The following is a 56,489-nucleotide window of genomic DNA, read 5'->3' on the forward strand; positions in this document are numbered from 1 at the left end:
CTGAGATCCTGCCCGCGACGATCGAAGGACCCCCATGGACATCACCGCCACCAACATCACGCTCCGTCGAGGCGGAAAGATCCTGTGTGAGGGACTGGACCTGCACGCGTCGGCCGGTGAACTCACCGCCGTGATCGGGGCGAGCGGGTCGGGAAAGACGACACTGCTCAACTGCCTTGCGCTCCTCGAGCGCGTCAACGAAGGTCAGCTTCGAATCGGAGGCCGGGACATGACCACCGTGCCCGAGAGCGCACGTCGCCGATTCTGGCGCGACAGCGCAGCCTTCATCTTCCAGGACTACGGCCTGATCGATGCCGAAACCGTCGCCTACAACGTGATGATGTCGACACCACCCCTATTCCGTCGACGTGCTCTGACCAACCCTGCTGTGAACGAGGCCCTCTCCTCGGTCCGGCTCGAGGGGCGCGGAGGAGAGAAGGTCGCCACCCTCAGCGGCGGCGAGAAGCAGCGCGTCGGCCTCGCCCGTGCGATGTACAAGAACGCCGCCATCATCTTCGCCGACGAACCGACCGCCTCCCTCGACCACGAGAACCGGGACCTAGTCATCGAGCTTCTACGCCAAGCCGCCGCCCGCGGTGCCACCATCGTCCTCGCCACCCACGACGACGCCGCTATAACCGCTGCCGACCACCGACTTCATCTCGGAACCCACCCAGCCACCGTCTAAGTCGCTTAGAGCACCGCGGCGCCCGATAGATGAACGTCTAACGCACACTCCCCCACTCCCTGGCTTCGCCGTGTGGCTGCTGGGTTCCGAGGTGCACGATAGACCCGCCCGGTGAAATGCCCGATGAGGGGGCCCTTTCTGCAACACTGGCCCCGCGAAGATCGGATACGCCCGCGTCTCGACCGCCGGTCAGGACCTCACCGCCCAACGCGAGCAGCTCGTCGCCCTCGGCGTGGACGAGGATCGCATCCACGTCGACCACGGGCTCACCGGCACCAACCGGGCGTGGCCTGGCCTGGAGACTGCTCTCGCCGCCGTCCGCTCGGGTGACGTCCTGGTCGTGACCAAGCTCGACCGTCTCGCCCGCTCCGTGCCCGACGCCCGCGCGATCGCCGACCAGCTCGTCGAGCGCGGCGCGGCCCTCAGCCTCGGTGGCAGCGTCTACGACCCGCACGACCCCGTCGGCCGGCTGCTGTTCAACGTGCTCGGCATGGTCGCCGAGTTCGAGGCCGACCTCATCCGGATGCGCACCCGCGAAGGCATGGCGGTCGCCAAAACCCGCGGCCGGCTCAAGGGGCGAGCCCCCAGCCTCTCCCCCAGCCGCCGGCGGCACCTGCTCACCCTCGTCGACGCCGGCGAGCACACCCACACCGAGCTCGCCGAACTCTTCCAGGTCTCCCGGGCCACGGTGTACCGGGAGATCCAACGGCGAAAGGGGAACATCGCCACCACCCGGTGATCGGTCGACCCGCCCGGACCCTCAGTGCCGGGAGCCGCAAGCCACTACCGCGATCTTGTTCCGATGTATATAGTTACAGGCGTGGGTACCTATATGCGTCTGACACCGGCGCTGCGGTCTGTGCTGGGCAGCCTGCTGGAAACCGAGGGTGAAACCTGGGGTCTGCTGCTGGCATCACAAACAGGACGCCCCACCGGCACGATCTATCCCCTACTCGAGCGTCTCGAGCGAGCCGGTTTCGTCTGCTCGCGGTGGGACGACGACCAGACTCGTCCCGGCCCGAGGCGACGGCTCTACAGCCTTTTGCCCGCAGGCAGACAGTGGGCTGTCGCCAAGCTCGGCGATCATTCCTCCACCTACCAACAGGAGCCCCGATGACTAATGCCGACCGTCGCCTTGATCGTGCCGTGCGGATGCTGCCTCCTGCGGACCGGGAGCGGTATGTCGAGGAGTGGCGCGCCGACCTTGGCGCGGCCGCTGAGGGTGATCGGGCATTGACCAGCCGTGGGGCTCTGCGCATGGCCACGCACCTGCGGCTTCGGCAAGGTGGCCGCGCTCTTCTCGGACAGCTCGGCGTTCCGGCTGCGGTCTTCGCGTGGGCTGTCGCCACCGCGATCGGCGTCGCGGCGTTCATTTTCGGCGGTGTCGTTCTGGTGCTCGGTTTGATCGTCTTCGGCGCCGTCATCGTCCTTCTATCGACGGCCGGTGTCCGCACCCATTGGAGTCATTACCTCCTCCTTGCGTCCCTGGTCATTGGCACCGCAGCTGCCACCTTCGCCTGGTGGACGGTAGGACTGGCCATCGACGCTGACGACGCCTTTACCGACCCTCCCGCGGTCACAGACTGGACCGGGACCGCCATTGTCGTATTCCTTGCCGCCGGTCTCGGCGTACTGATCTCAGCGGTGATCGCCGTCGTGGCCGAGAACCGCCGCCGCTCAACCAGCAACTGACCCTGAAAGCCATGAGAGACCCCGGGCCTCGCCTGGGGTCTCTCATGTAGCGGCCTATCCGGTTCAATCAGTCGAAGAACCGTTTGCCCCCGGGGTTGCACTGAGCATTGACGGTCTGCAGATACCCCACACTGGGGCGCCATTCGTCCAGGTTCCAGGTCGGCTTGTTGGGAGCGCGCAGAGCGACGATCTGCTGGTGGCAGATGTACTGGTCACGCATGCCCGCAAGGTTCCGGTTCAGCCCACGGTTCCGGTACTTGCTGTAGAGCTCGTCCCACCCGTAGACACCCGGGAGGTAACCTCCCGCGTTCCACCGCGCCCAGGACGTGGGAGTCACCTCCAGGGTCCATCCGTCGCCCGAGTGCCACCGCCAGGTGGCGCTCTTGATCAGATCGAACCCGAAATACGGGTCGGCCACCACCGGGTAAGCCACCCCGCTCGCACGGTGATCGACCTCCTGGACGATCGCACCCGAGCGGATCGAGAAGCGTGTCGGAACGTCGTTGCCGTTGGCGTCCTTGGCCCACGGCGCGCTGAATCCACCAAGCACAGCCCCGCCGGCATCGACCACGAACACCGCACCACCGGTAGAGCCGGCCTCGGCCGGGATGTCAGCAGCCTGGGGCATGTCCTTCTCGGCCATCAGACGAGCCCCGACCGGCAGGCTCACGGGATGAACGAACTCGGTGTCGCCCGCCGCGTCATTGATGACGGTGTGGATGCGGAAGCCATCCTCGGTCGGCTGCACCGTCTGACTCGTGGTCGATGCACCGTCGTAAACCACGCTGCCGTCAGGCGCAAGGATTCCTGCACTGCTGGAATCCGCCCCGGTACCGACGGTGACTGTCACCGACCCGTCACTGGTCTGCTTTGTGGCGAGCACCCCATCGTCGTTCGACTTGGGGATCTCAACGGAGATGTCGCCGGTGGAACTGGCGAACGAGCCGTCCGACGACGGCACTGCCGATACGTCGCTGGTAGTCGCAGCGTCCGGTGTCGCTCTGTCGACGACGGCCGCGACGTCGTCCACGGACTGCGCCGCGTCGACCCCTCCCCCAGAAGCACCGGCGTCGTCAGCGAACGCCGGTGTGCATGGCAGGATGAGCGCTCCCGCCAGCACGATGACCGCGGATGCCCTTTTCAATCTCATGTTTCCACCGATGTGAGTGTGATGGCGGTACGTCGCCGGGAGAAGCATCACAGCACGTCAGGCCGTTGTAAAGAACCGGCCACGATTAAATGCCCATGTCACGCCGTCGACACTGCCGCATCTGGCTACCCTTTGACTGGATCGAGCCGCCTCCGCAGCCTCCACCGTTGGCCATCACCCTCCGGCATCTCCCCCTCGGACGCCTCATCCGGCGCCGAGGCGACGAGTACGCCGACCACATCAGGTCATGGGCGGACCGACCGCACGTCATGGTGGTCGACAACTGGAGCGACCACGCCTTCCACGACAGCTCGCTGTGGGCACCGGACCGGCTCCACCTGAACACGGCCGGACACCGCCGGGTTGCCGCCAACGTCCTCACCGCCCTCGACGTGACCGTGCCGGAGTGGGGGGAGGCAACGAAGCTCGAGCACCGCCCCTCAACACTCGAACACCTTCGCGTTCACGTGCTCCCGTGGGTGGGCCGCCTCACCGGCCGCTCGTCCGGGGACGGACGCGCACCGAAGAGCCCGACGCTCCGACCGGTACGACGATAGGACCAGCCGCACGGTGCAGGTCCGCCGAGTGACCGTCCCGGCGTGGTTCGACTGCGGAACGGGACACTGACCCCAGGCCCGCCGCCTGGACCCGGTCACAGCCACGCGATGGCCGCTCGCGGACGCCGCGCAGGCCGTCCATCAACTCGCCGTAGGCGGAACCCACGGGAAGATCCTGCTCACGAACACCCATTCATGAGACGGCGACCAGGGGGACGTCAGACTGTGCCAGGGCCGGGGGTCGAGCGGGCCGCACACAGCCTGTGGTGAATGTCTGGTGCCCTCCTTCCGAACGAGGTCGCTCGGTGCTGAGCGCATCGCGCGGATCGCCCGCACGCCATCCACTCCGGAGATCGCGCCGATCCGTACGTCAGGACGGCGCTACGGTACGGAGAGTCGCTTCCGTCGACGCGCGTGCGGTCCGCCGGGCCTGAATGGCGATCCGCTGCAGAGCGTCGAGATGGGAGGCCAGCGCTTCACGACCAGCCTCGGTGAGGGCAAGGACCGTCTTGGAGTAACGACCGACGCTGGCCTTCGTGACCTCGACGTAGCCGGCTGCGGTGAGCTGGGTGAGTGCTTTCGAGAGGGTGGACTGGCTGAGCCCGCAGTACTCCTGGACGGCGGAGAAATCGCCTTGCTGACATCCCGACAAGTAGGCGCATATCGCCAACCGGGTTGGGTTGAAGACCGGGTCGAAGCCGCTCATGCCACGCGCCTCGTACGGCCCGCGCGCAGGACGAAGAAGTAGGCCACTGCGGCCGCGAGTCCCAGGATCGGGTACACCACCTGGTTCGCCGGCGTTGCCGCGACGGCTCCCAACATCAGCACCACCACCATCACGAGGAAGGTCGTGAGCTGGGTCCGGCCCGCACCGTCAAGTCCCCGAAGGCCGCGCCGCACTCGAAACCTCCTCCAGAGCACCGCGGCTGCGGCGCACAGGGCGACCCCGACGACGAGGGCAAGAAGGTGTCCGAGCGCCGAACCCGGGGCTTGCCCCATCGCCGCTATTCCGAGACCGACAGTGACGGCGCAGGCCGCGCTCTCTCCGGCGGTCAGTCGTGGCCACACCGCGTGCTGGTGAGCACGGCGAGCGGCGGCGAGTTGTGCCTGCGCCTCGACGGCATCCGGACGGCGATCAGATTGATTCTGTGACATGCTTCAACCGTAGATGCCACATGAAAAGCGTGCAAGTAGATGCACAAGGTGATGCCGACGGTCGGCGACCACATGACGCCGCCCGGCGGCAGGTGCAGTGGCGGAATGCATGGTCTCGCCCCTCCATCAGGGGTTCGACGTGCCCAGACGTCGACGCATGCGCCTCAGCCGGCGATACGCACGGACGCGGCGCCACGCTCGACGCAGGCGACCTCGGAAGAACCACGCGAGGGCGAGACCGAGCACGGCCACCGGAAGGAGTTCAGGCGCCAGAGCGAACGAGCCGAAGAGGATCTCGAATGCTTCGAACCCGATCAGAGACCCGGCGGCGAACCATACCCAGCCTCCGAACATCAGGACGCGCACTGCGACGCGTCGCGAGATGCGGCCGATTCGTCGCCCCTGCAGCGCAATCAGGCGGAAGGCGCGTGGCCGAGATCGCGGTGGTGCGTTGAAGGACAGGAAAGCCCGGGAACCAGATGCCATAGCAGTCGCCTCCTTCTGACGGCCGGTAGGAATGGTCCTGTCATCACCGAGAGGGCCCGGTGCGAGCCGCGGTCGGTCAGTCCGGCGAGCTGCCGGCCGCGAGCAAGATCACCAGCAACGGCACCACCCGGGAAGCCGGCACCTCGAACACACCCCTCCTTGGCGTCGACAACCATCCGGTCATCGTGAGCTCCTTCAGATGGTGATAGACCTGACCACTCGTGCCGGCGTCGAGTTCATCGATCAGTCCGGCTGCGGTGTTCACGCCGTGCAGGACGGCGTGCATGATCCGCAGCCGCATGGAATGCGCGAGGGCAGCCATCACGCGCGCGCGATCACCCCAGTCCTCCCCGAACATCTCGGCCGCGGGCCTTCCGTATTGCCAGCGCACCACGTCGCCGGTCGGCGTCTGCACGCTACCCAGGTAGAGGATCGCGCCATCCGGGGCGCGCGACTCCAGGCCGTTCAGAGCCCACAGCGGATCGTCCTCACTGCCGATACGCTCCGATGTCGCTCGGCCACTCGCAGGAGCGACGCTCAACCGCGACACGGCTTCCTCCAGGGCTGAAAGCCGGCTGTTCACGTCATCGCTGCTCATCCTCAAACACTACGTTAAAACGTAATAATCTAGCAAATCGGGACACCGTGGGCCGCCACGGGGAGGCGACGGTGTTCAGATCCGCACTCGAGAAAGTCGGCCAGCCTGCCGCCATGCCTGGACCCTACCGTTTCGAGTACCTGCTGCGCGGTTCGGATGTGCTCATCACCCACCAGCCGTCACTCTCCGAAAGGGCAAGGCCGCCGACTTCCTCGAGGAGGTGGAGCGCGCTGATCCTCAAGAGCTGATGGCCCGCTTGACAGGCAACGACAAGCGCGACAACGAACGCCAAGCGCGTCACCACCCACGCAACCAAGCGCGTTGACCCAGCGCCAGCGTCCGAAAACCAGCCCGTTGCTCCTTGGACCGAACTCATCGCTGGCAACATCTCCCACAGGAGTTTCGCGTCGACGTGGTTCGTGTCGCCAGGAATCGTGAATGCAGCATTCGGGCTGCTCATCATCGAGTTCGTTCGCGCCGTCACGGCATCGAACACGCCCCCTTCACCCGTCCGATGGACGAACGTCTTGAGGACACTCGACCGTTCCCCGACCTCACCACGCGGCCGCCGAGATCCGAGGTGCACGATAGACGTATCGGATGAGGGGGTCTTTTCTGCAACGCGGAGCGGTGAACATCGGATACGCCCGCGTCTCGACAGCCGACCGAGACCTCCGCCGGCCGGCTCGGCCGCCGCCACCCCTACCGCGTGACGAAGCCTTCCTTCACCATCCAGTCCGCGGCGACGTCGGCCGGCTCCCGGCCCTGCACGTCGACCTGCAGGTTCAGCTCCTGCAGCTCGGAGTCGGTCAACTTCGGGGAGATCTTGTCGAAGACCTGCGCCAGTTGCGGATACTTCGCCAGGGTCTTCGTGTTGTAGACCGGGGAGACGTTGTAGGCGGGGAAGTACCGCTTGTCGTCCTTGAGCACCGTCAGGTTCAGCGCCTTGATCCGCCCGTCGGTGGTGAACACCTCGCCGAAGTTGCAGTCGCCGTTGGCCGTCGCCGTGTACACCGCGCCCGTGTCGTAGATGCCGATCTGCCCGTTCGGGACGGCCGAGCCGCGGGGCAGCCCGTACGTCTTGAGCATGGGGTTCATGCCGTCGGGCCGGGAGTTGAACTCCGCCTCGATGCAGAAGGTGCGCTCGGACTTCGGGATCTTCGCGAGGTCCGACAGCTTCGTCACGCCCAGTTCCTTCGCCTTCGCACTGCGGATCGCGAAGGCGTACGTGTTGTTCATCGGCGCCGGCGGGCCCCACGTGAGCCCGTTGGCGGCGTCGGCGTCCTTGACGGCCTGCCACTGCTTCCGCTGGTCCGGGATCGGCTTGTCCTTACCGAGGTAGGTCAGCCACGCAGTGCCGGTGTACTCGTACGTGAAGTCGGCCTCGCCCTTGAGCATGAGCTGCCGCACCGGCTGGCTCCCGGGGACGTTGGTGAGGTCGACGACGTCGAACCCGGCGGCGCGGCCGGCGATCGCGGCGATCTTGCCGAGGATGAGCTGTTCGGTGAAGTTCTTGCTCGTCACGGTCAGCTTCGCGTCCTGCGGCAGGCCCGCGATCGGGGCGATCGAGCCGGGCTTGACGTCCGGCACGAAGGCGGTGGCCGGGGCCAGTCCGCAGCCGGCGAGGGCGAGGACGAGGGTGGCGGCGGTCGCGGCGACGGCCGCGCGGATCGGTCGGATGCGCATCGTCACAGTCCCTTCGGGGTGGCCACGAACTCGACGAGGCGGCCGAGCCAGTCGATGAACAGGGCGAGCAGGGCGACCAGGAGGGACCCGGCCACGAGCACGGTGGTCAGGCTCAGGTTGACGCCGGTGGTGATGAGGATGCCCAGGCCCCCGCCGTTGATGAAGGTGGCCAGGGTCGCGGTGCCGACGAGCAGCACGAGGGCCGTCCGGATGCCGCTGAGCATGATGGGCACCGCGAGCGGCAGCTCGACGCGGAACAGCACCGCGGCGGCGCTCATGCCCATGCCGCGGCCGGCCTCGATGACGCGCTGGTCCACCTGCTGCAGCCCCACCACCGTGTTGCGCAGCACGGGCAGCACGGCGTAGACGACCAGGGCGACGATCGCGGCCCCGAACCCGAAGCCGAACCAGAACGCCAGCAGCACGATCAGCCCGATGGCCGGGGCGGCCTGCCCGACGTTGGCGACGGCCGCGACCGGCCCCGCGAGGAACCGGGTGCGACGCCGGGTGAGCAGCACGCCGAGCGGCAGGGCGATGACGAGCACGATGACGGCGGCCGTGAAGGTCAGGCGCAGGTGCGCAAGGGTGTAGCCCCACAGAGCCGACGGCGCCAGCGTCGTCGCCTCGACCGGGGTCAGCGGCGCGTTGGCCAGCCAGATCGCGACCGCCGCGAAGGCGACCACGATGACGCCGAGCTGCACGGCCAGGGCCACGGGGAAGCCGCGGCGCAGCCGGCTCCGGCCGGCGGTGCCTCCCGGACCGGCCTGCGTCGTCCCGGGGTCCGTCACCGGTCCGTCGGTGTCGGCAAGGGCGTCGGCGCTCACGACGGATCCCCGGCGGTGACGGCGTGGGCGCCGCCATGCCCGTCAGCGGCCGGCAGCACCCCGGTGTTGGTGCCGACGGGAGCCGTGTAGTCGCCGGAGCGGGTGGACGCCCGAGCCGCCGCGATGGCCTCCATGACGGAATCGACGTCGATGACGCCGACGAAGGCGTCGCGCCGCCCCGTGACCAGCGCCGCCCCGGCACTGGAGACCAGCATCGTGTCGAGGGCGTCGTTGAGGGTGGACCGGCTGCTGACCACGGGCAGCTGCGGGTCCAGCTCGCCGGTCAGCGTGCCGGCACGCCGCACCTGCTTGCGGGAGAGCCACTGACGCGGCCGGCCCCGGTCGTCGAGGACCACCACGTGGTGCCGGCCGGACGCCTCCATCCGCTCCAGCACCGCGTCGGCGTGCTCGCCCGGCCGCGCCTGTTCGGCCTCGGCGAGCGGCACGTCGGCCACCCGGGTCAGGGTCAGCTGCTTGAGCCCGGCACCGGAGCCGATGAAGTTCTCGACGAACGCGTTGGCGGGCTCGGCGAGGATCCGCTCGGGAGTGTCGTACTGCACGAGGTGCGCGCCCTCGGTGAAGATCGCGATCCAGTCGCCGAGCTTGACCGCCTCGTCGAAGTCGTGGGTCACGCAGACGATGGTCTTCTGCACCTCGGCCTGGATATTGATCAGCTCGTCCTGGAGCCGCTGCCGGGTGATGGGGTCGACCGCGCCGAACGGCTCGTCCATCAGCAGGACGGGCGGGTCCGCGGCGAGCGCGCGGGCGACGCCGACGCGCTGCTGCTGGCCGCCGGAGAGCTCCTTCGGGTACCGGTCCCGGTAGACCTCCGGGTCGAGGGAGACGAGTTCGAGCAGCTCGTCCACGCGCGCGGCGATACGGGCCTTGTCCCAGCCGAGCATCTTCGGCACGACGGCGATGTTCGCCGCGACCGTCTGGTGCGGGAAGAGGCCGCCGGCCTGGATCACGTAGCCCATGCGACGGCGCAGCTTGTCACCGTTCATGCGGGTGACGTCGTCGCCGCCGAGCACGATCGACCCCTCGGTGGGCTCGATCAGCCGGTTGATCATCTTCAGCGTGGTCGTCTTGCCGCACCCGGACGGGCCGACCAGCATGACGACCTGGCCGGCCGGGATCTGCATCGTGAGGCCGTCGACGGCGGGCTTGTCCTGCCCGGGGTAGCGCTTGGTGACGTTCTGCAGCAGGATCTCGGCGCCGGAGACGGTGCGAGCGGGCTCACCGGTGGCGGTGGTGGATTCAGACACGGAGACCCCTTGAGGTGGTGAGGCGGCCGAGGCCGGCGAGGAGCAGGTCGAGGATCAGGGCGAGGACGATGACGCCGACGACGCCGACGACCACGGAGTTCAGGGAGTTCGCCCCGCCGAGGCGGGAGAGCCCGGAGAAGATGAAGCCGCCGAGGCCCGGCCCCAGCGAGTACGCGGCGACGGCGGCGATGCCCATCACCATCTGCGCCGAGACGCGGATGCCGGCGAGGATCACGGGCCACGCCATCGGTAGTTCGACGCGCAGGAGGGTGCGCACCCGGCTCATGCCGATGCCGCGGGCGGACTCGACGAGGCTGCCGTCGATGCCGGCGAGGCCGACGACGGCGTTGCGCAGGATCGGCAGGGCGGCGAAGAAGCTGACGACCACGACGGCCGGGGCGACGCCGAACCCGAGCGGCGCGATGAGCAGGCCGATGAGGGCGAAGGACGGGATCGTCAGGCCGACGGCGGAGACCGCGTTCGCGGCGGCCGTCAGGGCCCGGCTGCGGTAGCACAGCGCCGCGAGGACGACCGCGATCAGGGTGGCCAGGACGAGGCACTGGACGACCAGGGAGAAGTGCTGCCAGGCGGCGAAGAGGATCTGGGGCAGCCGCTCGTTCACGTACGCGATCACATCGACGACCTGCCTCGTTCTCGGTCCGACCGGCCGGGCGCGGACGGGGAGACGTGACCGGCATCCGCGCACGATCGGCGACCCACGAGTGCAGGCCGTCCTTCACGCTAACAACACCCACCGGGGTCATTTCCAGCTGAGAGGGCGTTGAGGACGAGACCGAGACCGACTTGTTACCGTCAGGTAGTCGTCGTCGGAGGCCCGATCGGCCGCTGTCCGAGCGCCGCAAGCGCCTCGGTCACGGCGTCCTCCGGGGCCATGCGCCGGCCGTGCGCGCGGGCGATCTCGAAAGCGGCGCCCTGCTCGCCGGCCGCCAGCGGGGCGGTGAAGGAGAGGTGCGGCATGACGGTGGAGGTGCCGGACAAGCCGGTGCGGTCCCGCAGCTGTTCCGCGGCGCCCTGCAGCCGGCCCGCGGTCTCCACGTCGCCGCGGGCGGCGGCGACGCCGACGGCCCCCTCGAGGCCGTAGGCGATGCCCTGCTGGTGGTTGAGGCGCACCGAGAGGCCGAGCGCCTCGCCGAACGCGGCCTGCCCGGCAGCGGCGTCGCCTCGGACGAGGTCCGTCCAGCCGCGGTGGTGCAGCGCGATGGCGGTGCCCAGGGAGTCGCCGACGGCGCGGGCGAGCCGCACGCTCGCGTCGAAGCGGGCGGCGGCCTCCTCGATCTGCCCGGTCGCGAAGTGGACCCGGCCGAGCACGACGAGCGCCATCGCCTCGCCCCACCGGTCCCCGGCCTGCCGGAAGAGGCCGAGGCTGGTCTCGAGGGTCTCCGTGAGCAGGGCGGCGGGCGCCGTCGGCGCGTCGGTGCCGAGAACAGCACCGCCGGGAACAGCGGCGCCGGGAGCAGCAGGCGCCACTCCGGACGACGAAGCGGACGAGGGCGCCGTGGGCACCGTCGCGAAGACCGAGCCCGCAGGGGCTCCCCGCGCGGAATCGCCGGGCGTGACGGGTCCGGCGTCGTCGGGCCCGGTCATCCGCGCCATCGCGAGGGAGACCATCGCCATCGCCGTGCCGGTACGGTCCCCCGTGGTGCGGAACAGGGCGACGCACTCCTCGAGGCCCGGCACCAGGGCGGGCAGCCGGTCCTCCCAGAACGAGATGGCCCACGCGAAGTACAGGGCGACCGCGCGCGCGTGGTCGGAGAACGGGCCCGGCTGGACGAGCAGGGAGGCCATCCAGTCCCGCACCTGGCCGAGGTTGCCGACGATCCACCAGTAGACGTAGAGGTCCCACGCGTACTCGGCGGCCGCGTCGGCGTCGGTGCCGTGCAGGAAGCGCATGGCCTGCCGCAGTTCGGTGCGCTCCTGCAGCAGCCGCGAGAGCCAGGCCGGCTGGTTCGGCCCCTGCAGCTGGTGGCCGGCCGCGGCCGCGACGGCGCGGTAGTGCGCGGCGTGCGCCTCGCGGGCCCGCCGCTGAGCGTCGCGAGCGCCGAGCTGCTCCCACGCGTGCTCCCGGACGGTGGCGAGCAGGGAGAAGTAGGGCCGGCCCTCGTGGTCGTGCTCCCGCACCAGGCTGCTGTCGACGAGCACGTCGAGCAGGCCGAGGACGTCCTCGGTGCCGTCCACGGCCTCGGCGACCGCCTCGGCGGCCTCGAAGGAGAACCGGCCCGCGAAGACGCCGAGCACCTCGAGCAGCCGCCGCTCGGAGGGGGCGAGCAGGTCGGTGCTCCACTCGATCGTCGACCGCAGGGTGCGCTGCCGCTCCGGCAGGTCCCGGCCTCCGCCGCTGAGGAGGGACAGCTGACGGTCCAGGCGGTCCAGCAGCGCCTCGGGCGGCAGGACGCGGACGCGGGCCGCGGCCAGCTCGATGGCCAGCGGCACGCCGTCGAGCACGGTGCAGATCCGGCCGACCGCCTTCCGGTTCTCCTCGGTCAGCTCGAAGTCCGGCTGCACGGCCCGGCACCGCTCGACGAACAGGGCGACGGCGGGCGAGGCCGCCACCGCGTCGAGCGACGCGTCCGCCGCCGGTACGGGGAGCGGACCGATCGGCACGACCTGTTCGCCGGTGACGCGCAGCCGGGCCCGGCTGGTGACGATGACGTGCACGTCCGGGGCGTTGGAGAGCAGCCGGCCGAGCTCGCCGGCGTTGTCGGCCAGCTGCTCGGCGTTGTCCAGGAGCAGCAGGGGCGGGGCGGTGCGCAGCGCGGTGACGAGCTTGTCCCCCAGGGGCACGTCGCCCGTGTTGCGGATGCCGATGGCCAGAGCGATGACGGCGATCGCCGCGTCGATGGTGCGGACCGGTGCGAGGTCGACGAAGGCGATGCCACCGGGCTGATGGCCGGCGGCGCGCCTGGCGGCCTCGACGGCCAGGCGGGACTTGCCGATCCCGCCGGGCCCGAGCACCGTGATGAGCCGCGCGCCGTCGGCCATCATGCCCGCGATCCGGGCGAGCTCGTCCGTCCGGTCGATGAACCGGGTGAGCGAGACCGGCAGCGGCTGCAGCGGCGTGACGGCCTCCGCCGGTACGGGCGGCGCCACCACGGCCTCCGGAGTGGCCCGGCTGAGGTCGAACCGCTCCGCCAGCAGGGTGGCCAGGTCCCCGGTGACCGCCTCGGCCAGCTGCTCGGGCGTGGAGAACGTGGAGTAGGAGGCGGTGTCGTCCTGGCGGATCCGGCCGATCAGCTCGGTCAGCCGGGGCTCACGCGCGCCGCCGCTCTCCTTGAGGTAGATGAGTTTGGGCATGGCCGCGGGCGCGAGCTGGTACTCGTCCTCGAGGCCCGAGACGGTCTCGCCGGGAGCCACCCAGCCGTACCGGTCCCAGTACAGGCCCACGAAGACGTCGCTCTGCGCGAGGTAGGCCCGGTACAGCTCGCGGGGCGGGTGGGGACGGGACCCGAGTTCGAACATGACGGGGGCGAGGTGGAGGCGCTCGATGGCGGCCCGGGCAGCCTTCCGCTCGGGTGCGAGCTCCTGCAGGGTCGAGCTGACGAAGATGCGCAGGCGTTGATCGGGGGTACGGATGCGGTCCGCACGATCGGTCATGCCGACAGTGTGATGTCGGTCACGGGTCCATGTCCACCGTGAGGGACCGCACACTCTCACTTCATTGCACTCTCTGTAAAAGAGTGCAACTATCGATTCTCGTGACCAGCCGTGACGATCGCATGCGCCAGACTCGGACGGACCTCATCGTCCGGGCCCGCGATCTCGCTCTCGACCGCGGGTTGCACGGATTCACCATCGAGGCGCTGTGCGAGGACGTCGGCATCTCGCGCCGCACGTTCTTCAACTACTTCGCCTCCAAGGACGACGCCGTCATCGGCACGTCCGCGAAGGACCCACTCGAGGCGCTCGGCGAGCAGTTCGTCGCCCGCGGTCGTGCCGGCGGAGACCTGCTCGACGACCTGCGGGAGCTGGTCCTGCGCACCTTCGACGACGCCGACACCGCCCACCCGGCCCAGCTGATGGAGCTGCTGCGGCGAGAGCCGGAGCTGGCCGAACGCGCGTTCAGCACCATGGAACGACGGCGGAACGAGTTGACGGAGCTGATCCGGCGACACACCGGCAGCGGGCCGGACGACGCGTTCCCGGCCCTGGCGGCCTCCGTCGTCGGGCACCTCGCCGCCCACACCATGCACCGCTTCCTCGAACTCCACCCCCCGGGCGCACCGCGGGACCAGTCCGTGGCCGCCGCATTCGCCCGCCTGCTCGACGAGCACCTCGAGCAGGCCTCCCGGCTCTTCACCCGCGCTCGCCCCGCGGACCCGTCCACTCCTCGCCCCGCCGAGACCTCCACGAAGGACCCCTCATGACCCTCACCACGGATCGACCCCGCGCCGGCCGGCCCGGCCGCGACGGCGCACCACTCGTCCTCACCCACCGGCGGATCTGGATCATCTTCGGCGCCCTGATCGCCGGCATGCTGCTGTCCAGCCTCGACCAGACCATCGTCTCGACGGCGATGCCGACCATCGTCGGCCAGCTCGGCGGCGTGGAGCACCAGGCGTGGATCACCACCGCGTACCTGTTGGCCACCACGATCGTGATGCCGGTCTACGGCAAGTTCGGCGACGTGCTGGGTCGTCGCAACCTGTTCCTCGTGGCGATCGGCCTGTTCACCCTGGCGTCCGTCGGCGCCGCGTTCGCCGACGGCTTCTGGGTCTTCGTCGTCTTCCGGGCTGTCCAGGGCCTCGGCGGCGGCGGCCTGATGATCCTCTCGCAGGCGATCATCGCCGACATCGTGCCCGCCTCCGAGCGCGGCAAGTACATGGGACCGCTCGGCGCCATCTTCGGTCTCTCGGCCGTCGCCGGGCCGCTCCTGGGCGGCTTCTTCGTCGACCACCTGACCTGGCAGTGGGCGTTCTACATCAACATCCCGGTGGGCGTCATCGCGTTCGCCATCGCCTGGTTCGCCCTGACGCTGCCGAGCAAGAAGGCGACGAAGCGCATCGACTGGCTCGGCGTCGTCCTGCTCTCGGCCGCCACGACCTGCCTGATCTTCTTCACCGAGTTCGGCGGCAACAAGGACCACGGCTGGGACGCCCTCGAGACGTGGGCATGGTTCGCCGGGCTGGCCGTCGCCGTGGTCGGCTTCATCGCCGTCGAACGACGCGCGGAGGACCCGATCATCCCGCTCTCCCTGTTCCGCAACCGCGTGTTCGTCAACGCGACCGCCATCGGTCTCACCCTGGGCCTGGGCATGTTCGCGGCCATCGCCTTCGTGCCGACGTTCCTGCAGATGTCCTCGGGCACCTCGGCCGCGCAGTCGGGTCTGCTGATGCTGCCCATGATGGCCGGGCTGATGATCACCGCGATCGGCTCCGGCGTCCTGATCAGCCGCACCGGTCACTACAAGAGCTACCCGATCGCCGGGACGCTGATCACCGCCGCGGCGATGCTGGCGATGACGACGCTCGCCGCCGACACCCCGATCTGGCTGATCTGCGTCTACCTGTTCGTCTTCGGCGTCGGGCTCGGCTGCATCATGCAGGTGATCGTCCTGGTCGTGCAGAATGCCGTGGATCCTGCGGACATCGGGACCGCCACGAGCACGAACAACTACTTCCGTGAGGTCGGCGCGTCCCTGGGCGTGGCCGTGTTCGGGGCGATCTTCACCAACAACCTGACGAGCAACCTCACCCACGTGTTCGCCGCGTCCGGCGCGACCACCGCCCAGGCCGGGCAGGCCACCTCCTCGCTCGACCCGCAGACGCTGAACGCCCTGCCGGAGGCCGTGCGGGACGGCATCGTCGGGGCGTACGCGGGCTCGCTCGCGCCCGTGTTCTGGTACCTCATCCCGTTCCTGCTGATCGCATTCGTCCTGGCGCTGCTCCTCAAGCAGATCCCGCTCTCGGATGTCGCCGGCATGGTGGCGCGCGGCGAGGCCATCGACGGGATCAACGCGCACACCGGCCCGATCGACGTGGTCGCCGGCCTGCCGCTGGTCGACGGCGCCGCCGACGTGGACGCCGCACCGAACGCCGAGGAGCCGGTCGCCTCCACCGGGCCGCGGCACCGGGGCGACACGACGGACTGATCCGGGCGCCGTCCCGTACAGCCGGCGTCGGCCGGTCCCCCGCGCCCCACGGCGATCTCGTGGCCGTCCCGACCGCCCACGGGCGGGCATGGGAGAATCGGGAGGGTGTCGTCCCAGGATTCCTCCCGCCATCACCGCACGGGTACCTCGCGCGCCCACGCGCAGCGCCCGGCATCGCCCTCGGCCGGCCCACTGCGCGGCGTCGCCGGCGCCGAGGGGACCCGCCCCGCCGCCGATGCACCGCCCGCCGGTCCTGCGGGCGTCGACCGCGGCATCCCCCTGACCGCCACCACCCCGGCCGAGCGAGCCCGCACCGTGCGCGAGGACCGGGAGGAGGCCGACCGGCGGCAGGTGCGACCCGCCGCCGAGGGCTGGGAGCAGCAGACGACGGCGGAGGGCCGGCCGCTCCTGCAGTTCCGTTCCCCGCGGGTCTCGCAGCCGCCGATGCATCTGGCGGACCTCACCCTGGCCGAGCGGCAGGAGAAGCTCCTCGAGCTCGGCCAGCCGGCGTTCCGCGCCAAGCAGCTCTCGACCCACTACTTCACGCACTACACGACCGACCCGGAGCGGATGAGCGATCTGCCGGCGTCCCTGCGCACCCAGCTGACCGAGACGCTGATGCCGCCGCTGTTGACCGAGGTCAAGCGCCTGACCACCGACGACGGGCGCACTATCAAGTTCCTGTGGCGCCTCTTCGACGGCTCCCTCGTCGAGTCGGTACTGATGCGCTATCCCGGCCGGATCACCCTGTGCGTGAGCTCCCAGTGCGGGTGCGGCATGAACTGCCCGTTCTGTGCCACCGGTCAGGCCGGCCTGACCCGCAACATGTCCGCCGCCGAGATCCTCGACCAGGTGGTCCAGGCCAACCGGGTCATCGCCGAGGGCGGCTTGGGCGGTCAGCGCCACCCGGACGAGCGGGTGCACAACATCGTGTTCATGGGCATGGGTGAGCCGCTGGCCAACTACAAGCGGCTGATGACGGCGGTGCGCCGGATGGTCGCCCCGGCCCCGGAGGGCCTGGGCATGAGCGCCCGCGGCATCACCGTCTCCACCGTGGGCCTGGTCCCGGCGATCGACAAGCTCGCCGCCGAGGACCTGCCGGTGACGTTCGCGCTGTCCCTGCACGCGCCCGACGACGAGCTGCGCGACGACCTGATCCCGGTCAACTCCCGCTGGAAGGTCGACGAGGCGATCGACGCCGCACACCGGTACTACGTGAAGACCGGCCGCCGGGTGTCCATCGAGTACGCGCTGATCAAGGACATGAACGACCACGCGTGGCGCGCCGACCTGCTCGCGAAGAAGCTCAACGCCCGCGGCCGGGGCTGGGTGCACGTCAACCCGATCCCGCTCAACCCGACCCCGGGGTCGATCTGGACGTCGTCCGACCCGGACGTCACCGCCACGTTCGTCGACCGGCTCGAGGCGGCCGGGATCCCCACGACGCTGCGGGACACCCGTGGCAAGGAGATCGACGGCGCCTGCGGACAACTCGCTGCCAGCGAATGACCAGCGAGCGAGTGAACAGCGAGCGAATGACGGCGCAGCAGGGGCCGCCCGCCCGCGTGAGTCCGCGCGCCTCCGTCGCCGGACGCATCGCCGCCCTCCGTGGACCGGTCACCACCTCCCCGCTCGCCATCGCGCTCCACCTGGCTGCCGCCGTCGCGTTGCTGACATGGTGGTTCACCGCCGTGCGGCCGCCGGAAGGGCTGGACTACGGTGTCTATCGCGCCGGTGCCGCCACCCTCTACCACCTGCTCGGGATGGGGGGCGATCTCTACTGGCCCGCGGAGGGCCTGCACGGGCCCCGCGGCATGCCGTTCACCTACCCGCCGTTCGCCGCGATGGTGCTGGGGCCGACCGCCGTGCTGTCCTTCCGGGACGGCCTGTACCTCATGATGGCGGTCACGGTCGCCACCGCCATCACGGTCGCCGTCGTCATCCTGCGTTGGCGGGACCGCGAGAACGCCGGCCCCGCACCCCGCTCCCTGTCCCGCGCGGCGGTCCCCGTGATCTGGCTGACGGTGGTCATCCTCGTCTCCGGGCCGTGGCGCGACACCGTCTTCTTCGGGCAGATCAACGCCGCTCTGCTGTTCCTCTGTCTCGTCGACCTGCTCGGCGTCACCGGCCGCGCCCGCGGGGTGCTGATCGGCGTGGCCGCCGGCATCAAACTCACCCCGCTCGCCTTCGGCCTCTGGTTCCTGGCGCGCCGGGACCTGCGCGGCCTGGCCTGGCTGGCCGGAGGCTTCGCGGGCACCGTCGCCCTCGCCTTCCTCGCCTACCCGGGTCCGAGCCTGCAGTTCTGGTCCGAGACGATCCGCGAGACGGGGCGGATCGGCGGATTCGAGTACGCGGACAACGTCGCCGTGCGGGGCGCCCTCGAACAGCTCGGGCTGACCACCACCGTCGCCGGGGTCCTCTGGGTGCCGCTCGTGCTGGCCGTCGTCGTCGCCGGATGGCTCGTGATCCGCGCCGGCGACCGGCTCGACGCCCCGTGGCTGGGGATCGCCGGGGCCGCCCTGACGATGCTGCTCGTCTCGCCCATCTCGTGGTCGCACCACTGGGTGTGGTGGCCGCTGATCGTGGCGGCCGGCGTCCTGCTGCACCGGCGGATCCGTGCGGTGGGCGCCGCCGACGGGGCCACGCGGGTGTCCGCCTGGGAGTGGGCGCACGGCGCCACGCTCGCGGTGTTCACCGTCTTCTTCCTCATCTCGCCCAAGGTGCTCGCGCTGTGGACCGGCTCGGACGTCGACGTCAGCACCAGCCGCATCTCGGCGGTCCTGGCCTCCCTCGGCGGGGTCAGCGGCGTCGTGCTACTGGTCTGCTGGGTGCTCGGCGTGCGCCGGCTCGCCGCCCAGGACCGGCGCGATCTCTCGGTGGCCTTACCATCAGCATGCTGACTGTGTAGCGTGGGGAGGGACACCCGGGGACCGCACGGCGCCCGGGCGACCCCCCGAGAGGACAGAACCATGAAGGCAGTGGTGTGGCACGGCGAAGGTGACATCCGACTGGACACGGTGGACGACCCCACGATCACCACACCGACCGACGCGATCGTGCAGATCACCCGGAGCGCCATCTGTGGCACCGACCTGCACTTCATCCGCGGAACGATGAGCGGGATGCAGGAAGGCACGATCCTCGGCCACGAGGCCGTCGGCGTGATCACCGAGGTCGGGTCCGCGGTCCGCCGCTTCGCCCCGGGCGACCGGGTGTTGATCAACTCGACGATCTCCTGCGGCGCCTGCCGCAACTGCCGGCGCGGCCTGACCGCCCAGTGCGACGTCGCCAACCCCAACGGCCCGCTCGCGGGCACGTCCTTCTTCGGCGGCCCCCAGGCCACCGGCCCGGTCAACGGGCTGCAGGCCGAGTACGTGCGCGTGCCGTACGCGGTCAACACCCTCATCCCGCTGCCGGAGAACGTCTCGGACGACCAGGCGATCCTGCTCTCGGACATCTTCCCGACGGCATGGTTCGGGGCCGAGCTCGCCGGCGTCAACCGCGGTGACACGGTCGCCGTCTTCGGCGCCGGCGTCGTCGGCCAGTTCGCCATCGCCTCCGCGTTCCGCCAGGGCGCCGGCCGCGTGATCGCCGTCGACGGCCAGCCGTCCCGGCTCGCCACCGCGCTCGGGCAGAACGCCGAGGTCATCGACTTCAACGCCGAGGATCCGATGCAGGCGATCCTCGACACCACCCAGGGCATCGGCGTGGACGCCGTCATCGACGCGGTCGGTGTCGACGCCCAGCGGCCCTGGGCCGGTCCGGCGAAGAAGGCCGGCGACGAGCAGGCCGATCAGTTCGACGCCGAACGCGAGCAGGTCGCGCCCGAGACGAACGTGCAGGGCGAGAACTGGGTGCCCGGTGACGCGCCGTCGCAGGCCCTGCAGTGGAGCGTCGGATCGGTGGCCAAGGGCGGCCGGCTCGGCATCATCGGCGTCTACCCGCCGAGCATGACGTCCTTCCCGATCGGGCAGGCGATGAACAAGAACCTCATCATCAAGATGGGCAACTGCAACCACCACACGGTGACGCCGCCGCTGCTCGACATCGTCGCGTCCGGCCTCTTCGACCCGACGAAGCTCATCACCCAGCACGAGCCGCTCACGAGCGCCGTCGAGGCCTACGAGTCCTTCGACCGGCGGGAGGAAGGATGGCTGAAGACGGAGCTGACGGTAGGCTGAGCGGTTCCGCCCGCCGCACCCGCGGCGTGAGCGGCACGCCATCGTCGAGGAGGACCATGCGCCTGGATCCCAGCGAGCCGGCCACGGGGCCGATGCCCACCTACGAGGACCGGGGTGACGTCGGATACCGGAAGTCCCTCGGGAACCTGCAGATCCAGATGATCGCGATCGGCGGGGCGATCGGCGTCGGACTGTTCCTCGGCGTCGGCCAGCGCCTCGCCGCCGCGGGACCCGCCCTCGTCCTGGCCTACCTGGTGGTCAGCGTCGTCGTCTACTTGATGATGCGCGCCCTCGGGGAGATGGTGATCTACCGGCCGACCACGGGGGCGTGGGTCTCCTACGCCCGCGAGTTCGTCTCCGACCGGCTCGCGTTCATGACCGGGTGGATCCACGTGACCCTCGCGGCCGTGGCCGGCGTCGCCGAGATCGCCGCCCTGGCGGTGTACGTGCAGTACTGGTGGCCGGATCTGCCCGGCTGGATCCCTTCGCTGGTGGCGGCCCTGACCATCGTCGGCTGCAATCTGCTGTCGGTGAAGTGGTTCGGAGCCATCGAGCTCGGGGCCTCGTCGGTCAAGGTCCTTGCCATCCTGCTGTTCCTGGCGGCGGGCGTGGTGCTCGTCGTCGCTGGTGACGTGTTCCACGCACCCACCACCGCCTCGATCTCCCACCTGTGGGCCGACGGCGGCTTCGCGCCCAGCGGACTGCTGCCGCTGCTCGTCGTCCTCGGCGGCGTGGTGTTCTCCTTCTCCGCGATCGAGACGGTCGGCGTGTCCGCGGGGGAGGCCGCCGACCCGGCCCGCTCCATGCCGCGGGCGATCAACTCGGTGGTGCTGCGGATCGGCCTGTTCTATCTCGGGTCCATCCTCGTGCTCTCCCTGCTGCTGCCCGCCGACCGGTACTCGGGCGACGAGTCGCCGTTCGTCACCGCGCTGGCGTCGCTGAACATCCCCGGCATCGCCGGCATCATGAACTTCGTCGTGCTCACCGCGGCGATATCGGGCGTGAACGCCACCCTCTACTCGAGCGTGCGCGTGCTGCGGAACATGGCCGCCCACGGCCAGGCCCCGCGGGCCACGGTGTGGGTCTCATCGCGGGGGGTGCCCGCCGGGGCGATCCTGTCCGTGCTCGGCGTCTACCTGCTCGGCATCGTGCTGATCTACGCGCTCGGCGCCTCGGCGGCGTTCGAGGTGATCCTCAGCGCCTGCGCGGTGTTCATCCTCTTCGGCTGGATCTCGATCCTCGTCTCCCACCTGGGATACCGACGCGCGGTCGCCCGAGGGCGGGCCCACGCGGTCGACTTCCGGCTGCCGGGCGCGCCCGCGACCAACGTGATCGCCCTGGTGTTCCTCGGCGCGGTGGCGCTGTACATCATGGTCGACCAGTCCAACCCGCACTGGTACTACAGCCTGATCGCGGGCGTGGTCATCGTCGTCGGCACCAACGTCGGGTACGAGTTCTCGAAGCGGCACGTGCACCGCAACGGCCTGCCCGACGTCGGGGCGACCGCCCGCTCGCGCGACGCCGAGCCCGAGTCGGTCCGGCGCGGCTGAGCGGGGCCCGGGCGCCGCTCGCCCGGGCCGCCGTCAGCGGTTCGCGATCAGCTTCTCGCTGCGGTTCCACAGCTGGCGGGCGAGCACGACGTCGTTCGCCTGCGGGTTGACCCGCGCCGGCTTGCGCTTCGCGTAGTACTCGCCGGACGTCCACGCACCACCGGGCTCGGTGGCCAGCCAGACGCCGGTGTCGGCGCCCTGGGCGGCGCTGAGCAGGAACCGGTTGAACACCGGGCCGTAGACGAACCGGAACCAGCTGCCGGACTCGACCGAGAAGTTGGTCGCCACGCCCCCGGGGTGGAACGCCGTCGCGGTGATGCCGTCGGCGTGGTGGCGCCGGTGAAGCTCGCGGGTGAAGAGGATGTTGGCCAGCTTCGCCGACCCGTAGGCGCCCTGCGCCCGGTACGGGCCGCGCTCCTTGTCCAGATCGTCGACGTCGATGCGGCCCCACAGGTTGGCCGCGGACGACGTCGTGACCACCCGGGCGCGGCTCGCGGTCAGGACGGGCAGCAGCCGGTTGGTGAGCAGGAACGGGGACAGGTGGTCCACCTGGAAGGTCATCTCGTGACCGTCGCCGGTGGTCTGCCGCTGGCCGAAGACGGCGCCGGCGTTGTTGACGAGCACGTCGATGCGCGGGTACTCGTCGACCAGCCGGGTGGCCAGCTGCTCGACCTGCGCGAGGTCCGCGAAGTCGGCGAGCAGGAACGGTGCGTCGATCTCCTCCGCGACGGCCCGGGTCTTCTCCGGGGAGCGTCCGACGACGACCACCCGGTCTCCCGCCGCGGCGAGGCTGCGGGCCATGGCCGCGCCGATGCCGTCACTGGCTCCGGTGACGACGACCGTCCGCTGTCCGCCGTCCTGTCGGCCGTCTTGATCCTGTCCGTCGGTGTTCGCGGTGTCGTTCGTGGGTGAGTCGCTCATGGCCGCTCCCTCGTCGTAGGTCCCGGAGCCGTGCGGCCCGGATTCCGGCGCGCAGCCGGGGCGGCCGCGCTCGGGCTCAGCCTACGGGCCGCCTCCGACCGTTCTCTGACCGCGGCGGAGCTCCTCACACCGACGGCGCCCGTCACGCCCCGTGCAGCACCTTGCCCTTCGTCTCCCGGATGGTGAGCAGGGTGGCCGCGCTGATCAGCAGCAGGACGATCGTGTAGAGGCCGAACGCCGTCGTGCCGGCGCCCGGGAACCACGTCGCGAACCCGGCCTGCAGGTAGGCGGCCGTGCCGCCGAACGCGGCGACGGCGATCGAGTACGGGATGCCGACACCGATGGTGCGCACCGACGTCGGGAACAGCTCGGCGTAGACCGCGGGCACGATCGCGGCGGATGCGGAGATGACGATCAGCATCGCGGACATGCCGAGCCCGAGCTGCCACGCCGTGTCCCGGACCAGCCAGGTGGCCGGGAAGAACAGCACGGCCGAGCCGATGCCGCTGATGGCCAGCACCGGCTTGCGGCCGAACCGGTCCGAGAGCTTGCCCCAGAACGGCAGGGCGACGATGAAGACGAGGTTGGCCACGACGCCGGCCCACAGCGCGCCGGCCGGTTCGATCTTGAGCACGTTGATGGCGTAGGCCGGTGTCGAGACGCCCCACACGTAGTAGACGACCGTGACGCCGACCGTCAGCCCGATCACCTGCAGTGCCTGCCGCCAGTGGGCGGCGAGGTCCGCGAAGAGGCCGGTCCGGGCCGGGGTGACGGTCGTGCCGTCCTGCCCCACGACCGGCAGGGACGCCGTCTTCTCCGCCTCGAACACCTCGGACTCCTCCATCCGGGCCCGCATCACGAGGGCGACCAGGCCGAGCACGGCGCCGAGGATGAACGGGATGCGCCAGCCGAAGGCCGCCATCTGGGACGTGGGCAGCACGGTCGAGAGGACGGCGCCGAGCAGCGTGCCGAACAGGATCCCGACGGTGCCGGACACGTAGATCAGCGAGGCCCAGTACCCGCGCCGGGAGGCGGGGGCCATCTCCGAGAGGTACGTCTGGGCGCTCGGCAGCTCGCCGCCGTGGGCGAGGCCCTGGACGAGGCGGGCGATGAGCAGGATGAGGGATGCTGCCGAGCCGATGGACTCGTAGCTCGGGGTCAGGCCGATGGCCAGCGAGCCGAGCGACCCGAGGCCGACGCAGAGGGTCAGGGCCGTCCTGCGGCCCAGCCGGTCACCGATCCAGCCGAAGAGAAATCCGCCGAAGGGTCGGGCGACGAAGCCGACGGCGAAGATCGCCAGCGTGGCGAGGAACGCGCTCGAGGGGTCGGCCTTGCTGAACAGCTGGGTCGAGATGAAGGACGCGAAGGTCGCGTAGATCGCCCAGTCGTACCACTCGACGGCGTTGCCGGCACCGGTGCCGATCAGGGTCTGGACGAGGCCGACGCGCCTGGGCGTGGTCGTCGTGCTGGGCGTGGTGCCCGGGGCGGGCGGCGGAGCGGCGGGATCGACGTTGGCGGACATGGGTTCCTCCTGGGGTGAGGGTGCAGTGGGATGCGACGTGAGCAGGCGGGCGGCGCTGGTCACGCTGCACTGGTCAGGCGAGCGTGGCGAGCGTGGCGAGCCGGTCGATCGCGAGCCGGCTGTAGAGGGCGACGCCGTCGGCGAGCACGGCATCGTCGAACAGGGCGTACGGGGAGTGGTTGTACGCGGCAGTGGTGTGGTCCGCGCCCGCGGGTACCGCGGAGAGGAACAGGAACGCGCCGGGCACCTCGGCGAGCACGCGCGAGAAGTCCTCCGACCCGGCCTGCGGGTGCGCCATGTCCTGGTGCCGGTCCGGTCCGAACAGCTCGCCGACGACGGTGCGCGCGAACCGGGTCTCGGCCGCGTCCGTGACGGTGAGCGGGTACTCCTCGACGTACTCGACGGTCGCGGTCAGGCCGTGGCCGGCGGCGACCGCCTCGAGCAACTGCGGCACCGACTCCTTCAACCGCGCCTTCGCCGCCGCCGAGAACGAGCGGATGGTGGCCTCGAGCCGAGCCGACTCCGGGATGACGTTGCGACGGGTGCCCGCCTGCAGCACGCCGACGGTGACGACGACCGGGTCGAACACGTCGAACTGCCGGGTGACCATCGCCTGCAGCGCCATCACCATCTCGGCCGCGACGGTCACGGGGTCCTTGGCCGCGAACGGCGCCGAGCCGTGGCCGCCGGCGCCGTGCACGGTGACGAACAGGCCGTCGGAAGCGCTCATCGTCGAGCCGGGCCGGGACAACACGGTGCCGCCGTCGGCCATCGAGCTCATCACGTGCAGGCCGAAGGCGGCGTCGGCACGGCGACCCGCGGCGTCGAGCACCCCCTCCTGGAGCATCACGCCGGCGCCGTCGAACCCTTCCTCCCCCGGCTGGAACATGAGGACGACGTCGCCGGCGAGCTGGTCCCGGCGGCCGGCGAGCACCCGCGCGGCCCCGGTGAGCATGGCGGTGTGCAGGTCGTGCCCGCACGCGTGCATGGCCCCGTCCACCCGGGAGGCGAAGGACACGCCGGTCTTCTCCTGCACCGGGAGGGCGTCCATGTCGCCGCGCAGCAGGACGACGGGACGCGACCCGTCCGTCGCGCTGCCCGCTCCGCCGCCGCTTCCCCGCAGGACGGCGGTGACGGACGTCGTGCCGGTGCCGGTGGAGATCTCGTAGCCGAGCCCGTCGAACGCGTCGAGCACCTTCTCCTGGGTGCGAGGCAGGTCAAGCCCGATCTCGGGCTCCTGGTGCAGGCGGTGACGCAGGTCGGCGACGTCGCCGGCGACGGCCCGCGCGTCGTCGAGCAGGGCGACGGTCAGGTCGGCGGAGGAGGACGGCATGGTCACGGGGGATCCTTCGGTCGAACGTTGCGACGTTTCCCCCGAGCGTGGTGTGAGCGGGATCACCCGGTGTGAGATCGTGGAAATACTGCATCGATCATCGCCGGAACTGGAGGATGCTGCGTGGAATCGCCTCTGGAGGACCTCGAACTGGTCCACGCGCTGCAGATCGCACCACGGGCCACCTGGACGCAGCTCGGCGACGTGCTCGGCCGCCATCCGAGCACCCTCGCCGCACGCTGGGACCGGATGAGCGCGGAGGGCCGCGCCTGGATCACCGGGCACCTCGGTTCGGTGGGCAATCCGGGGTGCGTGACGTTCGTCAGCGTCGAGTGCCGACCCGGGCACCGCGCTGAGGTGATCGAACGGCTGTGCGCGGTGCCCGAGATCGCGACCGTCGAGGAGTCGGCCCGGTCCTGGGACGTGCGGCTGACGGTACTGACCCGCACGTGGCAGCGGTTCACGCGGGACGTGCTGCCGCTCGTGCGCGCCGACCCGGCGATCCTGCGGACGCAGGTCACCGTCGCCAGCCGGCTGTACGCGATGGGCAACAACTGGCGCCTCGACGTGCTCTCCCCCGCCCAGCAGCGCCGGGCTGCCGCCCTCACGCCGCTGCACGTCCGGCCGCCGGGGGCGACGCCGCCGCACCTGACGGAGCTGATGGCGATGCTCTCCCGTGACGGCCGGGTGAGCGCAGCGCAGGTGGCGGCGACGACCGGCACGCATCCGACGACGGCCGCCCGCCACATCCGCCAGGTGCTCGAGACCGGCCTCGTCGCCGTGCGGTGCGAACTGGCGCAGGAGTTCTCCGGCCACCCGGTCGCGTGTCAATGGTACGTGCGGGTCTCCCCCGCTCAGCTCGACGCCGCGCTCTCGTTCCTGCGCGCGCACCGGACGCTGCGCCTGTGCGCGTCGACGACCGGCGACACGAACCTGACGTTCTTCCTGTGGCTGCGCAGCCCCGCCGAGATCGCCGACGTCGAGGCCGGCCTGCAGGCCGCGGCGCCCACCGCGCAGGTGATCGAATCCGACGTCGGCGTCCGCACCCACAAGCGGATGGGCTGGTACCTGCGGGAGGACTCGACGGCCACCGGCCGCGTCGTCCCCGTTCCCGGTGGGGAGTGACGCGGGCCGCCGATCGCGCCTCGGTGCAGTTACGCGCCAGGCGTGAGCCAGCCGGTTTCGCCCGAAAGCCATGCTCAAAGAGCCCCGCATTCGGGCGACACCGGCCAACTCAGCGAGATCCGCAGGCGGAACTGACGGACTCACGAGAACCGGACGAGTGTCGAGGTCTCATCCCGCCTGAGACAGCCGATCCCGCCCGAAAGCCATGCTCAAAGAGCCCCGCATTCGAGCGAAACCCGCTGACTCACCGCGACAGATGGGCGAAACCCGCTGACTCACCGCGACAGATGGGCGAAACCCGCTGACTCACCGCGACAGATGGCGAAACGGCTCAGCCGCTGATGACCTGCGGGTTGCCCAGGGCCTTGAGGCCCTCGACGCCGAACTCCAGACCGTAGCCGGACTGCTTGGCGCCGCCGGACGGGACGAGCGGGTTGACCTCGCCGTGCTTGTTGATCCCCACGGTGCCGGCCTCGATGCGACCGGCCACCTCGCGGGCGGCGGCGGGGTCGGACGACCACACCGAGGCGCCGAGCCCGACGTCGAGCCCGTCGGTCATGGCCACGGCCGTCCGGCTCAGCGGGCGGGCGCGGCGTCCTTCGATCGACTGCCCAGCAGGTGCGGCCCGAGGTCGGCGATGCTCGCGGCGCCCATCAACTGCATCGTCACCTCGATCTCCCGGGCGAGCAGCTCGATCACCCGGTCCACGCCGTCGCGCCCGCCGGCCATCAGCCCGTACAGGTACGCCCGGCCGATCAGGGTGAAGTCCGCGCCGGCGCACAGGGCGGCCACGATGTCGGCGCCGGAGAGGATGCCGGAGTCGAGGATGATCTCGACGTCGTCCCCGGCCTCCTCGCGCACCGCGGGCAGCGCCTCGAGCGAGACGGGTGCCCGGTCCAGCTGCCGGCCGCCGTGGTTGGAGACGACGAGCCCGTCCGCCCCGGTGCCGAGCGCGCGCCGCGTGTCCTCGCGCGTGAGGATGCCCTTGACGAACAGCCGGCCCGGCCACACCGAGCGGATCCAGGCCAGGTCGTCGAGCGAGAGCGTGGGGTCGAACATCGAGTTGATCAACGACGGCAGGTCCTGGCTGGAGCCGGACAGCGACGCGAACGCGAGCGGCTCCGTCGTCAGGAAGTTGAACCACCAGGCCGGGCGGTAGGACGCGTCCGCGATCGTCGCCAGCGAGAGCCTCGGCGGGATGACCATGCCGTTGCGGGTGTCGCGGAGCCGTTGACCGGCCACGGGCGTGTCGACGGTGACGAGCAGGGTGTCGAACCCGGCGGCCTGGGCGCGTTCGAGCAGGTCGAGCGACTTCTGCCGGTCCTTCCACAGGTAGAGCTGGAACCAGCGCCGCGCGTCGGGGGCGACGGCCGCCACCTGCTCGAGCGACCGGGTGCCCATCGTCGAGAGGGAGAACGGGATGCCGGCCGCGGCGGCGGCCCCCACCCCGGCGTCCTCGCCCTCGGCCTGCATGAAGCGTGTGAACCCGGTGGGCGCGATGCCGAACGGCAGGGCGGATCGGCCGCCCGCGATCGTCGTCGACAGGTCGACGGTCGCGGTGCCGTGCAGAATGCGCGGCAGCAGTTCGACGGCGTCGAACGCGGCCCGGCTGCGCGCGAGGGTCAGCTCTCGCTGGGCCGCGCCGTCGACGTAGTCGAAGGCCGCCCGTGGGGTCCGGCGTCGCGCCATCCGGCGCAGGTCGGCGACGTCGACGGCCTTCGCCAACCGCGACCGGCGGTCCAGCCGCGGTGCCTGGACGCGCAGCAGCGGACGGAGCTCTCGCAGATTCGGCAGGTGGCGTTGCACGGCGGTCTCCTCGGTCGGCGGACAGGCATGAATGGGCGTGCGCGGGCGTCCCGTGGCTCACCGGTGCGGCGAGTCCGTCACCTCCGCACTCGCGCCCCGGTCAAAGACCGCCCCGTGAGGGCGGAACCGACGGACTCAGCGCGACGCGCGGGCGGAACCGGCGGACTCAGCGGCCGGCGGCGATCCGGTCGATGGCCAGCCGGGCGTAGAGTGCCGCGCCGTCGGCGAGGACGTTGTCGTCGAACGTGGCCCGCGCCGAGTGGTTGAACGCCGCGGTCTCGTGGTCGACGCCGTCGGGCACCGCCGAGAGGAACAGGAACGCCCCGGGTACCTCGGCAAGCACCCGCGAGAAGTCCTCGGAGCCGGCCAGCGGGTTCGGCATCGCGGCGTACCGCCGGTCGCCGAGCAGCTCGGTGACGACGCCGCGGGCGAAGTCGCTCTCCTGCGGATCGTTGACGGTGACCGGGTACTCGTCGTGGTACTCGACGGTCGCGGTGAGCCCGTGGCTCTCGGCGATCCCGCGCACCAGCGGCGGCACGATCTCGGCGAGCCGGGCCCGGGCCGTGTCGGAGAAGGAGCGCAGCGTGGCCTCGATCCGCGCGTCGTCCGGGATGATGTTGCGCTTCGTGCCGGCGTGCAGCGAGCCGACCGTGATGACGACGGGGTCGAAGACGTCGAACCGGCGCGTCACGAGGTTCTGCAGGGCGGTGACGATCTCGGCGGCGACGGTCACCGGGTCCTTCGCCTTGAACGGCATCGAGCCGTGACCGCCGACGCCCTCCACGGTCACGTCGAGGCCGGCCGAACCGCTCATCATGGTGCCCGGCCGGGAGAAGACGACGCCGGTGGGGGCGAGTGCGCTGGCCACGTGCATGCCGAAGGCGGCGTCCGGGCGGCGGCCCGCGGCGTCGAGCACGCCCTCGCGCAGCATCACCCCGGCGCCGTCGAAACCCTCCTCACCGGGCTGGAACATGAGCACGACGTCGCCGGCGAGTCGGTCGCGGCGGGCGGCGAGCAGCGTCGCGGCACCGGCCAGCATCGAGGTGTGCAGGTCGTGCCCGCAGGCGTGCATCACGCCGTCGATCGTCGAGGTGAAGGGCTGGCCGGTCTCCTCCTGCACGGGCAGGGCGTCCATGTCGCCGCGCAGCAGCACGACGGGCCGGTCCGCGCTGCCCGAGGAGCCGTCGGATCCACCGCCGCGCAGCACCGCCGTGACCGAGGTCGTGTCGGTGCCCGTGGTGATCTCGTACCCGAGTCCGTCGAGCCAGCCGAGCACCTTCTCCTGGGTGCGGGGCAGGTCGAGTCCGACCTCCGGTTCCTGGTGCAGCCGGTGGCGGAGGTCGGCGATGTCCGGGTGCAGTTCCCGGGCGTCGTCCAGCAGCGAGGCGGTCAGGTCGGCGGAGGAGGCGTTCACGGTGGCCTTTCGGGTCCGGGACGGTCGGTCCTTCGACCCTACTCGTGTCCTCCGTCCCTCGTCAGGGGCGTCCGGCCGACAGGAAGCGGCTCACACGTCGGGAAGCTTGTCGCCCGCCCACGGGTAGGACGGCTGCGCGCCGTGGGCCCGGCACGTGAAGGCGCCCACGCGCGCGGCCACCCGCGCCGCGTCGATCAGGGCGTCGCCCCGCGCCAGCCCCATCGCGAGGGCGCCGACGAAGGCATCACCGGCGCCGGTGGTGTCCACCGCGTCGATGGTCGGGGCGAGCACGGGGACGATGGCGTCACGCTCGGTGACGAGGGCGCCCCTGCCCCCGAGCGTCATGACGACGGAGCGCACGCCGGCGTCGCGGAGCCGCTGGACGACCTTGGCGGCCTCCAGGTCCCGGTACCCGCGCTCCCCCGGCCCGGTGGGCGGCGGCACGAGCTTCTCGAGCAGCAGCAAGCCCTCGTGCTCGTTGACGACGAGCGGGTCGGCCGCCCGGACGACGTCCAGGTCGATCGCGTCCGGAACCGGCGCGGTGTTGAAGATGAGCCGGCCGCTGCACAGGGAGGCGGCGCGTTCGATGCCGTCGACGGGGATCTCGCCCTGGATGACGACGATGGCCGCGTCGCGCACGACCTGCGCGGCGGCGTCGACCATCGCCGCGTCGACCGCGCCGTTGGCCCCGGGCACGACGACGATGCTGTTCTCGCCCGTCTGATCGACCTCGACGATGGCGAGTCCGGTGGGGTCGTCGACGGCAGAGACGGCGGCGAGGTCGACGTCGGCCTCCTTCAGCAGGGCGAGCGCCTGGTCGGCGTGGGCGTCCTTGCCGACGGCGCCGACGAAGCGCACCCTGGCGCCTAGCCGGGCGGCGGCGACGGCCTGGTTGGCGCCCTTGCCGCCCTGGGCGATGGAGCCACCGGTGCCGAGCACGGTCTCGCCCGGCTTGGGGTGCCGTTCGACGCGGACGAACAGGTCGGCGTTGATGGAGCCGACGACCGCGATCACGGCGTCGGACGGGGTGGTCTCACTCATCGGGTCGCTCCCTCGGTCGTGGTGATGCGGTCGGCGTCCTGGTTCCCGGGCCGGGACACGGCGGCGATGGCGTCCACCACCAGGTCCCAGAACCGTTCACGGTCCAGGTCGACGGCCACCTGCGTCGTGCAGTCCTCCGGCGGCGGGACCCGGAAGTCCGCCACGGTCATGCCCAGGGTCAGCTCACCGCGCAACTCGACGTCCAGCGGGACCTTCCGCGTCGTCATCACCTGCGGGTCGATCAGGTAGGCGACGGTGCAGGGGTCGTGCACGGGCGGGTCGTCGAAGCCCTGGTTGTCGCGGTAGGCCTGCCGGAAGAAGCCCATGAGCCCGAGCACCACCTCGGCGCAGTTCGAGCCGATGGCCCGGATGCGCTCCTCGACGTCGGCGGTGACGAGGGCCTGGTGGGTCAGGTCGAGTCCGACCATGGTGAGCGGCCACGGCTCGTTGATCACGATATGGGCGGCCTCGGGGTCGACGATGATGTTGAACTCGGCGACGGCGCTCCAGTTGCCCGTGTGGTAGCCGCCGCCCATCAGGACGACCTCCCGCACCCGCTCGACGATGCGCGGTTCCTTGCGGGCGGCCATCGCGATGTTCGTCAGCGGACCGGTGGGCACGAGGGTCACGGTGCCCGGCTCCCGCGACATCACGGTGTCGATGATGAAGTCGACGGCGTGGGTGTCCTGCACGGGCACGGTCGGCTCGGGCAGCTCGACGCCGTCGAGCCCGGACTCGCCGTGAATGCCGGGCGCCACCGTCAGATCCCGCACGAGCGGCCGCACGCAGCCGGCGTGGATCGGCACGTCGTCGCGGCCGCACACGGCGAGCATGCTCTGGGCGTTCCGGGTGACCTTGGCGAGGGTCTGGTTGCCGCCGATCGTGGTGATGCCGAGCAGGTCGATGGCGGGGTTGCCGAGCGCGAGGATGATCGCGACGGCGTCGTCGTGCCCGGGGTCGCAGTCCAGGATGATCGAGCGGGCCATGACGGGCGTGTCCTCTCGGCGGGGTGGTCGGGGTCAGTGGGTGGCCGGACCGGCGCCCTCGACCCGCGCGGCCACGGCGGCCGGGTCCGGGCGCGGGATCAGGACCGAGACGGCCAGGGCCAGCAGGACGAGGATCCCGCCCGTCACGATACCGGCGGTGTAGCCGGCGCGGGGGCCGGAGCCGGTCGCGACGAGGGTGTCCACGGCGAAGAGGACGGCGAAACTGATGCCGGCGCCGAGGTTGAACGCGCCGGCATTCAGGCCCGGCAGGTAGCCGGGGTTGTCCTCGGGGCTCAGGACGATACCGAGGCCGTTGAGCATGATGTTGGAGATGCCGGCGTAGGTGACGCCGATGAAGAGGGAGACGACGAGCAGCAGGCCGGGCGAGGGTGCCGATGCGGTGACGACGGCGAGGGCGACGCCGATGACGGTGCCGATCAGCCCGATCTGCAGAACACGGTGGTAGCCGAGCGAGCCCGCGAGGCGTCCGGCGACCGGCCCGATGACGAGGCCGGCGAGGGCGTACGGGGTCAGCGTCACCCAGGAGACGGCGTCCGCGCCGATGCCCGGGCCGGCCGCCGGATCCTGCGCGAGGTTGGGGATGAGGCCGTTCATGATCGCGAACACGCCGGTCATGGTCAGCAGCGTCGTGGACAGCAGTGCCCAGGTGCGGCGCTGACGCAGGTAGCGCGTGCTGACCAGCGGGTGCGACGACCGGTCCTCGATCCGCCAGAACACCGCGAACGCGGCGGCGGCGACGAGCAGGAGGACGATGACGAGCACCCAGTTCGCCGTCGCGAGCTCCCCGGCCTGGTTGAACGCGACGAGCGCGCAGCCGATGGCGACGACGAGTGGGGCGACCCCTTTCCAGTCCATGGGCGGCGTCTGGACCGCGGTCGACTCGAGGGTCGCGCCGCGGACGGCGACGACGGCGATCGCGCAGATCACCGCCATCACCTAGAAGATGGACCGGAACCCGAAGGTGCCGGCCAGCCAGCCGCCGGCGAGCGCGTCGACCCCGGCGATGCCACCGTTGACGGCGGTGAGCACGCCGAGCAGCGTGGCGTACAGCTTCGGGTCGGGCACCTGGACGCGCAGCATGATGAGGCAGATCGGCACGACCGGCCCGGCGACGCCCTGGATGATGCGGCCGACGAACAGGACGCCGACGCTCGGGGCGAGGGCGGAGACGACACAGCCGACGCCCGTGACCAGCAGCATCAGGGTGAGGACGCGGCGCCGGCCGATCAGGTCACCCCAGCGGGGCAGGAACAGCGAGAACAGGGCGGCGGCCGTGAAGAAGGCTGTCTGGCTGACGCCGATCTGCGCCGTCGTGGTGTTCAGCTCGCGTTCCATCGTGGCGAGCGCCGGGGAGAGCATCGAGGCGTTGAGCTGGAAGGCGAAGACGGCCACGAGGAGGGCGACGACGAGCCCGGCGACGTTCGTGGTCCTGGCGGCGGTGGACGGGTCGGACATGGCGCACCTCCCGGGTTCGGTCGGGTGCGCTCAGCCTACGTCCGCGCACCGACGAAAGGCTCGTGCCGGTTCGGCCCCGGTGACGGCGACGGCGCCCCCGGTTGCGCCGAGTGGACGGACGACGTCACCGCCTTGCGCCACCGCCCACATCAGCAGTCCACCCGACGACCGCGCCGCACCGAGTGGACGGACGACGTCACCGAGATGCGCCACCGCCGACAACAGCGGTCCACTCGACAACCGCGCCGCACCGAGTGGACGGACAACGTCACCGCCATGCGCCACCGCCCACCTCAGCAGTCCACCCGACGACCGCGCCGCACCGAGTGGACGGACAACGTCACCGCCATGCGCCACCGCCCACCTCAGCAGTCCACCCGACAACCGCGCCGCACCGAGTGGACGGACAACGTCACCGCCATGCGCCACCGCCGACAACAGCAGTCCACTCGACGACCGCGCCGCACCGAGTGGACGGACAACGTCATCAATCGGGTGGCCGTTGACCGCGTCAACCGCACATGCGGCGCGAGTGGGGGCCGTCGACGAGGGGAAGGACGAAGAACAGGGGCGGGCGAGGCGGTCAACGGCTCACTCGCAGGCGATGCCGTCCCCGTCGCGGTCGAGCCCCGACCGGTAGCCGGGGTCGTCGCGATGCAGCGGAGCGACCCCGGCCGCGCGGGCCGCTCGGCAGTTGGCGTAGTAGACGGAGGAGCCGGGTGCCGCGGGTGCCGGAACGGCCGGCTGGGCGGGAGCGGCAGGTGCGGGTGCGACCGGCACCGGAGCGGGAACCGGCGCGGGCGCCGGAGCCGCAGCGGCCGGAGCCGATGCGGGACCCGCAGCCTCCTGCCCCGGGCACGCGCCGAGCACCCGCGCCATCGCATCCCGCTCCGCCGCGGTGACCCAGAGCCGATAGGCCGACTTCACGGCGATCTGCCGGGCCACGTACGCGCAGCGGTAGGACCGGTTGGCGGGCAGCCACGTGGCCGCGTCGCCGTCGCTCTTCTGCGTGTTCGCGGCGCGGGTCGTGGCCTGGAGGTTGAGCGGGTCGTTGGCGAAGGCGCGGCGCTCGTCGGACGTGAGCTGCTGCGCGCCCTTCTGCCAGGCGTCCGAGAGGGCGACGACGTGGTCGATCTGCACGAGCTCGCTGGTCCCCTGTCCGCGGACGAAGGCGACGGAGGTGGCGGTGTACGGGTCGATGAGTGTCCCGGACGCCACCCGGCAGTGGCCGGCGTTGGCCCAGGCGATGCCCGTGAGCTGAGCGGCGAGGATGTCGTTACGGGTGTCGCAGCCGTTGCGGTCCACGTCGAACCATGCGGTGCCGAACTGGGTGCGGCTGTACCCGGTCCTGGGCGCCCGACCCTTGACCGGCAGCGTGCCGAGCTGGGCGAGCGCCGTCCCGGCAGCGGGCGTCGCCGGCGCGGGCGTCGACGGCGCTGGCCTGGACGGGGCTGCCGTGGACGGGGTGGTGGTCGCGTCGCGGCGCGTCGCGGGAGCCGACGACGCCGTCGGACGCGGCGAACTCGACGGGCGGGAGGACGGCGACGCGGAGCCGGTCGGGGACGGGGTACGCGACGGGGTAGCCGATGCAGCGGACGACGCGGGCGACGCCGTGCCCGCGCCCCCCGGCCCGGCCGCGGTGACGCCCGAGGCGCATCCGGTGAGCAGCACCAGCGAGAGTGCGGCCGCGACGGTTGCACCGGCGCGGCGGAGGGTCCGGTGCCGCACGCCGGTTCGGTCCCCGCCCGTGGTCCGCCCGCGTGGGAGGCGCACTCTCGACGAGAGGCCGGATCGGCGGGCAGCGCCGAGCCCGTGCGGCGTGCTCATGATTCCCCCGAGGACGTGGTGCGAGACCGCGGACGTGATGGTGCGGTACCGGTCGATTCTACGGCTGGCGTGCGGCGATACCCGCGTACCGGACACGCGCCGACCGACGCCTGCGACGCGGACGTCACCCGCGAGCGGCCGGAACCGTCCGGCGCATCACCGTCTTCCACCTGCCGAGGTGGCGCTCGATCGTGTTGCCCGCCTTCTCGAACATCGCCCGGGTGCCGTTGTGGAGGAACGAGGACGACGTCTTCTTGTCGGGCACGAGTTCATTGGGGAACGAGACGACCTCCCCGCCGCCGGCCTGCGCGATCAGCTCCATCGCGCCGTCGAGCGCCTCCCGCGCGACGCCCGAGCGCCGGTGGTCGCGGTCGACGAAGAAGCAGGTGATGCGCCACGGCGGGGGCTGGTCTCGCCCGCGTCGTACTCCTTGCGGCGGTAGATGTGGGGCAGCTCGGCCGGGCTCCCGTACTCGCACCACGCGATCGCGTCGTCGCCGTCGAAGACGAGCGCGGCGTGGGCGACGCCCTCCGCGACCAGCCGCCGCTTGAACGTCGGCCCGTCGTACTCGCGCTTGACCGTCCGGCTCGGGCCGCCTCGGATCGACACGGCGGAACCGGGAAGGCGACCCGGCGGTACGCTGCCAGCCATGGCCTGGCTGCACACCGTGATCGACGTCCCCGCCGATCGGCTCGACGCCGCGAGTGCCTTCTGGGCCGCGGCGCTCGGCTGTCCGCTGGGCGATCCGTGGCCCGGTCACCCGGAGTTCCGCAGCCTCGTCCCGCCGACCGGTGACGCCTGCGTGCACGTCCAGCGGGTCGGCAGTGACGTCCCCGCCGTGCACCTGGACCTGGAGGTGGCCGACCTGGACGCCGAGGTGGCGCGGCTGCTCGCCCTCGGCGCCACCACGGGCCACCGCGAACCGAACGGCGCCTGGCAGGTGCTGGTCAGTCCCGGCGGCCTGCCCGTCTGCGTCGTCGCCGGCCGCGAGGATCATCGCCGTCCGGACGGCGTCGACGTCGACGGCGGCGTGCGGGAACGGCTCGTGCAGGTGTGCATCGACGCGCCGGCCGACGCGGTCGACGCCGAGGTGGCGTTCTGGCGAGCCGCCGTGCCGGGCCGGTGGGCTCCGTCGACCAGCGAGGGGCTGATCGGCAAGCTCCACCCCGGCGCGGGGTCCACGATCAAGCTGCTCTTCCAGCGTCTCGGCGAGGACACCGGTCCCGTCCGGGCGCACCTGGACCTCGGCACGACCGACGTGGCCCGCGACGCGGAGCGGCTCGAGCGCCTCGGCGCCGCCCGCGTGCACGACAGCGGCCGCTGGACGGTCCTGCGCGACCAGGCGGGCCTGGTGTTCTGCACGACGCCGAACGACCCCGACGAGGAACTCGCATGACGCATCAGCTGGTCGGCGTCCTGAGCGACACGACGCCGCTGGAGATCGAACTGCTCCTGGCCACCTTCGTCCTCTGCTCGTTCATCGGCATCGAACGGCAGATCCACCAGAAGGCGGCCGGCTACCGCACGCACGTCCTCGTGGGCCTGGGCTCCTGCGCGTTCACCCTCGTCTCCGGCTGGGGCTTCACCGCCGTGCTGGGCAGCGACGTCAACCTGGACCCCTCCCGCATCGCGGCGCAGATCGTCAGCGGCATCGGCTTCCTCGGGGCGGGCGTCATCTTCAAGGGCCGCGACGTGGTGCGCGGCCTGACGACGGCGGCCTCCATCTGGGTCGCGGCCGCCGTGGGCATGGCATGCGGCGCCGGGATGCTCTCGCTCGGCATCGTGCTGACCGTGCTCTACCTGGTGACCCTGGTCGGGGTGGCCCCGCTGGTGCGCCGGATCCCGACCGAGGACCGACGGCGCGTCCTGCGCATCACCTACGTCGACGGGCAGGGCGCGCTGCGGACCATCCTCGGCCTGGCGACCGACCTCGGCTTCGCCTCCTCCATCCAGCGCAGTTCGCGCAGCACCTCGGGGGAACGGTCGCTGATCTCGATGGACATCCGCTTCATCGGGCGCGCGCCCGTGGCGGCCCTCGTCCCCCCGTTGCTCGAGCTGCCCGGCGTCGAAGGGGTCCAGCTCAAGACGGTCAGCGGGACGACCGCCAACGAGGACGACGAGGACGACGACGCCTGAGGCTCTTCGGTGCACCTGGCGCCGGATCGGACAGCACGCTGACGACGACGGCGCGAGATGCCTACGATGACCGCGGGCGCGCCCGCGCCCGGACGACCCCGTGCACGAGAGGATCCACCATGCCCAAGCCCATCGTGAACAAGGCCAGCACCACCTGGAACGGCGATCTCTTCACCGGTTCCGGCACGACGACGCTCGAGACCTCCGGCGCCGGCACCTTCGCGGTCAACTGGGAGGCCCGCGCCGAGGAGTCCGGGTCCGCCACGACCCCGGAGGAACTCATCGCCTCCGCCCACGCCACGTGCTTCACCATGCAGTTCTCCAACAACCTCAAGGAGAACGGCACCCCGCCGACCACGCTGCAGACGAGCGCCGAGGTGAGCTTCGAGGTGGGCAAGGGCATCACGGGCATCGCCCTGTCCGTCACCGGCCAGGTCGACGGCATCAGCGCCGACGACTTCACCCGGCTGGCCGAGGCGGCGAAGGCGGACTGCCCGGTCTCCCAGGCGCTCAAGGCCGTCGACATCACGCTCACCGCGACCCTCGGCTGACCCCCCGGTCAGCCGAGGGGCCGACGATCGGGCGAGCGGCTGCGGACGTTGGTGGTCACCCTACTGATATCTCGTTCTACGAGGTAGGTTGGGCATGACCGGACCACGCAGCCGCGTGCCCGTCCGGAGTCGAGAGGAGGCCACCATGATCGAGAAACTGCACGAGGCCGGAGTCCGCAGCGAGTGGGCCTACGCCGGGGGCTTCGCCTCCATCGCCCTGTCGTTCATCGCCTGGGGCGTCAGCCGTGCCAAGCCGGGCGACTCGAAGGCCCAGTCGGATCGCTGGGGCATCTTCGTCGGCCACTGGGCGCCGAGCTTCTTCGCTCTCGGCGTCGCCCTCAAGCTCGAGGAGATCGACGACTGAGCTCGGCGACGAGCCCGGGAACCGGAGAGGAGCGGCATGGCTGAGGAGGACCTGCGGGACGGCATCCGTCGCGCCCGCGACCACGCCTTGAAGCAGGAACAGGAAGAGCTCGACCGGATCGCCGGCGGCGGGACGGCCGAGGAGCAGAACGCCGCGAGCGTTCGCCTGGCCACCCGTCAGGCGGTTCGCGAGGCACTCGACGACGTCCTCGGCGAACAGTCCGAGCAGCCGACGTCGTCGAAGGACTGAGTCGCCCGAGCGATCGACCCGCGAGGCGACATACACCATCAGCACGGGCGGTGCCGGCTACTTCCGGCACCGCCCGTTCTGCTGTCCCGGCGTGAGTCAGCTCACATCGACACGACTACTCCATTGCACTCGACCACTCTATTTTCCGGCGATACCGCTCAGTAGTATGCACATGCATCTACATGCTTCGGGGGAAGCATCAATGGGGGGTCAACATGAAGACTGCCGATGAGATCGGCCTCGACCTGGACGGGTGGCTGGGCGGCCGCATCCCGCCCAGCGACGCCACCGTGCGGGCCGAGGCGTTCACCTACAGCCCGGCCCAGTGGCGACGCTGGTGGCCGGCCACGCTCGACCAGCCGGAGGCGGTGTCGACGTTGGACGCCCGGCGCTCGATCCGGCGCGCCGACCTGTACCAGGGGTCGGTGGGGCTGACGACGCCGACCGAGGCGATCGAGCTGTACACCCGCATGTCCGGCTGGGGGTGCGAGACCAAGCCGTACTCGACGTGGCGGGCCGTGCGGGCGCTGCACCCTGCCGGTGTCGGGGAACGGCTGCTCGAGGCCCACCTGCTGGTGCGGACGGGCCGGACCGCGGAGGCCTTCACCCAGATGCAGCGCGGCGGCGACCACCACGTCCAGGGCTTCGGCGCGTCGTTCTTCACCCGCTGGCTGTACTTCAGCGCCTACGACGCATGGGACGCCTCGTGGGGGCCGGCCCCGCTGATCCTCGACCAGCGGGTGGCCGCCGCGATCGGCTACCGCCGATGGATGTGGTCCGTCGACGAATACCTCTACTACCTCGACTTCTGCGAGAAGCTGCAGGCCCTGTGGCGGCCCGAGGAACCGACCCACGTCATCGAGTACGCGCTGTTCCAGGCGAGCTACCGAGGACCCCTGGCCCTGCGCCGTCCCCAACTGCAGGCCTAGGCTGGCGACATGATCGTCATCACCGTCAAGTTCCCCGTGAAGCCCGAGTACGCCGACCAGTGGCCCGAACTGAGCCGCTCGTTCACCGAGGCCACCCGCGCCGAGCCCGGCAACAAGTGGTTCGACTGGTCCCGCAGCGTCGAGAACCCCAACGAGTACGTCCTGGTCGAGGGTTTCGAGGACGACGCCGCCGGCGCCCACGTCAACTCCCCGCACTTCGAGACCATGAAGGCCGAGTTCCCGCAGTACCTCGCGGCGACGCCGACGATCATCTCCCGCCAGGTCGACGGCGACGGCTGGGACGAGATGGGCGAGCTGCAGGTCGGCTGACGTCTCCGGCGGCCGGAGCGAGCCCCGATCAGCCCCGGCTCAGCTCTTCCGCCAGTTCGACCAGGTAGCCACGGCACCGGAGTGACCGGTGACGATCGTCTGGTAGATCAGGAACAGGCCGGCGAGCACGGTGAGCACCTGCAGGAGGATCCTCAGCCACGACAGCGCCCGGACGCCGTCCAGCTGCGGCAGCCGACGGGCGCTCCACGGGCCTGTCGCCAGGACCAGCAGGATGACGAGCCCGGCGAAGATGACGGCGATGACCTTGAGCAGGTCGCCGTGCTCGGCGTGCTCGTGAATCAGGGGGGACGCCGGGAGCGCCTCCTCGAGGCGCTCGCCCGCGCTGGCGGTCACGACCGCGAACCCGGCCGAGACGACGGCCAGCACCGCGACGGTCCATTCCGTCGCGCGGCGCCAGCGGCCCACGACGGCGTAGAGGATGCCGCCGACCGCGGCCAGCGGTGAGAGCACGACGACGGCGTGCAGCAGCAGGATGTGAGTGGGAAGACCGAAGACCTCGAGCACGGACAACCTTTCTCGGCGTGGACCGTCAGGCGACGGCCATCGGACTGACAGGTCGTCCGACGTTGTCGACTGTAGGGGCCACCGTCCAAGGAAGCACCCAGAAACACGCACGTGACGGCCCGGGACGCCGGCTCCCGGCCGGGCCTTACCCCGGCGGGCACGATGCCGATGTTCCTCTTCGAGGCACGACCCCCGTGCCGTCGACAGTCCGCGGGTCAGTTCCGCGGAAGGGAGTCATCATGGAACGACACTCGGTTCCGGCCCTGCGCCGCACGATCGCCACGGTGTCGGTGGGCGCGGTTCTCGCCGGCATCACCGTCATCGGCGCGGTGAGCCCGGCCCTCGCCGCCGACCCGACCCCGACGGTCACCACCAGCGCGACCGCCGATCCCACCCCGACGGATACCGCCACAGCCACCGATACGGCGACGGCCACCCCGACCGACACCGCTACCGCCGATCCGACCGTCAGCGCCGACCCGACCACCACCGCCCCGACCGCGGACCCGACGGCCGCGCCGACCACCACCGCGCCGACGGCCGAGCCGACCCAGACCCCATCGCCCGAGCCGACCGAGACCGGTCGACCGACGGCCCTGCCGGTCCCGGTGCACCCGACCCACCCGGCCAAGCCGGTGCACCCGGCCAAGCCGGTGCACCCCGTCCACCCGGCTCACCCGGCGAAGCCGGCCCACCCGGCCAAGCCCGTGCCGGGCCCGAAGAAGACCGTTCCGGTCAAGCCGACGCCGAAGAAGCCCGGTACCGTCTCTCCGGCCGCCCACCGCTGACGCATCACGCCTGAGGGGCGTCGCTGCCACCGGCAGCGGCGCCCCTCACGCATGCCCGCACTCGGGTCGTCCACCGCGTGCCGCGGCGCCGGTGCGGTCGACTTACGGCTGCCACGACCGTGTCGATGGTCCGGACAACGGCACCCTGCGTGCCACCACCACAGGGGCGGACAGCGAGCCGCGGAACAGGGGACACCGTGCCACGACAGTGGATCCCGGCGGCGATGATCGCCGCCGGCCTGATCTGCGCGGGCTGCACCAGCCCCGCAGCGACCGCGATATCACCTGCGGCCACCGGACCCTCCACCGCGAGCGCCACCGGCACGCCGACCACCACGGGTTCCGCCGGCGCGGCCGACAGCGTGCGGACGTCCGCCGCGGTGCCGCTGCCCGGGGCGAGCGCGGACGCCACGTCCGCGCTGCACGGCGCGTCCTGCACGGCCGACGCCGCCGGCACCTGGTCCTTCCACGGGACCGTGCACAACAGCGGCACGTCCGCCCGGGTCTACACCGTGGCCCTCGCGATCACCCGCGGCGCCTCCGTCCTCGGCCACGGCCTGACGACGGTGACGGTGCCGGCCGGCGCCCAGCGCACCGTGATCTCCACCCACTTCGCGACCGTGCCCGGCGACGCGGCGTGCCAGACCGTCGTCTCGGCGGAGGCAGCGGCATGAGCCCGCTCCGCCTGCGTCGGGCCGCGGGAACCCTCTCCCTCGGCGTCCTGCTCGTCAGCCTTCTCACAACCGGCCTCTCCCCCGCACTGGCCGAGCCTCTGCCCGACCCGACCGCCACCAGCACGGCGTCCGCCGACCCGACGGCCACGGCGTCACCCGACCCGACGACGTCGCCGGATCCGACGGCCGTCCCGACGAGCGACCCGACCGCGACCTCCACCCCCGACCCGACCGTCGCACCGGACCCCGGGACGCCGACCACGGACCCCACCACCGCCCCGACCACCGACCCGGCCTCCAGCACCAGCCCGACGGCCACGGCCACCGCGACGAGCAGCCCGTCGCCCACCGCAGCCCCCACGACGCCGGCCCCCTCCCCGTCTCCGACGTCGTCCCCGGCGCCGACCGCCTCGCCGAGCCCGAAGCCGACACCGGCACCCACCCCGAAGCCCGTCCCGTCCATCCCCGTCACCGGCGCGATCGCCACCACCTGGTCCACCTTCGGTGGCGCCAGGGGCGTCCTCGGTGCCCCTCGGGCCGCTGCCGTCCGATTCACCACCGGCATCCGGCAGGACTTCGCCGGCGGCCGCGTGATCGCCCTCGGCACCGGCCGGGCGTGGGCGGTGCTGTCGCGCTCGGGTCACACCGGCCCCGCGTGGTTCGCCCTCGGCGCCGACCGCACCCTCGGATACCCCACCTCGAACGAGGCCTGCGACCTGCCCGCGGGCGGCTGCTCCCAGCAGTTCCAGCGCGGACGCATCGTCTGGTCCCCCGCGGCGGGCACGCGCGTCGTCCACGGGGCGATCGGCGCCCTGTATGCCGCCACCAGCGGCCCCCGCGGCGTGCTGCAGTACCCGAACAGCGGCGAGACGTGCGGTCAGGTCGGCGGCGGCTGCTTCCAGCAGTTCCAGGGCGGCCGGGTGTACTGGTCCCCCAGCAGCGGCGCGCGCGTCGTGCGCGGCGCCATCCTGATCAGCTACCTCCGGCTCGTCGGCCCGGCGTCCTGGCTGGGCTACCCGGTGGCCGGTGAGCGCTGCGCCTCGTCGTCCTGCCTGCAGCACTTCGCCCACGGCTACCTCAGCTGGTCCGCCGGTTCGACCGCCACCACGCACGCCGCAAGCGAGTGCGAGAACCTGAACGATGGTCGCTCCCGCTACTCCACGGGCACCGCGAGCCGGGTCCTGCTCGCCTTCACCGCCGCCTACCAGCAGTCGCACGCGACGGCCGTCTACTGCCAGAGGATCGTCGGCACCTGGGTGCTGGACTGGCGCACCGACGCCTACGTCGGCAGCCAGGGCTTCAAGCCACCGGGGGTGCCCTCGGGCCCCACGCGCTACGAGTTCTCGCCGACCGGTTCGTACACGGTGAACCAGGCGTTCGGGCTCGGCAATCCGGGCACGAAGCTCGCGTACCAGCTCCTCGACCCGCAGTCCCGCTGGGGCGGCAACCCGTGGACACCCACCTACAACCGGTACCACGAGTCCACGGACTGGGTCGGGTGGGACGAGAACATGTGGTATTTCGCCACGCGGCCCACGCACGACTATCGCGAGGGCGTCGTCATCGACTACAACCGCCCGACCATCGTGCAGGACGCCGGCTTCGCCATCTTCCTCCACGAGAACAAAGTGCCCACGGCCGGCTGCATCTCCCTGGACGACTGGGCCGTCGTGGACTACATCCGCAAGTCGACCCCCGGGGACCGCATCATCATGGGCGTGGCGTCGGCGATCTTCCGCTGACGGATCCGGAGGTCTGGACGGTCAGCGGCGGCCGGCGACGAGCGAGGCGACCGCCGTCGCCCCGGCGACCGTGGCGACGGACGGCCACGCACCGAGCCGCTTGGCGAGGGGGTGGGACCCGCCGAACGCCGCGAGGTACACGGTCGTCAGCGCGATCGCGCGACCGGTGCCGGCGTTCTTCTTCCATCCGGCGAAAGCGGCAGCACCCGCCGCGGCGAGGACGACGCCGCCGACGGCGCGGACCCCGCTGAGGCGCGCGGCGGCGTATCCGCCGAACAGTCCGGTGGCGGTCATGGCGGTGGGAACGAGCACGTTCACGGGTGATTCTCCTGAGGACGGCGGGTCGGAATTCCTCGCCCCAGCCTACTCAGCCACGGTGAATGCGCAGGTCAGAGGACGTTACTGAAACGTGACCAAAAAGCCGTCTTTCCGCGTCGTTCCGCCGGTCGACAGTCCCCTGCGTCCGGCCGATCGCGCCGTGAGTGACCCATCGAAGGTGACCCATGCCTCAGCATTCTGCTGTCTCCCCCGGCGCCGTCTCCCGTGACGTCGTCAGCCCCCGGCGCCGCTCCCGCCGTCGCCTGCCCGTGACCTTCGTCCTCGGCGCCCTCGTCCTGGCCGGGATCGTCCCCACGGCCTCCGGCGCCCAGGCGGTGACGACGACGATCGCCCGGACGGGTGTCGTGTGCCGGGCGATGACGACGCCGGTGTTCCAGACGGACAATCCGAAGAGCGGGACGTCGTTGCTGACCCGGTGGCAGAGCGAGTCGCTGCTGTCCATCACGCGCAACGGCTTCGTCCAGAACCGCGGCACGGTGGTGCGCGCCGCCGTCACCGCAGCGACGAGCACCAAGCCCGTGCACCGGCTCTACAAGTCCGGCGGCATCAACGACTTCCGCTGGTCCCTGGACGCCACCGCCATCACGAAGCTGAAGAGCCAGGGGTACGTCGACCAGGGCGTGAACTTCTACGCGACACCGGCCCAGGTGGACACCTGCCAGGTCGCGGTCGACGAGTACGCCGACAGCACCGGACGTCACCACCGCATCGCCGTCCGGAACACCGCGCTCGCCACCTACCTGGCCACCCACACGTGGAAGCGGGTGGGCACCCCCTTCTGGGCCGCCCCGATCACCACCGCGGCGACCACCCCGATCGCAGTGGCCCCGGCGAAGGCACCGTCCCCCAGTCCGACGCCCACCAAGGCCCCCAGCCCGACGCCGACGCCCACGAAGGCACCGTCGCCCACGCCCACCCCGACGCCCACCAAGGCGCCGTCGCCGAGCCCGACGCCGACGCCGACGCCGACCGTCGCCCCGGCGCCGGTCCCGACGGTCACCGCCACCCCGGTCCCCACGGTCACCGCCACGCCCACGCCCACCGCCGCACCGGTCCCCACGGTCACCGCGACCCCGACTCCAACCGCCACACCCACCGCCACCGCGGCCCCCGTGACCCTCTCGGCCGCCGTCTCCGGTCTGGACGACACGGGCACGCGCATTCCCGACACCGCCTACACCGTCCCCACCGGCGCCGTCTTCATGTCCCCGCAGGGCAGTGACGCCAACGCCGGGACCTCGGTCGGCGCCCCGGTGCAGACCCTCAACCGGGCGATCAGCATCGTGCCCACGGGCGGCACCATCGTGCTGCGCGGTGGCACCTACCGCGACGCCTACACGCAAGGGGGTCCGGGCACGGCTCCGAAGATCAACGGCAAGGCCCTCACCCTCCAGGCCTACCCGCACGAACAGCCGTGGCTGGACGGGTCCGATGTCGTCGCGACCGACCGCTTCGTCAAGACCGACGCCGGCTGGACGACGCCATGGTCTACACCGACCTTCTGCGCCGGCCACTACTACGACGCCGCACCTCTCGCTCAGAACGCCGACAACTCCGGTCCCTGCGCTCACAAGGACTTCGCCGTCGTCGGTGCCGGTGACACGCTGCCGTCGGACCCCCAGCAGGCCTTCATCGACGGCGTCCCGCAGACCCAGGTGGCTCACGCCACGAGCCTGCGGCCCGGCACGTTCTACTACGACTGGACGGCCCGCACCCTCTCCCTCGGCACCGATCCGACCGGCCACGTCGTCGAGCTCACCGCTCGTCCCAAGGCGCTGATCCTCGGCACCACCGCGGGCACCGGAGTCACGTGGGGCATCAAGGGCATCGGCGTGCGGCGGTACGGCAGCAACGCCAACGACGGCATCAGTGCCGGCGCGGTCTACATCGGCAACGGCACCACGACCGTCGAGAACACTGCATTCTCGTTCAACTCCGCCGCCGGGCTCGACTTCAGCACTCCACAGCCCTCCACCCGGGTCGCACGCACGGTGTTCGCCTGGAACGGTGACACGCCTCTCGGCGCAAACGGTGACTCGAGGGCAGGCCGCGACTCCGACTTCACCGTGGCCGACAACGTGTTCAACCACAACGTGTGGGAGAACCTCGGCGTCGGCTGCACCCTCTCCTGCGGTCAGGCTGCCGTGAAGCTGGCTCACATCCAGAAGTTCCTCCTGACCGGGAACCTGGTGGAGAACAGCGGCGGCAATGCCAGTGGATTGTGGTGCGACTCACTGTGCCGGAATGGCACGTACACCTACAACACCATCCGCAACGTCGGGGGCATCGGACTGTTCCACGAGGTCTCGGACACGGGGTTGATCGCCGGCAACATCGTGGACGGCGCCGCCGCCGGCATCCAGGTGACCTCCGCGAACACGAAGATCTACCAGAACACGCTCGTCCACATCCACAGGGACGTGCCGATCCGGGTCTACGACGACGCCCGTACGCAGGGCCTGAACGGGATCACGGATTGTGGCCCGGATGTGCGCAACGTCGAGGTGAAGTACAACGTCATCGCGGATTCCGACCACATGGCGTATGCCGTGAATCCGGACGGGAACGTCAGCGTGTCACCATCGAACACCATGCCGTCCCAGTACTTCAGCGCCTTCGACGACAACCTGGTCGTCTCCCGCGCGGGAGCCGACCCACTGTTCATGGCCTGGCGCAACGGACTCGCGTCTGCGGTCGACTACTTCAAGGCCGCTGACCGCGCGCGATTCGCCAGCACTTACGGCGGCTTCGAGTCACGGTCGACCTGGCTGGTCGGCGCGGCCGATTCTGTGATGCCGGCTGTCGGCACCGGGAACTACGCTCTCACTCCGGCGGCTGGCGGCGGCAAGCTCGCGGGAAGCCTGCCGGCCGACGTCGCCGCCGCCCTCGGCGTCAGTGCGTCGGGCAGCCGGAACCTCGGCGCCCTGCCCCGGCCCTGAGCCGGCACCGCTGACGGACGCGGATGGCGCGCGTGGACCTGACCCCGGGGATCAGGTCCACGCGACCGCCCGCACGGGCGCCGCGTCACCGCCGTCCAGCAGCAGCGGGAGGATGCCGACGCGCACGCGGGCGGGCAGCTCGGTCAGCCTCGCGAGGTTCTCGACGATCAGCCCGTCCGCGCCCAGCACCGCGGCGTGGACGGGCAGTGCGAGCGGGGCGTCCTGCAGAGTCGGGTCCGGGCTGAGGGTGTCGACGCCCAGCACGTGCATCCCCCGGTCCATCAGCGTCCTCACCGCGTCCTCGGCGAGCACCGGGTGACGGAGGGCGAGGGGTTCCCCGACGTGGCGGTCCCAGCCCGTCGCCACGAGCACGATCGGCGGGACCCTCGACGGCAGGGCCCCGAGCCGGTCCACGGTGATCGACTCGCCCGGCATCACCGCCTCGACCCGTAGTACGAGCGCCTCCCCGACGAGCTCGGCCGGATCGACGCGATCGACGGTGCGGCCACCGGGGATCAGGTGGGCCGGGGCGTCGACGTGCGTGCCCGTATGCGAGCCCAGCTCGAGGGCCGTGACCGCGACGCCGTCCTCCGGCACGGTGAGCGCCGGCCGCACCCGCACCTCGGGATCGCCCGGGACGACGGTCATCCCGGCACGGACGGGCAGCGTGAGGTCCACGATCATTCCCTCAGTCTGCCGCGGACCGTGATCTGAGTCGCCTCCGCTCAACTTTTCACGCCGCACGGAATATCCTCGGAAACACGACGTTGATACGAGTGAACTCAACTTCGGTTCATCAGGAGGAATCCATGCCCACGTTCTTCGGACCCGCCGCCGCCGGTAGTGGATCGTTCGAGGACTTCCTGGCCCAGTACCTGCAGGGCCAGCGGTCGTCCCGCGCGGGGCGGCCGGTCGACCTCACCCGCCTGCTCTCCCGCCGCACCCACGACGTGGTCGCCAGTGCCGTCCGGTTCGCCGCCGAGCACGGCCACCACGACGTCGACGCCCTGCACCTGCTGCGCGTCATGGTCCAGCGGGACGAGATCAGCGAGGGTCTGCGCCACCTCGGCACGGACCCCGCCGACGTCGTGCGCGCCATCGATGCCCGGCTGCCGGAGAAGACCGACGGCCCGGTGGACGCGACCCCGTCCCTCACCCATTCCGCCCAGCGCGTGCTGCTGGACGCGTACCAGGTGGCCCGCTCGTTCGGCTCCACCTACATCGACCCCGAGCACGTCTTCTTCGCGCTCGTCCTCAACCAGGACGCCCCCGCGGGTCAGATCCTCACCGGTGCCGGCATCACGCCGCAGTCCCTGCAGCAGGCCGGAGCCGAGGAGGCCGCCCGTCAACAGGGCGCCCAGGCTCCGCAGGGTGCCGGAGCGAACGGCGAGTCGATGCTCGCCAAGTACGGCACCGACCTGACCGAGCGCGCCCACAACCGCGAGCTCGACCCGGTGATCGGCCGTGCCGACGAGATCGAGCAGGCCATCGAGATCCTCGCGCGCCGCACCAAGAACAATCCGGTGCTCATCGGCGAGGCCGGCGTCGGCAAGACCGCCGTCGTCGAGGGCCTGGCCCAGGCCATCGCTGCCGACGAGGTGCCCGCCCAGCTGGCCGGCAAGCGCGTCATCTCCCTCGACCTGCCCGGCATGATCGCCGGCACCCGCTACCGCGGTGACTTCGAGGAGCGCCTGACGAAGACGCTCGACGAGATCGCGGCGGAGAAGGACGGCGTCATCGTCTTCATCGACGAGCTGCACACCGTCGTCGGCGCCGGTGGCGGCTCCGAGGGCGGCATGGACGCCGGCAACATCCTCAAGCCGAAGCTGGCCCGCGGCGAGCTGCACCTGATCGGTGCGACGACCCTGGGCGAGTACCGGAAGATCGAGAAGGACCCGGCCCTGGAGCGCCGCTTCCAGCCCGTCACCGTCGGGGAGCCGAGCGTCGAGGACGCCGTGCTCATCCTGGCCGGGCTGAAGGACCGCTACGAGCAGCACCACGGGGTCACCTACACGGACGCCGCCCTGCGCGCCGCCGTGACGATGTCCCACCGCTACGTCACCGACCGGTACCTGCCGGACAAGGCGATCGACCTGATCGACCAGGCCGGCGCGCGGTTGAGCCTGCGCCACGGCCCCGCCGTCGACGTCGACGCCCTGCGCACCGAGGTCGCCCGGCTGGAGGCCGAGAAGGAGGACGCCGTGGCGGACGAGCGCTACGAGGAGGCATCCTCGCTGCGCGACGCCGTCGAGATCGCCAAGGGCAAGGTGGCCGACGCCGAGCTGTCCGCGAAGCACGCGGCCGGCACGGCTGACGGCGCTGCTGATTCCGGCCGCACCGTGGACGAGGACCTGATCGCGGCGATCATCTCCCGCGCCACCGGCATCCCCGCCGCGCGCCTGACCGAGGACGACCGGTCCCGGCTGTCCCACCTGGAGGCCGACCTGCACGAGCGGGTCATCGGCCAGGACGACGCCGTCACCGCCATCGCCCGCGCCGTGCGCCGCAACCGCACCGGCATGGGTGACGCGGACCGGCCCGTGGGCAGCTTCCTGTTCCTCGGCCCGACCGGCGTCGGCAAGACCGAGCTGACCAAGGCGCTGGCCGCGTCCCTGTTCGGCGACGAGTCCGCGATGATCCGCCTCGACATGAGCGAGTTCGGCGAGCGGCACACCGTCAGCCGGCTGGTCGGCGCCCCTCCGGGGTACGTCGGCTACGACGAGGCCGGGCAGTTGACGGAGAAGGTCCGCCGGAACCCCTACTCGGTGATCCTGCTCGACGAGGTCGAGAAGGCGCACCCGGACGTGTTCAACCTGCTGCTGCAGGTGCTCGACGACGGCCGCCTGACCGACGGTCAGGGCCGCACCGTGGACTTCCGCAACACGGTCGTGGTGATGACGTCCAACGTCGGCTCGGAGTTCCTCGCGAGCAAGGGCGGCGCGCTCGGCTTCCACACCGGCAACGCCGACGGGTTCGGCTCCGAGGATGAGCTGCGCGCCCGGGTGATGGGCCGGCTGCGGGAGACCATGCGGCCCGAGTTCATCAACCGGATCGACGACATCGTGCTGTTCCGCAAGCTGGAGAAGGACCAGCTGCGCTCCATCGTCGAGCTGCAGCTGGACCGGACCCGGGCTCGGCTGAGCGCTCAGGGCATCACCCTGACGGTCGAGCCGGACGCGATCGGCTGGCTCGCCGACGCCGGGTACGAGCCCGAGTACGGCGCCCGCCCACTGCGCCGGACGATCCAGCGCCACGTCGACGACGCCGTCGCCGATCTGCTGGTCGCCGGGTCGCTGCACGTAGGCGGCACTGCCGTCGTGGGCGTCGCGGACGGCGATCTGACGGTCTCCCCCGCGCGGGTGGAGGCGCCGCTGGCCGCCTGAGGCAGCCGTCCACACGAGGGCCGACCGGGATCTCCCGGCCGGCCTCTCGCGTGTCCGGGGTCGGGTTACGCACGCTCGCGGTGCGACCACCACAGCGAGTGTGACCCGTGGGACTGCTGTGACGGCATCGACTGCACATCCGTCACTCGCGCCCCACTCGATGTAGCCCTTGCTCCGGGACCGCCGTCATCAGAGCCACCGCCGACGCCCGGGTCGCGCCGACCCCACCTTACTCAGTATGCTGAGGATCGACCCGCACGCGGTCCCACGAGGGCCGATCCGACGAACGAGGAGGACGACGTGAAGGCAGTCACCTGGCAGGGCAAGCGCAAGGTCTCGACCGAGACGGTGCCGGACCCGGTCATCCAGCAGCCCACCGACGCGATCATCGAGGTGACCTCGACGGCCATCTGCGGTTCCGACCTGCATCTGTACGAGGTGCTCGGGCCGTACATGAAGCCCGGCGACATCCTCGGCCACGAGCCGATGGGCATCGTGCGCGAGGTCGGCTCGGCGGTCACCAACCTCTCCGTCGGCGACCGCGTCGTCATCCCCTTCAACATCTCCTGCGGCCACTGCTGGATGTGCACCAACGGCCTCCAGTCCCAGTGCGAGACGACCCAGGTGCGCGAGCAGGGCACCGGCGCCGCGCTGCTCGGCTTCTCCCAGCTGTACGGCTCGGTGCCGGGCGGGCAGGCCGAGTACCTGCGCGTCCCGCACGCGGACTACGGTGCCCAGAAGATCCCGTCCGACGGGCCCGACGAGCAGTACCTCTTCCTCTCCGACATCCTGCCCACGGCGTGGCAGGGCGTGGAGTACGCGAACGTGCCCGAGGGCGGCACCCTGGTCGTGTTCGGCCTGGGGCCGGTGGGCCAGTTCGCCGCGCGGATCGGCGTGCACCGGGGCTACCAGGTGATCGCGGTCGAACCTGAGGCGGAACGGCGCGCCATGGCCGAGCGGCACGGCGTGAAGACCATCCCGTGGGGTGACGACGTCGCCGCGCAGATCCGCGACGAGACCTACGGTCGCGGCCCGGACGGCGTCGTCGACGCGGTCGGAATGGAGGCGCACGACGCACCGCTGGCCCGGACGATGCAGAACGTCGCCGGGCTGCTGCCGGACAAGCTCGCCCAGAAGGCGACGGAGACGATCGGCGTGGACACGCTGACGGCACTGCACACGGCGATCGACACCGTGCGCCGCGGCGGCACCGTCTCGATCTCCGGCGTCTACGGCGGCGCGAAGGACCCGATGAACATGATGATGATGTTCGACAAGCAGGTGAACCTGCGGATGGGTCAGGCCAACGTGCGCCGCTGGACGGACACGCTGATGCCGCTGGTCTCGGACTCCTCCGATCCGCTGGGTGTGAAGGACCTGACCACGCACACCGGCACGCTGGACGACGCCGCGGACCTGTACAAGACCTTCCAGCACAAGGACGACAACTGCATCAAGGTCGTGCTCAAGCCGCGCGGCGTGTGAGCGCACAGCTCGGCCGCGCGGGGTGTGAGCGCACAGCTCGGCCGCGCGGGGTGTGAGCGCACAGACTCTTCGCCGGGGAACTCCCTGGCCTCGGTGGAGGAAACGAGAAGGGGCCGGATCCACACGGATCCGGCCCCTTCTTCATGCGCTCACGCGCGTCACCCGGTCACACGGACGCGGGGAACCGCTCCCAGGCCCGGTGCTTGGCGAGGGCCGCGAGCACGCCCGTGCCGAGGTCGCCTGCGGCGCCGACGATGACGCCGGGAGCTCCCGCGTCGACCCCGGCCGCCGTCAGGGTGCTCTCCGCGTCGGGAAGCGCCGCGATCGCCTTGGCGTGCCGCCACGCCTCACCGAGCAGCTTGTCGATGCGCGGGTCGACGCCGGGTCCAGCGTTCTGGCCGGCCTTGGCGTCCCGGGCGGTCCGCGCGTCCGGAGCCGGGGCGGCCGCCGTCGTGAGGATCACGGCGTCGAACTCGACCGAGGAGGCGTTGGCCCAGGTCCGGTTGGCCACGACACCGTCGCCGATCTTTCCCGCGGTCGGTGCCACGACGAGCGGCACGACGCCCGCGCCGAGCAGCGCGGACCGCATGCTGCTGACCGCGGAGAAATCGCTGCTGCCGTCGACGACGATGCCGACCTGCCGGCCGTCCACCGGCCACTCGCCACCCACCTGCGACAGGGCGGGGCTGGTGGCCGTGTCCTCGACCGGCTCGGTGGGCGACGGCGCGTCCAGTCCGAGCCCGGTGGCCACCTCGCTGCACAGCGTCGCGTCGATGTTGGCCAGGGCCTGCAGCTGCCGCTTGCGGATGGTCTCGTCCCAGCACTTGGAGAGCTCGAACGTGTACGCGCTGATCACGTGCTCCTGCTCGACCGGGGTCAGGGACCGGTAGAAGAGACCGGCCTGGCTGAAGTGGTCGTCGAAGGTGGCGGCCTTCTTCCGGTCCGTCACCGCCTCGAACCGCTGAGGCACCTCGATGTAGGAGCCCTCCTCCGGAGGGGTCGGCAGCGGGTTGTTCCCGTCCAGCGAGTTCGGGTGGTACGCCGCGACGCCACCGTGAACGCCGGCCTGGTGGAACCCGTCCCGCAGCATGTCGTTGACCGGAGCGTGCGGCCGGTTGATGGGGATCTGCTGGAAGTTCGGCCCACCGAGCCGGGTCAGCTGGGTGTCCTGATAGGAGAACAGCCGGCCCTGCAGCAGCGGGTCGTAGGTGACGTCGATGCCGGGCACGAGGTTCGCCGGGTTGAACATGACCTGCTCGGTCTCGGCGAAGTAGTTGATCGGGTTCCGGTTCAGCGTCATCGTGCCGATGATCTGCACGGGTGCGAGCTCCTCGGGCACCATCTTCGTGGGGTCGAGCAGGTCGATGCCCTCGAACATCTGGTCCTCGGTGTCGGGGAACGTCTGCACCCCGAAGTCCCACTGCGGGTACGCGCCGGCCTCGATGGCGTCGGCGAGGTCGCGGCGGTGGAAGTCCGGGTCGGTGCCGCCGGCGATCTGCGCCTCCTCCCACGTCGTGGAGTGCACGCCGAGCTTCGGCTTCCAGTGGAACTTCACGAGCGTCGTCTCACCGGCGTCGTTGACCAGCCGGAACGTGTGGATGCCGAAGCCCTCCATGGTGCGCAGGGAGCGGGGGATGCCACGGTCGGACATGTTCCAGATGGTGTGGTGCTGGCCCTCGGTGTGGAGCGAGACGAAGTCCCAGAACGTGTCGTGTGCGCTCTGGGCCTGCGGGATCTCCCGATCCGGGTGCGGCTTGCCGGCGTGGATGATGTCGGGGAACTTGATCGCGTCCTGAATGAAGAAGACGGGGATGTTGTTGCCGACGAGGTCGTAGTTGCCGTCCGTCGTGTAGAACTTCGTCGCGAAGCCGCGGGTGTCGCGGGCGGTGTCCGCCGAGCCTCGGGAGCCGAGGACGGTGGAGAACCGGACGAAGGTGTCCGTCTGCACGCCCTTCTTGAGGAACGCGGCGCGGGTGATCTTCTCGGCCGCGCCGTTGGCCTCGAACACGCCGTGGGCGGCAGCGCCGCGGGCGTGGACGACGCGCTCGGGGATGCGCTCGTGGTCGAAGTGGGAGATCTTCTCCCGGAAGTGCTGGTCCTGCAGGAGGATGGGCCCGCGGGGGCCGGCCGTGAGGGAGTGGTCGGTGTTGCGCAGCGGGACGCCGACGGCGCTGGTGAGCCGCCGGCCCTGCTGGGCGTTGGTCGTGGGGGCCGCGCCGTAGTCGGCGCCGGTGGCCGAGACGTTCGCCGGACCGGCCTGGTCCGGCTTGGGCTTGGGCGGATCGGTCGGCGTCGTCGGCTCGTCGTAGGAGATGGGCTGGGACGTCGGGACGCCGGGAAGGTTGTTCTCGGACATGGTGCTCCTTCGGCTCGGGTGGTCACCATTTCCGGGTGTCCCGACCGAAGCGTCACCACCGCGATCGGTAAGCACCCTGATGAATTGCCAGCCTAACGCCGCCGCCCCACCTTCACCAGAGAGAGCCTGGCGCTACAGCCCGACCCACTCGCTCGTGCCGCCGGGGAACCACTGCTGCTTCCAGATGGGCACCTGCGCCTTGACCCGCTCGACCAGGTCCTCGCATGCGGCGAACGCCTCGGCCCGGTGGGCGGCCGCGACGGCGGCGATCAGCGCGTCGTCGCCGATGCCGAGGTCCCCGACGCGGTGGGCGACGGCGATCCGCACCCCGGGGTGCGCGGCGGCGACGTCGTCGGCGACCCGCGCGATGACGTCGGAGGCCTGGGGGTGCGCCGAGTAGCTGAGCCGGAGCACGTCGCGGCCGCCGTCGTGGTTGCGGATCACGCCGCTGAAGCTGACGACGGCGCCGCTGCGGTCCGAACCGGCGACGGCGATCAGAGCCCCGAGGTCCAGCGGTCGGTCGGTGACCTCGGCGTGGACGACGACGCTCGCGTCGGTCTCAGTGTTCATGCCGCCCCTCCAGCTGACCGCAGAGGTGGTCGAGGATCGGGTCGAGCACGGCGATCCCGTCCCGCACCCCGCCGGTGGAGCCCGGCAGGTTGACGACGAAGGTGCGACCGACCGTGCCCGCGGCTCCGCGGCTGAGCACCGCCGTCGGCGTCGACTCGGCCCCACGGGCCGCGAGCGCGTGCACGAGGCCGGGCAGGCGGCGCTCGAGCAGCGGCTCGGTGACCTCGGGGGTGTGGTCGGTGGGGCTCAGCCCGGTGCCCCCGGTGGTGACGACGACGCTCGGGTGGCCGGTGAGGGCAGCGAGCAGGGCGTCCCGGACGGGTTCACCGTCGGCGACGACGACCGGGTCGGGCACCGCGAATCCGCGGTCGCGCAGCCAGCCGACCAGGACCGGGCCGGTGGTGTCCTCCGCCTGTCCGGCGGCGGCCCGGGTCGAGGCGACGATGACGACGGCGTGCCGGTGGGCGGTGCCGGCGTCCGTGGGGTGCGGGTCGGCGGAGCCGGGCGTGGGGGTGTGCGTCGGGGTGCCGGTCACGTCGTCGCTCATCGGACCCAGTCCCCGCTCTTGCCGCCGGACTTGGCGAGCACCCGGGTGCGCTCGATGGTCGCGTGCTTGTCGGCGGCCTTGATCATGTCGTAGAGGGTCAGGGCGGTGACGGACGCCGCGGTCAGCGCCTCCATCTCGACGCCGGTGACGCCGCGTGTCGTCACGCGGGCCTCGACGGCGACGGCGTCCTCGTCCAGCGGGGCGAAGTCGACCGTGACCTTCGCGAGCGGCAGCGGGTGGCACAGGGGAATGAGCGCCGGCGTCTGCTTGGCGGCCATGATGCCGGCGACGCGGGCGACGGCGAGCGCGTCGCCCTTGGGCAGCGAGCCGGCCATGATCGCGTCGCGGACCGCGGCGGTCGTGCGCAGCACGCTCTCGGCGACGGCGGTGCGGGTGGTCTCGGCCTTGCCGGAGACGTCCACCATGTGGGCGGAGCCGTCCGCGCGCAGGTGCGTCAGGGTGGGGGCGTGGTCCGGGGTGTTCTCGCCTGCGGGCATGTCGTCATCGTCTCACGGGGCCCTCCCTGCTCCGGAAGCCCGCCGGCTCGTCAGCGCTCGACGCGGTACCGGACGAACACGGCGTCGTCGACCTGCTCGGTGCCCAGCAGGCTGAGGTGCCGGCGCAGGCCCGGCGGGGCGAAGGGCGTGCCGCCGCCGACGACGACCGGCACGAGGCACACCTGCAGTTCGTCGACGAGGCCGGCGTCGAGCGCCGCCGCGGCCAGGTGCGGGCCGCCGATGGAGACATCCTTCTCGGCTGAGGCGACGAGGGTGCGCACCGCCTCGGTGTCGAAGGTGCGCTCGAGGCGGGTGCGGGTGGTGTCGACGTCGGTGAGCGTGGTCGAGTAGACGACCTTGTCGGCGGCCTGCCAGATCCGCGCGTAGTCGGCCGTGACCGGGGAGTCCGCGGCGAGGTCGGCATCGGTCTCCCAGACCCGCATGGTCTCGTACATCCGGCGCCCGTACAGGTAGGTGCCGATGGGGCGCTCGAGGTCGTTGACACAGGCGTGCACGGCCGCGCTCGGCGCGGCCCAGTCGAAGCGGCCGTCGGCGTCGGCGGTGTAGCCGTCGAGCGAGGCGATCGAGGAGTAGATCAGGTGGCCCACGTCGGCTCCTTCGTCGGGGGTGGGTTCTGCTGCCCGACCCTCCCCCACCCCGGTCAGCTCGTCAAGGGATGCACGAGGCCGGCGCGAC

The 56,489-nt window shown here is 71.2% G+C and carries 56 protein-coding genes and 1 pseudogene (1 of these 57 cut by a window edge); 26 read left to right on the forward strand and 31 right to left on the reverse strand.

Translation table 11 applies throughout. The features are described 5' to 3' along the window. From V6N00_RS08165 to V6N00_RS08185, 5 genes are all read left to right on the forward strand, one after another. Window positions 1-4, forward strand: partial view of a hypothetical protein gene (locus V6N00_RS08165; protein ID WP_334231577.1) — the end only. It extends 1,940 nt beyond the left edge of the window; the window shows 4 of its 1,944 coding nt (coding positions 1,941-1,944); its start codon lies off the left edge, out of view; its stop codon occupies window positions 2-4. A 30-nt stretch (window positions 5-34) separates the two neighbouring features. Beyond that, window positions 35-688 (forward strand): ABC transporter ATP-binding protein, encoded by a 654-nt coding sequence (locus tag V6N00_RS08170; RefSeq protein WP_334231578.1) that lies wholly within the window; start codon window positions 35-37, stop codon window positions 686-688. Between the two features lie 160 nt (window positions 689-848). Further along, window positions 849-1,427: a recombinase family protein gene (locus V6N00_RS08175; protein WP_334231649.1), complete on the forward strand. Its 579-nt coding sequence runs from the start codon at window positions 849-851 to the stop codon at window positions 1,425-1,427. 81 nt (window positions 1,428-1,508) lie between these two features. Next, entirely contained in the window at window positions 1,509-1,805 is a 297-nt protein-coding gene (locus V6N00_RS08180) for a PadR family transcriptional regulator (protein ID WP_334231579.1), read from the forward strand. Then, a complete protein-coding gene (locus V6N00_RS08185) occupies window positions 1,802-2,380 on the forward strand; it encodes a hypothetical protein (protein WP_334231580.1) in 579 nt (192 codons plus the stop codon). The genes V6N00_RS08180 and V6N00_RS08185 overlap by 4 nt, the downstream gene beginning before the upstream one ends. A gap of 67 nt (window positions 2,381-2,447) precedes the next feature. Here the strand turns inward: V6N00_RS08185 and V6N00_RS08190 are convergent, their stop codons facing one another. Beyond that, entirely contained in the window at window positions 2,448-3,410 is a 963-nt protein-coding gene (locus V6N00_RS08190) for a DUF2599 domain-containing protein (RefSeq protein ID WP_334231581.1), read from the reverse strand. A gap of 215 nt (window positions 3,411-3,625) precedes the next feature. Between V6N00_RS08190 and V6N00_RS17215 the strand changes: the two genes are divergently transcribed. Beyond that, window positions 3,626-4,087, forward strand: a complete 462-nt coding sequence (locus tag V6N00_RS17215; protein WP_416385053.1) for a GDSL-type esterase/lipase family protein — start codon at window positions 3,626-3,628, stop codon at window positions 4,085-4,087. A gap of 370 nt (window positions 4,088-4,457) precedes the next feature. Here V6N00_RS17215 and V6N00_RS08195 read toward each other — a convergent pair whose 3' ends face one another. The 9 genes from V6N00_RS08195 to V6N00_RS08235 form a co-directional block, all read right to left on the reverse strand. Beyond that, the gene (locus V6N00_RS08195; RefSeq protein WP_334231582.1) at window positions 4,458-4,793 is read right to left on the reverse strand and encodes a transcriptional regulator; all 336 of its coding nucleotides are present in this window, start codon (window positions 4,791-4,793) and stop codon (window positions 4,458-4,460) included. Further along, window positions 4,790-5,242 carry a hypothetical protein gene (locus V6N00_RS08200; RefSeq protein WP_334231583.1) on the reverse strand — a complete coding sequence of 151 codons (453 nt, stop codon included), beginning with the start codon at window positions 5,240-5,242 and terminating at the stop codon, window positions 4,790-4,792. Before V6N00_RS08200 ends, V6N00_RS08195 begins: the two co-directional genes overlap by 4 nt. Before the next feature lie 126 nt (window positions 5,243-5,368). Further along, window positions 5,369-5,728, reverse strand: coding sequence for a hypothetical protein (locus V6N00_RS08205; protein WP_334231584.1), 360 nt, complete (start codon window positions 5,726-5,728; stop codon window positions 5,369-5,371). A 76-nt stretch (window positions 5,729-5,804) separates the two neighbouring features. After that, a complete protein-coding gene (locus tag V6N00_RS08210) occupies window positions 5,805-6,326 on the reverse strand; it encodes a helix-turn-helix transcriptional regulator (RefSeq protein ID WP_334231585.1) in 522 nt (173 codons plus the stop codon). A 702-nt stretch (window positions 6,327-7,028) separates the two neighbouring features. Continuing rightward, window positions 7,029-8,012 carry a glycine betaine ABC transporter substrate-binding protein gene (locus tag V6N00_RS08215; protein WP_334231586.1) on the reverse strand — a complete coding sequence of 328 codons (984 nt, stop codon included), beginning with the start codon at window positions 8,010-8,012 and terminating at the stop codon, window positions 7,029-7,031. Between the two features lie 2 nt (window positions 8,013-8,014). Further along, window positions 8,015-8,743: an ABC transporter permease gene (locus V6N00_RS08220; protein WP_416385054.1), complete on the reverse strand. Its 729-nt coding sequence runs from the start codon at window positions 8,741-8,743 to the stop codon at window positions 8,015-8,017. A gap of 89 nt (window positions 8,744-8,832) precedes the next feature. After that, window positions 8,833-10,101, reverse strand: a complete 1,269-nt coding sequence (locus V6N00_RS08225) for an ABC transporter ATP-binding protein (RefSeq protein ID WP_334231587.1) — start codon at window positions 10,099-10,101, stop codon at window positions 8,833-8,835. Next, window positions 10,094-10,735, reverse strand: coding sequence for an ABC transporter permease (locus tag V6N00_RS08230; protein ID WP_334231588.1), 642 nt, complete (start codon window positions 10,733-10,735; stop codon window positions 10,094-10,096). The genes V6N00_RS08225 and V6N00_RS08230 overlap by 8 nt, the downstream gene beginning before the upstream one ends. A 179-nt stretch (window positions 10,736-10,914) precedes the next feature. After that, window positions 10,915-13,713 (reverse strand): ATP-binding protein, encoded by a 2,799-nt coding sequence (locus tag V6N00_RS08235; protein WP_334231589.1) that lies wholly within the window; start codon window positions 13,711-13,713, stop codon window positions 10,915-10,917. A gap of 122 nt (window positions 13,714-13,835) precedes the next feature. Here V6N00_RS08235 and V6N00_RS08240 point away from each other — a divergent pair, with 122 nt between their 5' ends. From V6N00_RS08240 to V6N00_RS08265, 6 genes are all read left to right on the forward strand, one after another. Continuing rightward, window positions 13,836-14,483, forward strand: a complete 648-nt coding sequence (locus tag V6N00_RS08240) for a TetR/AcrR family transcriptional regulator (protein WP_334231590.1) — start codon at window positions 13,836-13,838, stop codon at window positions 14,481-14,483. After that, on the forward strand, window positions 14,480-16,207 hold the full coding sequence (locus tag V6N00_RS08245; protein WP_334231591.1) for an MDR family MFS transporter: 1,728 nt from the start codon (window positions 14,480-14,482) through the stop codon (window positions 16,205-16,207). The genes V6N00_RS08240 and V6N00_RS08245 overlap by 4 nt, the downstream gene beginning before the upstream one ends. A 105-nt stretch (window positions 16,208-16,312) precedes the next feature. After that, window positions 16,313-17,716, forward strand: a complete 1,404-nt coding sequence (gene rlmN / locus V6N00_RS08250) for a dual-specificity RNA methyltransferase RlmN (RefSeq protein ID WP_334231592.1) — start codon at window positions 16,313-16,315, stop codon at window positions 17,714-17,716. Window positions 17,717-17,727: 11 nt separating this feature from the next. After that, window positions 17,728-19,107, forward strand: a complete 1,380-nt coding sequence (locus V6N00_RS08255) for a glycosyltransferase 87 family protein (protein ID WP_334231593.1) — start codon at window positions 17,728-17,730, stop codon at window positions 19,105-19,107. A gap of 69 nt (window positions 19,108-19,176) precedes the next feature. Next, the gene (locus V6N00_RS08260; protein WP_334231594.1) at window positions 19,177-20,388 is read left to right on the forward strand and encodes a zinc-dependent alcohol dehydrogenase; all 1,212 of its coding nucleotides are present in this window, start codon (window positions 19,177-19,179) and stop codon (window positions 20,386-20,388) included. Between the two features lie 56 nt (window positions 20,389-20,444). Beyond that, window positions 20,445-21,938: an amino acid permease gene (locus V6N00_RS08265; protein ID WP_334231595.1), complete on the forward strand. Its 1,494-nt coding sequence runs from the start codon at window positions 20,445-20,447 to the stop codon at window positions 21,936-21,938. 33 nt (window positions 21,939-21,971) lie between these two features. Here the strand turns inward: V6N00_RS08265 and V6N00_RS08270 are convergent, their stop codons facing one another. The 3 genes from V6N00_RS08270 to V6N00_RS08280 form a co-directional block, all read right to left on the reverse strand. Beyond that, window positions 21,972-22,859 (reverse strand): SDR family oxidoreductase, encoded by an 888-nt coding sequence (locus V6N00_RS08270; protein ID WP_334231596.1) that lies wholly within the window; start codon window positions 22,857-22,859, stop codon window positions 21,972-21,974. Between the two features lie 142 nt (window positions 22,860-23,001). Beyond that, on the reverse strand, window positions 23,002-24,381 hold the full coding sequence (locus tag V6N00_RS08275; RefSeq protein ID WP_334231597.1) for an MFS transporter: 1,380 nt from the start codon (window positions 24,379-24,381) through the stop codon (window positions 23,002-23,004). Between the two features lie 73 nt (window positions 24,382-24,454). Further along, window positions 24,455-25,714, reverse strand: a complete 1,260-nt coding sequence (locus V6N00_RS08280; RefSeq protein ID WP_334231651.1) for a M20 metallopeptidase family protein — start codon at window positions 25,712-25,714, stop codon at window positions 24,455-24,457. A gap of 123 nt (window positions 25,715-25,837) precedes the next feature. On the opposite strand from V6N00_RS08280, the gene V6N00_RS08285 reads away from it, so the two are divergent. Further along, the gene (locus tag V6N00_RS08285) at window positions 25,838-26,839 is read left to right on the forward strand and encodes an Lrp/AsnC family transcriptional regulator (RefSeq protein WP_334231598.1); all 1,002 of its coding nucleotides are present in this window, start codon (window positions 25,838-25,840) and stop codon (window positions 26,837-26,839) included. A gap of 331 nt (window positions 26,840-27,170) precedes the next feature. Here the strand turns inward: V6N00_RS08285 and V6N00_RS08290 are convergent. The 10 genes and pseudogenes from V6N00_RS08290 to V6N00_RS08335 form a co-directional block, all read right to left on the reverse strand. Continuing rightward, window positions 27,171-27,407, reverse strand: a pseudogene (locus V6N00_RS08290) (aldehyde dehydrogenase family protein); the annotation flags it as partial. Window positions 27,408-27,415: 8 nt separating this feature from the next. Then, window positions 27,416-28,645: an alpha-hydroxy acid oxidase gene (locus tag V6N00_RS08295; RefSeq protein ID WP_334231599.1), complete on the reverse strand. Its 1,230-nt coding sequence runs from the start codon at window positions 28,643-28,645 to the stop codon at window positions 27,416-27,418. Between the two features lie 166 nt (window positions 28,646-28,811). Further along, window positions 28,812-30,059, reverse strand: a complete 1,248-nt coding sequence (locus tag V6N00_RS08300; RefSeq protein ID WP_334231600.1) for a M20 metallopeptidase family protein — start codon at window positions 30,057-30,059, stop codon at window positions 28,812-28,814. A gap of 90 nt (window positions 30,060-30,149) precedes the next feature. Continuing rightward, window positions 30,150-31,100, reverse strand: a complete 951-nt coding sequence (locus tag V6N00_RS08305; RefSeq protein ID WP_334231601.1) for a ribokinase — start codon at window positions 31,098-31,100, stop codon at window positions 30,150-30,152. Continuing rightward, a complete protein-coding gene (gene uriH / locus V6N00_RS08310; RefSeq protein WP_334231602.1) occupies window positions 31,097-32,086 on the reverse strand; it encodes a uridine-preferring nucleoside hydrolase UriH in 990 nt (329 codons plus the stop codon). The genes V6N00_RS08305 and uriH overlap by 4 nt, the downstream gene beginning before the upstream one ends. Window positions 32,087-32,119: 33 nt before the next feature. After that, window positions 32,120-33,040: an MFS transporter gene (locus tag V6N00_RS08315; protein ID WP_334231603.1), complete on the reverse strand. Its 921-nt coding sequence runs from the start codon at window positions 33,038-33,040 to the stop codon at window positions 32,120-32,122. Window positions 33,041-33,043: 3 nt separating this feature from the next. Continuing rightward, complete coding sequence (locus V6N00_RS08320) at window positions 33,044-33,562, reverse strand: MFS transporter (protein WP_334231604.1); 519 nt, start codon at window positions 33,560-33,562, stop codon at window positions 33,044-33,046. 591 nt (window positions 33,563-34,153) lie between these two features. After that, window positions 34,154-35,290: a GmrSD restriction endonuclease domain-containing protein gene (locus tag V6N00_RS08325; RefSeq protein ID WP_334231605.1), complete on the reverse strand. Its 1,137-nt coding sequence runs from the start codon at window positions 35,288-35,290 to the stop codon at window positions 34,154-34,156. A gap of 223 nt (window positions 35,291-35,513) precedes the next feature. Continuing rightward, window positions 35,514-35,711 (reverse strand): hypothetical protein, encoded by a 198-nt coding sequence (locus V6N00_RS08330; RefSeq protein ID WP_334231606.1) that lies wholly within the window; start codon window positions 35,709-35,711, stop codon window positions 35,514-35,516. Next, window positions 35,702-35,998 carry a hypothetical protein gene (locus V6N00_RS08335; RefSeq protein ID WP_334231607.1) on the reverse strand — a complete coding sequence of 99 codons (297 nt, stop codon included), beginning with the start codon at window positions 35,996-35,998 and terminating at the stop codon, window positions 35,702-35,704. Before V6N00_RS08335 ends, V6N00_RS08330 begins: the two co-directional genes overlap by 10 nt. A 40-nt stretch (window positions 35,999-36,038) precedes the next feature. On the opposite strand from V6N00_RS08335, the gene V6N00_RS08340 reads away from it, so the two are divergent. From V6N00_RS08340 to V6N00_RS08370, 7 genes are all read left to right on the forward strand, one after another. Further along, window positions 36,039-36,785, forward strand: coding sequence for a VOC family protein (locus V6N00_RS08340; RefSeq protein ID WP_334231608.1), 747 nt, complete (start codon window positions 36,039-36,041; stop codon window positions 36,783-36,785). Beyond that, the gene (locus tag V6N00_RS08345; protein WP_334231609.1) at window positions 36,782-37,525 is read left to right on the forward strand and encodes an MgtC/SapB family protein; all 744 of its coding nucleotides are present in this window, start codon (window positions 36,782-36,784) and stop codon (window positions 37,523-37,525) included. The genes V6N00_RS08340 and V6N00_RS08345 overlap by 4 nt, the downstream gene beginning before the upstream one ends. Window positions 37,526-37,644: 119 nt before the next feature. Continuing rightward, on the forward strand, window positions 37,645-38,076 hold the full coding sequence (locus V6N00_RS08350; RefSeq protein WP_334231610.1) for an OsmC family peroxiredoxin: 432 nt from the start codon (window positions 37,645-37,647) through the stop codon (window positions 38,074-38,076). A 145-nt stretch (window positions 38,077-38,221) separates the two neighbouring features. Then, window positions 38,222-38,440, forward strand: a complete 219-nt coding sequence (locus tag V6N00_RS08355) for a hypothetical protein (protein WP_334231611.1) — start codon at window positions 38,222-38,224, stop codon at window positions 38,438-38,440. 36 nt (window positions 38,441-38,476) lie between these two features. Further along, on the forward strand, window positions 38,477-38,689 hold the full coding sequence (locus V6N00_RS08360; RefSeq protein ID WP_334231612.1) for a hypothetical protein: 213 nt from the start codon (window positions 38,477-38,479) through the stop codon (window positions 38,687-38,689). Window positions 38,690-38,904: 215 nt separating this feature from the next. Continuing rightward, window positions 38,905-39,618: an 8-oxoguanine DNA glycosylase OGG fold protein gene (locus V6N00_RS08365; protein ID WP_334231613.1), complete on the forward strand. Its 714-nt coding sequence runs from the start codon at window positions 38,905-38,907 to the stop codon at window positions 39,616-39,618. A 9-nt stretch (window positions 39,619-39,627) separates the two neighbouring features. Beyond that, entirely contained in the window at window positions 39,628-39,948 is a 321-nt protein-coding gene (locus V6N00_RS08370) for a putative quinol monooxygenase (RefSeq protein ID WP_334231614.1), read from the forward strand. Between the two features lie 39 nt (window positions 39,949-39,987). Here V6N00_RS08370 and V6N00_RS08375 read toward each other — a convergent pair whose 3' ends face one another. After that, the gene (locus V6N00_RS08375) at window positions 39,988-40,473 is read right to left on the reverse strand and encodes a DUF2231 domain-containing protein (RefSeq protein ID WP_334231615.1); all 486 of its coding nucleotides are present in this window, start codon (window positions 40,471-40,473) and stop codon (window positions 39,988-39,990) included. Between the two features lie 239 nt (window positions 40,474-40,712). On the opposite strand from V6N00_RS08375, the gene V6N00_RS08380 reads away from it, so the two are divergent. The 3 genes from V6N00_RS08380 (at window position 40,713) to V6N00_RS08390 (ending at window position 43,677) form a co-directional block, all read left to right on the forward strand. Next, entirely contained in the window at window positions 40,713-41,261 is a 549-nt protein-coding gene (locus V6N00_RS08380) for a hypothetical protein (RefSeq protein WP_334231616.1), read from the forward strand. A gap of 197 nt (window positions 41,262-41,458) precedes the next feature. Beyond that, complete coding sequence (locus V6N00_RS08385; protein WP_334231617.1) at window positions 41,459-41,935, forward strand: hypothetical protein; 477 nt, start codon at window positions 41,459-41,461, stop codon at window positions 41,933-41,935. Beyond that, entirely contained in the window at window positions 41,932-43,677 is a 1,746-nt protein-coding gene (locus V6N00_RS08390) for a L,D-transpeptidase family protein (protein WP_334231618.1), read from the forward strand. The genes V6N00_RS08385 and V6N00_RS08390 overlap by 4 nt, the downstream gene beginning before the upstream one ends. 21 nt (window positions 43,678-43,698) lie before the next feature. Here V6N00_RS08390 and V6N00_RS08395 read toward each other — a convergent pair whose 3' ends face one another. Then, on the reverse strand, window positions 43,699-43,995 hold the full coding sequence (locus tag V6N00_RS08395) for a hypothetical protein (RefSeq protein ID WP_334231619.1): 297 nt from the start codon (window positions 43,993-43,995) through the stop codon (window positions 43,699-43,701). 185 nt (window positions 43,996-44,180) lie between these two features. Here V6N00_RS08395 and V6N00_RS08400 point away from each other — a divergent pair, with 185 nt between their 5' ends. Further along, complete coding sequence (locus V6N00_RS08400; protein WP_334231620.1) at window positions 44,181-46,955, forward strand: right-handed parallel beta-helix repeat-containing protein; 2,775 nt, start codon at window positions 44,181-44,183, stop codon at window positions 46,953-46,955. A 51-nt stretch (window positions 46,956-47,006) separates the two neighbouring features. On the opposite strand, the gene V6N00_RS08405 is transcribed toward V6N00_RS08400, so the two are convergent. Beyond that, on the reverse strand, window positions 47,007-47,639 hold the full coding sequence (locus V6N00_RS08405; protein ID WP_334231621.1) for a cyclase family protein: 633 nt from the start codon (window positions 47,637-47,639) through the stop codon (window positions 47,007-47,009). Window positions 47,640-47,764: 125 nt separating this feature from the next. Here V6N00_RS08405 and V6N00_RS08410 point away from each other — a divergent pair, with 125 nt between their 5' ends. Continuing rightward, the gene (locus V6N00_RS08410) at window positions 47,765-50,338 is read left to right on the forward strand and encodes an ATP-dependent Clp protease ATP-binding subunit (protein ID WP_334231622.1); all 2,574 of its coding nucleotides are present in this window, start codon (window positions 47,765-47,767) and stop codon (window positions 50,336-50,338) included. Window positions 50,339-50,638: 300 nt separating this feature from the next. Next, window positions 50,639-51,823, forward strand: a complete 1,185-nt coding sequence (locus V6N00_RS08415; protein WP_334231623.1) for a zinc-dependent alcohol dehydrogenase — start codon at window positions 50,639-50,641, stop codon at window positions 51,821-51,823. Window positions 51,824-51,989: 166 nt separating this feature from the next. Here V6N00_RS08415 and V6N00_RS08420 read toward each other — a convergent pair whose 3' ends face one another. From V6N00_RS08420 to V6N00_RS08440, 5 genes are all read right to left on the reverse strand, one after another. Beyond that, a complete protein-coding gene (locus V6N00_RS08420; RefSeq protein ID WP_334231624.1) occupies window positions 51,990-54,179 on the reverse strand; it encodes a catalase in 2,190 nt (729 codons plus the stop codon). A gap of 132 nt (window positions 54,180-54,311) precedes the next feature. Beyond that, window positions 54,312-54,749 (reverse strand): molybdenum cofactor biosynthesis protein MoaE, encoded by a 438-nt coding sequence (locus V6N00_RS08425; RefSeq protein WP_334231625.1) that lies wholly within the window; start codon window positions 54,747-54,749, stop codon window positions 54,312-54,314. Further along, entirely contained in the window at window positions 54,739-55,296 is a 558-nt protein-coding gene (locus V6N00_RS08430) for a MogA/MoaB family molybdenum cofactor biosynthesis protein (RefSeq protein ID WP_334231626.1), read from the reverse strand. Before V6N00_RS08430 ends, V6N00_RS08425 begins: the two co-directional genes overlap by 11 nt. Next, on the reverse strand, window positions 55,293-55,793 hold the full coding sequence (gene moaC / locus V6N00_RS08435; protein WP_334231627.1) for a cyclic pyranopterin monophosphate synthase MoaC: 501 nt from the start codon (window positions 55,791-55,793) through the stop codon (window positions 55,293-55,295). Before moaC ends, V6N00_RS08430 begins: the two co-directional genes overlap by 4 nt. Before the next feature lie 50 nt (window positions 55,794-55,843). After that, window positions 55,844-56,401, reverse strand: a complete 558-nt coding sequence (locus V6N00_RS08440; protein ID WP_334231628.1) for a dihydrofolate reductase family protein — start codon at window positions 56,399-56,401, stop codon at window positions 55,844-55,846. Between the last annotated feature and the right edge of the window lie 88 nt (window positions 56,402-56,489).

The sequence above is a fragment of the Tersicoccus mangrovi genome (assembly GCF_036881825.1).
GTDB classification, from domain to species: Bacteria; Actinomycetota; Actinomycetes; order Actinomycetales; family Micrococcaceae; genus Tersicoccus; species Tersicoccus mangrovi.

What these genes read in the sequence shown, in the direction of transcription:
- V6N00_RS08170 (WP_334231578.1), top strand. Translation starts at nt 35, where the DNA reads ATGGACATCACCGCCACCAACATCACGCTCCGTCGAGGCGGAAAGATC.
- V6N00_RS08185 (WP_334231580.1), top strand. Translation starts at nt 1,802, where the DNA reads ATGACTAATGCCGACCGTCGCCTTGATCGTGCCGTGCGGATGCTGCCT.
- V6N00_RS17215 (WP_416385053.1), top strand. Translation starts at nt 3,626, where the DNA reads ATGTCACGCCGTCGACACTGCCGCATCTGGCTACCCTTTGACTGGATC.
- V6N00_RS08195 (WP_334231582.1), bottom strand. Translation starts at nt 4,793, where the DNA reads ATGAGCGGCTTCGACCCGGTCTTCAACCCAACCCGGTTGGCGATATGC.
- V6N00_RS08200 (WP_334231583.1), bottom strand. Translation starts at nt 5,242, where the DNA reads ATGTCACAGAATCAATCTGATCGCCGTCCGGATGCCGTCGAGGCGCAG.
- V6N00_RS08205 (WP_334231584.1), bottom strand. Translation starts at nt 5,728, where the DNA reads ATGGCATCTGGTTCCCGGGCTTTCCTGTCCTTCAACGCACCACCGCGA.
- V6N00_RS08210 (WP_334231585.1), bottom strand. Translation starts at nt 6,326, where the DNA reads ATGAGCAGCGATGACGTGAACAGCCGGCTTTCAGCCCTGGAGGAAGCC.
- V6N00_RS08215 (WP_334231586.1), bottom strand. Translation starts at nt 8,012, where the DNA reads ATGCGCATCCGACCGATCCGCGCGGCCGTCGCCGCGACCGCCGCCACC.
- V6N00_RS08235 (WP_334231589.1), bottom strand. Translation starts at nt 13,713, where the DNA reads ATGACCGATCGTGCGGACCGCATCCGTACCCCCGATCAACGCCTGCGC.
- V6N00_RS08240 (WP_334231590.1), top strand. Translation starts at nt 13,836, where the DNA reads ATGCGCCAGACTCGGACGGACCTCATCGTCCGGGCCCGCGATCTCGCT.
- V6N00_RS08245 (WP_334231591.1), top strand. Translation starts at nt 14,480, where the DNA reads ATGACCCTCACCACGGATCGACCCCGCGCCGGCCGGCCCGGCCGCGAC.
- V6N00_RS08260 (WP_334231594.1), top strand. Translation starts at nt 19,177, where the DNA reads ATGAAGGCAGTGGTGTGGCACGGCGAAGGTGACATCCGACTGGACACG.
- V6N00_RS08265 (WP_334231595.1), top strand. Translation starts at nt 20,445, where the DNA reads ATGCGCCTGGATCCCAGCGAGCCGGCCACGGGGCCGATGCCCACCTAC.
- V6N00_RS08270 (WP_334231596.1), bottom strand. Translation starts at nt 22,859, where the DNA reads ATGAGCGACTCACCCACGAACGACACCGCGAACACCGACGGACAGGAT.
- V6N00_RS08275 (WP_334231597.1), bottom strand. Translation starts at nt 24,381, where the DNA reads ATGTCCGCCAACGTCGATCCCGCCGCTCCGCCGCCCGCCCCGGGCACC.
- V6N00_RS08280 (WP_334231651.1), bottom strand. Translation starts at nt 25,714, where the DNA reads ATGCCGTCCTCCTCCGCCGACCTGACCGTCGCCCTGCTCGACGACGCG.
- V6N00_RS08305 (WP_334231601.1), bottom strand. Translation starts at nt 31,100, where the DNA reads ATGAGTGAGACCACCCCGTCCGACGCCGTGATCGCGGTCGTCGGCTCC.
- uriH (WP_334231602.1), bottom strand. Translation starts at nt 32,086, where the DNA reads ATGGCCCGCTCGATCATCCTGGACTGCGACCCCGGGCACGACGACGCC.
- V6N00_RS08315 (WP_334231603.1), bottom strand. Translation starts at nt 33,040, where the DNA reads ATGGCGGTGATCTGCGCGATCGCCGTCGTCGCCGTCCGCGGCGCGACC.
- V6N00_RS08320 (WP_334231604.1), bottom strand. Translation starts at nt 33,562, where the DNA reads ATGTCCGACCCGTCCACCGCCGCCAGGACCACGAACGTCGCCGGGCTC.
- V6N00_RS08330 (WP_334231606.1), bottom strand. Translation starts at nt 35,711, where the DNA reads ATGGAGCTGATCGCGCAGGCCGGCGGCGGGGAGGTCGTCTCGTTCCCC.
- V6N00_RS08340 (WP_334231608.1), top strand. Translation starts at nt 36,039, where the DNA reads ATGGCCTGGCTGCACACCGTGATCGACGTCCCCGCCGATCGGCTCGAC.
- V6N00_RS08345 (WP_334231609.1), top strand. Translation starts at nt 36,782, where the DNA reads ATGACGCATCAGCTGGTCGGCGTCCTGAGCGACACGACGCCGCTGGAG.
- V6N00_RS08350 (WP_334231610.1), top strand. Translation starts at nt 37,645, where the DNA reads ATGCCCAAGCCCATCGTGAACAAGGCCAGCACCACCTGGAACGGCGAT.
- V6N00_RS08355 (WP_334231611.1), top strand. Translation starts at nt 38,222, where the DNA reads ATGATCGAGAAACTGCACGAGGCCGGAGTCCGCAGCGAGTGGGCCTAC.
- V6N00_RS08360 (WP_334231612.1), top strand. Translation starts at nt 38,477, where the DNA reads ATGGCTGAGGAGGACCTGCGGGACGGCATCCGTCGCGCCCGCGACCAC.
- V6N00_RS08365 (WP_334231613.1), top strand. Translation starts at nt 38,905, where the DNA reads ATGAAGACTGCCGATGAGATCGGCCTCGACCTGGACGGGTGGCTGGGC.
- V6N00_RS08370 (WP_334231614.1), top strand. Translation starts at nt 39,628, where the DNA reads ATGATCGTCATCACCGTCAAGTTCCCCGTGAAGCCCGAGTACGCCGAC.
- V6N00_RS08380 (WP_334231616.1), top strand. Translation starts at nt 40,713, where the DNA reads ATGGAACGACACTCGGTTCCGGCCCTGCGCCGCACGATCGCCACGGTG.
- V6N00_RS08390 (WP_334231618.1), top strand. Translation starts at nt 41,932, where the DNA reads ATGAGCCCGCTCCGCCTGCGTCGGGCCGCGGGAACCCTCTCCCTCGGC.
- V6N00_RS08400 (WP_334231620.1), top strand. Translation starts at nt 44,181, where the DNA reads ATGCCTCAGCATTCTGCTGTCTCCCCCGGCGCCGTCTCCCGTGACGTC.
- V6N00_RS08405 (WP_334231621.1), bottom strand. Translation starts at nt 47,639, where the DNA reads ATGATCGTGGACCTCACGCTGCCCGTCCGTGCCGGGATGACCGTCGTC.
- V6N00_RS08410 (WP_334231622.1), top strand. Translation starts at nt 47,765, where the DNA reads ATGCCCACGTTCTTCGGACCCGCCGCCGCCGGTAGTGGATCGTTCGAG.
- V6N00_RS08420 (WP_334231624.1), bottom strand. Translation starts at nt 54,179, where the DNA reads ATGTCCGAGAACAACCTTCCCGGCGTCCCGACGTCCCAGCCCATCTCC.
- V6N00_RS08425 (WP_334231625.1), bottom strand. Translation starts at nt 54,749, where the DNA reads ATGAACACTGAGACCGACGCGAGCGTCGTCGTCCACGCCGAGGTCACC.
- V6N00_RS08430 (WP_334231626.1), bottom strand. Translation starts at nt 55,296, where the DNA reads ATGAGCGACGACGTGACCGGCACCCCGACGCACACCCCCACGCCCGGC.
- moaC (WP_334231627.1), bottom strand. Translation starts at nt 55,793, where the DNA reads ATGCCCGCAGGCGAGAACACCCCGGACCACGCCCCCACCCTGACGCAC.